Origin of the sequence: Niastella yeongjuensis (assembly GCF_900110245.1) — a bacterium.
GTDB lineage: Bacteria > Bacteroidota > Bacteroidia > Chitinophagales > Chitinophagaceae > Niastella > Niastella yeongjuensis.
In genome coordinates, this window is record NZ_FOCZ01000024.1 from 1 (window position 1) to 57,671 (window position 57,671).

Below are 57,671 nucleotides of genomic sequence, written 5' to 3' on the forward strand. Positions count from 1 at the left end.
CATAGCCGAGATGTTCATCAAGTTCACCTTTGAGCATCTCTTCCACACCCTGCTTGTAGAGTTCACTGAAAAAAGATTGGAAGTCTTCCTTGCTTTTGAATTGCTTAAAAAAGTCCTTGGGAATTTTTGATTGTTCTTTGTCCATAAATCTGTATTAAAGGTAATAAAAAATGGGGCCAAATTTTGCGCCGCTCCCCAGGCAGGTTCCGCTTCGTTCGGCTCCGCTTCGCTCCGCCTCACTTCGCTACACCTGCCTGGGGAATTAAACCCCTAATACAGTTACTTAATAACGTTTACACAAAGAACTTTATACTACCTTTTACTACAAAAACCTGGTTACCTGTATAAGCACTTACTATAAAGTCCTTATTCCCCATTGTCAACATTGTAACCTTATCAAGTTGAGATCCTATAGTTTGTTCAACTGATTGAGAAATTGCGAGATTCTTTATTAATAAAAGAAACAGGATAAAAGACATTCTTCTTTGCATATAAATAGATTTAAAAACCATTACCGCTAAGAGCTTGATTTAATTTAAGCTTAAATAATCCTGCCTGGATATAATCTGGAATAGCATTTGCCCTGTTATAATCCATTTGCGCACCATGAGACGCTCCATTTCTCCATGCATCAACTGGATTTTTTACTCTATTATAAAGGTTTTCCATTTGAATGGCGTCCGAACTACTCCAAGTTCCAGAACCTGGAACCATTCTTCCTATCTGGGTTTGTGTAGTTAAGGCCGCCTCCTGTTGCACGATCAACATCGATGCCTTTGCCTATGGGTTTATAGTTAGTATTTAAGAACAATTCCTTTTCAATAACCTCCTTCATTTTGCTATCATATTTTTCATCCCGACTAATTACTTCCACAGTATGGTAATCCTTTGAATTTATCGCACTATAATATCCATATGCCAATGCCTGGTCATCCACACTCTGTCCTGCAATAGCATTGGCAAAATCTTTTTCATTAATATGTTCAAAATCTTTTTTATTATCACTAAGCTTGAATAAGGCTCTTAAGTCCTTTTTATTTTCACCCTGAAATGAGCTCTGTACCATAGATAACTCCCTGGAAGCACTTGTTTCGTTATTACCACCCAAAGTATCTCCTTTTACATCGTTATACCAAATTCGATTACCAGCAAAGCAATTGCATTAGACTTATCGACTAAGTCTACTCGTTTATGATTACCAAATGTATTTACCATTTCTATGGCAATTAATCCCTTGTAAAAGACTGTATCATATAATTGAACATCATTTGCCTCTTTCAGATGAGAACCTAAAAACATACGAACTATTCCTATAAAATATACATTACTCATCAATTCCTATGTTTATTATTATCAAATCTAAAGGTTGAGGATCTATCTCTATTATCTTGATCATTTATAATATCAAGTGTATTAGTCTTTATTGGACTAACCTGCTTAGGTAAAAACCCCTTATTTGTATATGAATATCCTTTTCTACTATGCACGATTCCCGGCTTATAGTAATATGCCAGTCTGTTCATCTCCAGTTGTTTGCCGCCATCTGTATTTCCGCTACGTTTGTAACTTCCCCTCACCTCGATGATACTGCCAGGTGATGTATTCCCGGTTATCTATATTGAGTGCTATTGCCATCTTAATAGTTTTTTAATGGGGTGAGCCAAGCTGTTTTAAGCCTGGCTTCCGTTTTTCTGTTAATTACTTATCGGATATCCGGACGCTTTGTTTCGTAATATTCGAGGAGGTTGCAGGGCCTAATTATTGAACGATGGCATCCTTGCGCCATTATAGCGGCAACATATTTTCTATGTACTTACATTGGATAACTTTTCTGATCTTTCGATTTCACAAATTTCAATGTATCGACTCCCCATATTCTCGTAATATCCTTCATTACTAAATTCGTATCATTAATTTTAAGGATTATATATTTTTGCCCCAGCGCTGTCATCAAGGTATCTCCCTTTATTTCATATTTTACAGTATCAATAACATAATCTCCATAACTAACAAACTCTCTTTTCCCTAATGAATCATACACAAATTCACGTAGATAATGGGGCTTAAAAAAATTATATTATTCGCAACTTTAGCATCCCAATACTTTAAACTATCTGCTGTAAGTAATCGAATATATTCCGACTCATCATTGCACCTTAATTCATTTTTTCGTAAAAGAGCACAACCGCAAACTAATACTAAGACTAGACATCGCATAGATTTAATTTTTCTTTTTAGAAGGTACTGACTTTTTTTGAGACGCATCTGGTGTAACAATTACAGCATCTAAAAGTGCAGTTGCTTCCACTTGTTGGTCCTTTTCATTATAACTCAATGAAGTATATGCACCAAGACTGGAATTATTTAAATTATCGATCTTTTTCTGCACCTCTTCAAAAAGCACTCCTTTACTTAGAGCTTCGTTTAATATTGCTTAAAATTGCATCCAGCACAGTGGTAATGTTATTTTTCATCTGCTGGTACTCCTGTTGGTCAGTAATCGCATAGGTAAACTCTTTACTTTCACCTGCCCCTGGGAGTTTGGTTAAATAACCTGCCTGAAACAGCATAAAGTTATGGCGTTTTACCGTGCTAATGGGCATGTGCAGTTCTTTACTGATCATCCTGTTGGTAAAACTATCCTTTAGTTGCTGCTGCAGGTGCTGTTTTAACACTTCATAGTAGTTCCTACAGGCACCTGGTTGCTCATCGCTCTTACGCAGTAATACTTCGTTCATTAACTGGTTAGCTGCTTTAATGTCTGCTACCGTAGTTTCAATGTAAACTTCACCCGTAGATTCATCTTTCTTTTGCTCACGTTGATACTGGTGATAGAAAGTAATTACTTCAATGAATGCCAGATAATGGGCATTGGTTCTTCTTGGCTTAAATACACTGGGTGGCAGTTGCAACAGTTCTGCATAGGGATTTCTTACTGTAATAGGCAATAACACCCGTTGCACATTCTGAAGTAACTGCTTAACCTGCTGCTGTCCATAAGAATCTATTTTACCTGCACTCTTTAACCTTTGATAATGCATGATCTTTTCATCCTGTTCCTTTGTTTCATCCAGGTGTACCAGGAAACTCCTATTACTATTATCCTCATACACCGATTCTTTTGTAGTGCAACCCGCAACGCAAATTGGGCCTTCCACCCGTAGGTGTACTGTTTGTGCCTCCCCAGCCTGGTTTTTGTATACCACCGTTTTGGTAATCACCTTTTTACTTTGAAGTTCACGCAAGGGGTATAACACCTCTCATGCTCCATCGAGATCTTCAATCAGGATTAGTTTGTTCCTCAGTTCCTGCTTTCCAAAATAGTACAGGGCGTTTTCTGACAGGCTTGTGATCTGGATTACATCTTCCACCGGCATTAACTCCCCTACCTTTTCCTGTAAATGTGTTTTACCCATACCGCTGCTACCAAGGCTGATCACATGTAATGGTCCTTCCCGTTTCCTGCTTGTAAATACCAGGTACATCAGTAACCTGTTATTTTCTTCCCCTATCACCCCAATTTGCCCGATCAGCTCATTGGTGCGCGGTAATAGATCAGGATGTCGTAAAAACCTTTCAGTTTCCTTTCTTTCTACTTCGGTTAACTGTTTTACTGTCTCCTTTTCTTTTGTCAGTAATTTCAATTGTTAAACTCAAAAATCAATTATTCTTGCTACTGAGACCGCTTTCCAGCTTACTGATTTGAGCGTTATTGCCATCACGCAGCGTTTAAAGAAGTAAAACAACAAAGCCAAGCAATTACGTTTGACCTTGTTATTTTACTTCCATCACTGAATATCCGAACGCTTTATTGTGTAAAGCTCGTGGAGGCTGCACTGTGTAAAGTTCGTGGAGGCTGCACTGCATTTTAATGTGGTGAAATAAAAAAGGAGGCCGTTTTATGACCTCCTTTATTGGATTATTTTAAAAACCAGTTGTGCGTTAGAATATGTGTTTTTGGTTTTACTTTTTTAGCCCACCAACTTGACTGATACATTCTCCATCAAAGTAGTAATACTTTAATTTCTTTAATCTCCTGTTCAAAGTTTTCTAACTTTATATCGTCCATGGACATCACTATTTTATTAGAATTCTTACTTAATAATTCTACACTATTTATTCCATGAATACCCATCATGCCAGTAAAAGCTTCTGTACGAATATCCTCATCCTCTTCTTGGTCATTAAAAATTGTAAATAAAGTACCCAAAAGCCCTTTATCATCTGTGGCAAAATATGCCTGAGCCAATCCTGAAACACAAGTAAGTCTTAAGTCAAAATCACTAGCCTTATCTGTCAGGGTTATCAACGCAGCTTGCCTATACTCTGGTTTTTTTATTTTCAACCCAAATAGCAAGCAGTATAGCGCAACCCGCTTTATCTCACTTCGTTTGTCATTTAAAAACTCAGAATAGATTGTCTCTAATAAACGTACATTGTTAGTTTTTTCCTGATAAGTCAAATCATATAAATATGAATAAAGTTTTGTTTCATTTTCCTTTATACTTTCAATATCTTTCCTGATTCTGTCAACTGCCATTTGATTACTGTTTTTTAACATTAATGTCTTTATTGTACTTATTGGCAGCTCTTTGCAGAGCTCCAGAATAAGAATCATATGTTTTTTGAAGAGATGATCTCAATTCTTTTGCTTCTTCAAGTGCACTTCCTGAGAAAACATCAGTGTTAATCATTTTATTTAATTCTCTTATTCTGCCATTTAGATTTTTTAAATGATTAGTGATGTCGGACAAATGGTCCCAAACTTTGCCATATTTAACAATAGGGTTACCTGCCATATCTCCAATGGCAGCATCTAGATGAGTTTTATCTATGCCTTTGAAAGCATTTTGCATTTTTATTTTAAATGTAGCCAATTGTTCAGCTCCAATAGAAGAAGAACTTTGCACAACAGGCTCCTCGATAATTGGTGCTATCTCTTGTACTGCATTTGGGGTTGTAGCTTGAGAAGGTACACCGTTGTTTGCAGCAGTAGCTTGATTATTAACGGCAGTAACTGGCTCCTCATAAACTCTTGGCGCCGCAGGTCTTCTTGCTGCAACCACTTCTCCAAACACCCCTTGAGCCAACAATCCCAATGCTTCACCTTGTGCTTCAGGGTCTCGATCAATAATAGCCCTTTTTGCAAGATTTACCGAATTTTCAAACATTCCAAATGACGTATACCCATACACTTGCACCGCAACCTCTGCTATTTTACCCTTCGCCACATTATTAATTGCATCCTGAGTCTGAGTTTGGACATCACCGGCTCCCAAAGATCGTATAAACCCTGATAGTCTAGGATTTCCGTTTGCTTTTGCTTTATCAGCGAAGTAATCAGTCAAAGGCTTCCATTCTCCTCCATCCAAATCAATCCCATCAATGGGCCTATTACTGGCAAATTGATAAGGCGTTAATTCTGGGTAACCTTTTGTCAATGGATCAACAGAAAGGAATTTACCAATCCTCGGATCATACACCCGCATCCCATAATCTTGTTGATTGCCCTCGCCCTTCACCTCATTATCATTTTCCTTGCCATTAAACCCATACCTGTACTTGTCTCCATTGGGAGAAAGATAAGAGCGACCCGGCTGCAACATCCCAAACGGATAATAATCCTGCGCACTTACCACTTGCGGTTCAAAATGATCAATCAAAGAACTATTCGAAAGGGAAGATACACCAATTTTCTTATCATTTATAGTGACCAGTACGTTGCCTAAGTGGTTACTCAATTCAAAGAGCTTGTCGCCACGAACAAAAGTAATACTATCGGCTGACCCCAGCAATGGCATGGTGATTTTCGTCGGATAAGGATTATTCTCCAACTGATAAGCCACATCCAGGCTCCGTCTTAGCAACCCAAGCCTGCTGCTGCCGTACAAATGCAGCTCCGACTGGGTCAGATGGCCGACGTTTACTGTAGGTTTACCGGATTCGTACACACTCATCACATTGCCAGTCGCATCACGCACATACCAGGTTGTTGTTGCTTCGGTTTCTCCTCCTTTTACAACAGATTTACTGATGCGGTTTCCATCTGTGCCATAGGTATAGGTGATAACCGTTCCATCATCCTTTTTAATCTGGCTGATCTTTCCATACACCGTCCAGCTAATACTGGATATGCTGTCTGCCGTGTTTTTAATCAGGTTACCTATTGAGTCATATTCATAGTTACCTGCTAACTGTGCATCTATATCTACATCGTAGTTACCCGAGGGCACCGTATCATGCACGTAATCCAACTGATTGGTACCCGGCTTATAGTAGTAAGCCAGTCTATCCATCTCCAGTTGCTTGCCACCATCTGTATTTCCATTACGGATGTAACTTAAAATGTTCCCATTGGCATCATAGCTTACTCGTTCTCCGAAGTCGCTGGTTGGAGTAAGATCACTCCAGGCATTGCCTGTCTTCTTCCAGGCATCCATGGCTACCAGGCGATTGAGCTGGTCGTATTGATAGTTATACAACAAAGGATTATTCAACGCGCCCACATTCACTGCCATGCTGCTGATGTTGCCATTGTACAGCGGGCGGTATTGCCCTCCCAGCGTTCCATCGATCGAGGCGTCCTGTGGTGCAGCGCCACTGATGGCCTTGTAGTCGCCATTAAAGTAGTTCAGCATTACATTATAGGCCGTTTTCCCTACCACACTACCAGTACTTCCATCAGCCTTTAAAGTAAACCCAACAGTATCACAGATAGCCGGATTGATCGACTTCATCCACCCCTGCAGGTTATAGGCATAGTTTACTCCCTGCACCTGCTGCTCGCCTAATACCGTACGGGCCAATGGTCCATGGTCATAATACTGGTAGTAGGCATCATTATCCCAGTTTACACTATCCGAACTGGTGAGCACATTCGTGATCCGGTTCTCGGCATCATACACATACCGGTGATAGAAGGCATCCGGTAGTCCGGGCTGATAACTTACCTGGTTTACCTTTCCACTTACCAGGTCAAAATCATAGGCAATTTTCTTTAACCGGTTGTTGTTATCGTTCATTACCCCCAACCGGTAATCCTGTAACAGGGTATCTACATTTCCTAAGATATCGTAGCTGTAATGGGTAGCTGTTGCATAATGAATATTGCTCAAATCACTGGCCGTATTGTACAGCGCTGTCCAGGCAACCCGGTTACGTAAATTCTTTGCACCGAATGCAGGCAAGGTGGTTCCAAAGTAAGCAGCATCATAGGTTGTCTGGGTGATCTGTTGGGCCGTTCCTGCCGCATTTGTTAACCAGTTTTTCAGCGATTGCTGATCCCTGCTGATAGGGTCGTCCATAGCCGTGCTGCTGGCCAATTGCCCAACCTCGGTAATTCGGCCTATATCGTCATACTTCGTATAACTGTATTGTGTACTGTCTTTCTGTTTTGCGTTCTGTGAAATACTCAATCTTCCCAGCCTGTCGTACCAGAAGCTACTGGTTCCGCCATCGGGCGAATGTTGAGAAACCACCTGGTTCAGCGTATTATAACGATAATCTGTTACCAGGGTATGCGCCGGCACATGTTCAATCTGGGCCGCACGCGCTGCCACTACCTGTTTTAACTCCGTGGTATCGGTTATTTCGTGTACACCGGCCGGTGGCACAGTACGTACCAGGTTACCGGCCTGATCGTAATAGTACAATGTATAATGATACTCCCGTTTCGGATGCGTAACCGTAAATGATTCATACCTATACGCCTCCAGACATTTGTTGATGTATTTCTGTTCGAATGCACCGGTCAGGGAATCGCTATACACCTTTGAAATTTCAGTGCCCTTGCTTACCGCAAAGAAGGTACTGTCGGTACAGGGCCCTGTATACTCTATTGCTACCGGCGGCATCAGCGGATCTGACTTACCGCACAATTGTGGCCCATTATAAATATCATAACAATGGCCATCACCTGCGCAAACCAGCGCTGTATCGGTGAGATCATACCAGGCATATCCATTTAAATCATTATCGGTATACTTCGGTGTCACAAACTCATCTACTCCAATGGCCCACGGTACGCGGGTAACTGTTTCGTCTGTAGCCCCCAATTGTACCGGGTTATCGTAACAACTGAGACCCGGGCGTAACACCAGCATCAACATGTCCTGGTTATTATTACCTGCCAGGGTAAAGAGCCCGCTTGTATTTTGTGCTATACGGCCCACACTTTGGGTGCCCGACAAGTTTGTTTCCGTCGCTCCTGTTACGGAACCTGTTGCATCAACCCGCTGCCAGATAATATGCGCACTGTTGTTCCCCGTTTGCGCTACCATATAGCCGCCGTCTGCCGCCGGGAATACCGATGAGGTGGCCATTCTGTCGCTGCCGGCTGGTATATTAAATCGTTTATACGATACTACATTGCCTGTTTTTGTTAACTGGATCACACCAACCTGGGCATTTACCGTACCCAGTTGTTTGGCACTGTTCACCATCACCATATAGCCGTTCTCTGTTGGATAAATATCCCTGAACCAGCAACTCCTGGTAGTATCGGCGCCATCAGCATAATGCCAGGAGCCCAACAGATTACCGTTATCTTTACTTACCCGGTGCACCACACCAAAATACCGGTCACCCAGGTTGGGATCATAAGCTGCACCGCTTACCAGCAAGGTATCATCCTGTTCCAGCAATCCATAAGAAGGCACACCATCATAACTTAACGAATCGGTTTCATTGGGTATACATACCGTACTGTTATCCTGCAAACGGCTGGTTCCAAAACGGCGTGTCCAGCTTATTGTGCCGTCCGGCTGTATGCGGCTTAATAAAAACTCACCATGACCCGCATGCCGGTTATATAAGCCCAATGCCGCATAACCACCGTCGCTGGTTTGTATAATATCGTATCCATGTTCACCAAACGGAGTACTAAAGCCGACTGATCTTGACCAGAGCACTTCACCGCCATTGTTTGTTTTTATGATCCACATAGCACCCGTTTCATAATGACCCGAATGCGTTGTACCTATTGCTATATACCCATTATCTGCTGTACGGCGCACACGTAACAACGTATCACTGCCCATTCCGCCACACTTGATCGCCCATTGTTTAACACCAAGACTATCTGTCTTTACCAGCGTGCCCTCTTTGGAAGACTTGTCCCAAATACTACCTGCCATAATATAACCGCCGTCAGGTGTAGGTTGAATATCATACAACTTACCAGCATCTGTACTTTCTGTTCTATACAAACTGCCTATATGCTGGTCTGAACATTTTACTTCATGAGTATATAAAGAGGAATCGGCACACTGACTTATAAACTGCAGGTACTGCCAGGTTTCCAGTGAATAACCAAGCTGGTTATTCATATAGTTCTTGAACAGGGTGTTCCGTTTTATCTGAATGGAATCAGCTCCATCTGTAATACGTACCGTATCGTCCGGGAATTCCTGCTGATAACTTTTGTACAGGTTGTTCACCACCGTACAGGAAGTGCAGGATTCGCCTGAATTACACTGAAAAGCCGGTGGCAAAAAGATCGGCTGAGACAGGTACTGGCATGATACACCGGCATCCGTTGACACGATTCCCTTTTTACACAGATCCCGCAGTTGTAATAGGTCCGAATTGCTCATGGTTACGCCCTGCGTTCTTAGCATAAAGGCAGCGAAAGAATCATCAGCGCCATCACTCAGCAAATATTCATCATACTTTCCATTGATCAGCTGGCATTCGCATTCATCTGGTTTTGTATAAACCGGTTTGTTGCTATACACCGGCTGTTTATCATAAGGCGCCGGGGCCGTGATCATGTAAGGATTACAGGTGGAGTTATTAGTTATATTATGTTTAAGGTTGTAATCTTTAAGAATGTCCACAAAACTATTATATCCCATGGAAGCTTTACCGGCAGGCAGGGAACTGGCGCCAAATGGATGACCGGCATCGGATGCCATTATACACAGCGCTTTTAACAATGGTAAGATAGTATCCCGCAATGCAGCATCCAGATAATTACAGGGGGCCAATTGCGCCAGCCATTGATTCGCCAGGGCCTCACTATTATCTATGTAAAATGTATTCAGTGAATCCTGGCCTCTTTTGATCGCATCTTTTACAGAGCCCTCGTCTTTTCCCTGCATTATATATGCCAGCTCATTCTTTTCTGCAGTGGCTTTAGTATCTATACTAAACCGGGGCGTATGTCCATTATTGTACAAAGTATCATATAAAGGCATGGTTTTATAAGCCTGGTTCAGGGGCTTACAATCTTTTGGATCATTTATGATCGCATTTACCAGGTCCTTTTTATAACTGAGATACAACTGGCGGAAACTGCGCCACGCCATATCGAGGTCTCCTTCACAGATCTGTGTGGTATCCAAAATATGACTAATAGTTTCAGGGCTTTCGTTGGAATAATACCTGACACAGGCCGCATTACCCGAATCACATTTCGCCATTATGGTGGCCATTCCCCACATACTCACAGTCGGACCGTCCTTAAAGGTCAGGTAAGCATTGAGCTTTTTGTCAAGATTTGTCTTTTGCGTTGCATCCTGGGTAAATGGATCTATATTGCCGGGAATGTTAGTGTATTTACTATTACTGCCCGTTGGGTTTAGATACCCTCCTTTTTCGGCATCCCTGAAATTGTCGATCGCCTCCATTTGCCTATCCCACACATTGCTGGCATGCAGCGATTCCATCTTTTTTAACTTGCAATATTCCGGGTGATAAGGCAACAAAGCTTCGGCCCAGGTACTCCGGAAAAACTGCGTAAAGTCACTTACACTCAGCGAACCGGGATCCACCATCAGCCCGCTTTGCATATCAAATACCTGATCAGGCTGACCGGCATCATTCGTATAGTGCACGTCATCGAGCCTGTAAACCGGCACATACCCTATACTGTCTTTAGGGTCAATATAAAACACAGAATACTTGTCTCTTTTTCCCAGGGTAGTATCAGCATATTGTCCATAAGGCGGCGTCACATCCTGCAACATCGCACTGCGAATATCCGTATCATCGGACGTGCTATCGCCGCACAACACATCACAGCCATGGACGGCGTTCGTATAAGCGGTTTCTATTTGCGTTCTGAATTCGGCTGTATCAGCAACGGCAATACCTCCTTTGGTAATATATCTATTCCGGAAGCTTTCAAAGGTACCTACACTATCCCGGCAGGTTTTACAATCGGGCACACAAGTAGTATTGGCATTTGTAATCAGGTCGCGCTGCTCTTTAATGAAATCCTGCATCGATCTGCAGGTATTATTCGGCAGGTAAACACTATCGCGATAATACAAATAAGCATCCCGGTTCACGGTAAGCTGTTTGGTTACCTGGTAGCTGCCTTCCTGTAATTGCAATTTGAAATTCAGCTCCAGCGGCTTTGGACTGCAGTCACTTGGAATTCGATCGAATGAAAAATTATGTATTACCGTATCAAAGGCCTTCCCTCCCTGCAATAGCTGGTTATTGCAATTATCGGTAATGGTTATTTCCAGATCGTACAAACAGGTATAACAGATCTGCGAGTCCTTACAATTCATATCGGTCACCAGAGATGGGTCTAACCGGTAACGGAAATCGAAACTATCGGTTTGCGCCACCACCAGTGATTTCTGGTTTACCATACTCCAGTTCTGCAGGAACCGGGAACCCGAGTCGGCCAGGTTCTCTTTGATCACCCGTTGCGCATTCGATGGCAATTTGGCCATATTATCAGGCCCTATGCCTGCCAGTGCGGTTGCAATGGTACGGCCATGCATATCCACATAACTTACGCTGTACTGGCCATTGGCGTCGCGCACCATGTTTTTAAAATAGTGTGAATAATCGCCGACATCGGTTCCAAACAACGCATCCAGCTCACTCTGATCGGGTGTACCATAATAATATTTGGTTTCATGCTGGCTGCCCAACTGGTAATCCGGGCCTACTCCACCCTGGCGGCTGATGCGGCCGGTATTGTCCTGGGTATATTCTGTTTCGGTAAATGGATAATTCTTTGCATCGGGAATGAACTGGTTCATCCCGATTGTCTTATTTGGATTTTGGGGTGAATAATACAAACTGGCGCCGGAATCGGAACTCATTTCCCCGGCGTGAATATTACAATATGTATCTGTATTACCCAGCGTATCATAAAAACGCTGGGTATATTCTGCATTATTGATACTTACATTGAACCCGGCAGTGTATTGAATTACATTTTTTAATGAAGGCGCCGGCATTACCTGAATGGCTGGCCGCCCCTGATAGTCGTAATAAGTTTCGGCAACAATTGTTTTATTATTGGTATTGTCTTTGGTAACGGTTTGCCGGTTGCGCAAACTGCCATCGTAATACTGCACCACCACTTTGCGTTTTCCTTCTTCCGCAAAACTGATGCTCGATTGCCAGTTCAGCGGTCGTTCATGGCCTTTAAAATCGTATTGTCCCATAGTAACAGGCGAAGCATCTGAACTCCAAATGGCATTCAGGACCGATTTAGCTGCACCCAGCTGTACCGGCCGCACTCTGATAAACAGGGTACCGGAATTGTCGTATATCAATGGTATATTATACGAGTTACCGGCTGTACTTACACGCGTGGCATTCTGGTAAAAGATCAGGGCCGGACTTAACGGGCTGCCATATTTTTTATTCGCCAGGGCCGACGAATCTATATAAGTCCATTCCAGATCATATTGGTCAGCGCCCCGGACTGCCGTCCAGCTTACCGGCAGTTCATCTGCACTCACAGGTGTATTCACTGTTATATTGGTAACTGTACTGCTACAGCTGAAATTATATCTGGGTCGGGCTGTCAGTTGATTTTCGACCATCAATACCGATGACACATTCCAGGTTGCATTCCCTGTATCTACCGAAAGTATTTTTACCGTTACCTTTCTTCCTCCATAAAACGCAAAGCTATTGCGGGCATTGTAGGTATGGCCCGTATCGTAATTAATGGTTAACTCCCTTACCATGGAAGCCGTATCATTTCCATTATTATACGATATAAGCAGGCGTACCTTGGCTGTAAAAGCCGTGCGCAGGTACACATTCGACGCTTCATTGATCTTCAGCGTAATGACGTTCTGCACCGAATACCCGGTATCAACGCCAATGGCTGCCGCATTATAAAAGGCTGAATCCTCCACCGTAACCGAGGAATCCTTCACCAACTGGCGTTTGCTGCCATCAAGGATGGCCCGGGCTACAATGCCTCCGCCATCGCCTGCGTGTACAATAGCCGCTGTACAAATAAGTCCTATCAATACTACTATGCGGTATAATCTTGGAATGTGCATTTGAGTAATGGTCTTTTGGGTTATAACTTTTTTACGGTTATATCTTAACCAGGTGTTACCCCGGGAAAAGGTTTATTTATAAGTTCGAAGATGCCAGATAGACCTGGTAATCTTTATACTGTTCTGTTGGCTGATAGTCTCCTTTTCCCCGGCGGGTAAAGTAGATGCCCTCATCGAAAATTGAATCTGTAAACTGGCCCTGCCGGTAATTACTGAACAACACTTCAATTATTCCTTCCGGCTGATAATCACCCGGTTTACCGGTTCGGGCAATCTGATCTTCAGTCAGCAGCCCTTCCGTATTCAACTCATACCTTACTTTCTCAAAATACCCGGTCGATTCATTGATCGTCATGGCAATTGATCTGTATTGCATACCCGAAGGGAAATAGATGTTCAGCCTGGCCAGTCCATTATTCCGGACCAGTTCTGTTCGAACGCCTTCCATATGGCTCAGGATGGTGTCTACCATACTGATCGGGTCTGTACTCTGCGCTGGTTTGGGGGTTGATAAATAGATCAGCTTGTCTGCCTTTATCACCTGAATAGTATACTTCTCTGTTGTAATGGATTCCACTTCATCCATCACCAGCCGTACCCGGTTCCTGTCCATGGCCAATTCACCCGACATGGTTTCAACATTTTTATCCGGCTGGTTTTTATTGGCATACCGGTATAGCAGGTTAACACTTAAATAAGAGGCGTTTTTATAGGCCTGCTGTACCTTTTGCAGGAACCCGGTAACCCTGCTGCCTGTTGTATCAACCGATATCGGTGCCGCTTCTGCTGGTGCACCGGCCATCAGCATTCCTATTGTTAGTAATAGCAAACCAAGCTGCTTCATATAATGAGTTTGATCTTTTAGCAATTGTTTATTGATGTTCCTTTAACAAGGCGCTTCTTGATTCTTTTATCGTTTGCACGCCACGCTCTGTTTCCTTCTTCACCCGTACCAGGGTGCCATCATCGTCGTATTCATAAAAAGTAGCGTAGTTGTTCTCATCCAGCTCTGCCATCAACCGCAGGTTCACCGGATTGTACACGAATGATTTCATTTGTGCATTATAGGGATGTATGCGGATGTCATCAAACCAGGTAGTGGCAGAATCCGATGCTTTCAGGGAAATGGCCATCTGGGTGGCATTTGCCGGAATATCAACCACTGCTTCATAACGCTGCCAGCCTTCTACCAGGTTACCTGAAGGACTCAACGTAACCGTTGACAAATCACCACCTGCCACAAACTGAACCAGGATGTGATTGCGGGTATACGCTTTACACAAACAACTGTTGTCTTCTTTTACCCAGCCGCCCACTATTATTCGTTTACCCGCCAGCGGGGCAAATTCGGGCACTATGGTATTTTTGGAAGCCCGCAATCCTTTCAGGGATGAACCGGCGGCACAGGCGTCTGGAGCCAGCGTTGGTGTAAGCCTGGCGACATCGGCATCAGCTGCCGGTTGCAGACTGGCATCGATACTGATGCTGCTGTTAACGGGCACCTGCAAACTGTAGAGGCCCGTATGTGCCTGCGTTTTGGTGAAAGAATTCTGAAAGCCTGAAAAGTCAAAATGCTTTATTTCACCGCAGGTGGTATCACAGGTATTTATTTTGAAACCATAATCTTCAAAACCTTCATACGCACCTTCCTGGTAATGGCTGTTCTGCAATACCGCCGTTGGCATGGTCAACCCATATCCATATAAACCGGCATTGTAGCGTCCCAGCGGGTCCTTATTTTCCAGCTCAAATCCTTTTCGATTAAACAGCGTAGTGGCACTGTTCCATACCCAACGGGTGGTATCATTGGAAGGCACCCAGTTATTGTCCTGTAAGATCCAGAAGGGCGCAAAATCTTTTATAGTACCATATGTACGCGTGTTTACATTCACCGATGGTAAAGCCTTTGATTCGTTCCGGCTGCCATAATACACATAACCACGCAACGGGCGGAAGTTGCCCAGAATGCCATATAGATAGGGATTTACCATGGTATCTGTGATGGCGCTGTAACAGGAACGGGTAATATTTTCGGAACAGTTCAGGGTTAAATTATATGTCAGCAAAATACCGCCCGTATCGGAAGCAGGGGCCGGCGTTACATACGTCACCTCTATTACCGGCCATTTTGCAGGATCCGCATAGCGCTGCGAGTAATACGTTGAATAATAATTTCCATAACCAGTTTGCAAATAAGCAGGTGGTTCATAACCTGCTCCGTAACCAGTATTGGTTGAATGAAAATCGCCTGATCCCTGCGTTAACATAAAACTGGCTGAAGTATATGAATTATCCCGATACCCATTTACATAATCCAGTACATTAAGGGTATCATTTTGAAAAGGAACTTTCTTTTTTAATTCCCGGTGCCAGGCACTGGTAATTATTCGTTCATGCACAGCTTCCAGGGAAGTAGTTGGGAAATATCCCGGATTAGCCAACGACACACTTAACGTATCGGCAAGGTTAACCGAATTGGCATTGGTATAACCAGATCCATGACCACGCTGGTCGGCCTGCAGGATCATGTTGGCCGATAAAATATTGGCATCGGGCGGGATCTGGTCAAGCCGGTTAAAATTCACCACGGCAATGGCGTTGCGTTCATAACCACCTACATCCAATCCATTTTCCACCAGCAACCGGTCCGATGTTGCATCTCTTGTTGTCAGAGAATCGTTGAAGGCAGGACACTGCTCTGTTGAAAGCAGGTTGGCCGAATAATCAGCCGCAATCCGAACAGTAACAGTATCGGGTCCATGCACTACCCCATTGGGGTTTTTAAAGGCAACACCTTCGGGGGTACAACTGCCAATGGTATAAGCATTAAACGATGCATTACTTCCCGGGCGCCTTATAAAATCTACTCTAACATCTCCTATATAGGCAGTGTATACATCATCATCGGGTCCGCTTTCTGTATAAAACACTTTATCGAGATTGGCCTGTAACAGCGAACAACCACTGAGGTTGGTAAGTCCAGCCTTATTCAGCACATCCCTGACTGTCTGTGGCGACTTGTATCTTCTAGAAAATAATTGTCCATTATTGATCAGATAATTAAAGAACGGTTGAAAACAGGAACAGGCTTCCCGGTTAAATTCGTCGCTTTCATCTGTGGGCACGCAGTTCTGGTCCTTGTCCGATTTTCTTCTGTCCGCCACTTTCCAGTATTGTGCCATTTCAGCGGCCCCGGCATTGATCACTTTGGTATTGTTATCAAATACCAAATGATACTTACCTGCACCATCCGGTACCAGCGGGCTGTTCAAAGAGGTCACCGTTCCCACTTCTCCATTCACATTGCGGTGTCCGGAACGGATCACCTTAAACGTTACATCATTTCCCGAGAAAGGAATTCCATTGGCATCTACCAGGTACAAATGTGGTGTGCCCCCCTGTACAGTACTGGAATCTATCACCCATAACTTGTAGGCCTTGGGGAATGTCGCATACTCATTTCCACAGCCATCTTCACTCATCGATTGTTTGCTATACACCAGCAATTCATCACCTGCTGTTAAATAAGAGGAAATGGGTTGTACCAAACCTGATTCATCGATTTTACCCATCTTAACTGTCAAATGCTCCAGCGTAGCGCCTATATTCTGATAGGCAGGTCCCATTCCTTTATATACCCAATGGGCAGGATACGTGAACTGGTATACCGGATCATTGAATTCGTTTTGCGTTCTGGTCAGTAAGGGATCGCCCGTTTCTGAATCGTATAATATATTCCGGGTAGAGACCTTGCTGCCCTTTTCGATATGTACCACGCTATCGATGATACCGTAACGGTAGATCACCTTCGTCATGGCAGCTGAGCGGAATTCGTTCTCTTCCCGCTGAAATAGGTTTAACAAACTGGGAATGGCAACAGGCCAAACGCCGGCAGCAAACAGGTCAACGTTCACATTCACGTTTCCACCGATTGAAACTGATTTCTGGTCGCGCATATCCGCCATCAGCTCTACATCCTTACCAATAGTAGCATCAGTATCTACCTCACCATTCGGGTTAATGACTGCAACGGTATTATTCAGGTGTTTAGATTCCGTAGATAAATTATCTACATGATAAAAATTCTCCGTATAAGTTATAGGATGCACCGCATCTGTTTCGGAATAGGTTGCTTCCGTGCGCAGTTTCCCGTTCATATCATTCAACTCCACTTTAAAGCCCTGCGAAATGCTCAGGTTGCTGATTGAATTGATGCGCAGGAAGGTTTTCAACACAGGCCTGAACCTTTTCTTGGTATCATCATCCAGCATCGACCTGTCGCAGGTAGTGGGGAAATCATAAGAAGTAAAGAAGGTTGATTCGGAGTAACCATTTGCTGAACGGGTATTGGCAGTATGAATGCTGCGGGTGCGTACTTTACTGTACCCAATCGATGCGCCAGGGTAAAACGATTCACCTAAAGGCTCTTCACTGTATAACATGGAAGCAGGTGCCAATGCTGAAATGCGATCCTGGTACTCTATAGGCAGGTGAAACGGATTTTCTTCACCCCCGATAACCGGTTCCCAGGAAGCTACGCCACTGCTTATTCTGGCAGGTATTCCATTGATATTTTGAATGGTGGTATAATCATAGGTTTGTCCATAAACCGACTCCTTCATTTTATTGCTGGTCATATCGCGCCAATGGTCGTAGATCAAAACGCTTTTTACGCGCAAGCCACCGCCGATCTTTTTAAACGTGGGCGCATTTAAGCGCACAAACGACCGGCCGATATCTATTCCGCTGACCCAATTATTTCTTCGCACCGAGTTGGCAAAACCTTGCAGCATGGTAGTAAAGTTGCTGATCTGTGATACCAGGATCTGCACACCTGCGTTGAAATCAAGATCATCCCTTACTTCAGAACCAGGATAGGCTTTTGAGGGAAGATTAAGGCGCAGAAAATTAATGGCAGCCTGGGCCAGTGCGCTTTCCGAACCACCGCCATCGGCATTTTTGTTTATTCCACCAATTTTAATATAAATAACATTGGAGTCGCCCGTGAAGCCATACCAATTGCCAGCCGCAAAATCGGGTTCAGCATAACAGGGAACATACTCTGAGCCATTACCTAACCCCTCGGTAGCCGGCATTTGCACAGACAACCGAAAATATAATTTACTCAGGCCTTCCAGGTACCGGGCATACATTTCACTTTTTGAGTGAACCCGTTGCGGGACCTTTACAAAAACATACAGATTATCCTTGGGATCGAAAAGGGACCAGTTATACAACAATGGCGCAGGTGTACTGGTAGCCCCCTGACCTAAACCTACAATCTCCATCATCTGCGTAGCCCGGCGGTTCTGCACATATGCATAGTCATCGCTTTCATAATTTACTTTAATGCGCCCGCCCGATGGCAATTGAATAGAATCCAACATCCAGGCGCCGGCATTATAAGCTGCCTGCGCACTATCCTGTAGCGCGTAGGGATAATCTGCATTGTTAACGCCTTTCGGATTTTGTGCAGGGTCTTTATAAGTGCCCCACTTATCAGATGCATTAGTGCGATACGCAGGGTTATTGGGATGATAATTGAAAACGTATGGATTCAGCTGGCCTTTATCATTGTTATTATAAGTAAACCAGATCTTTTTCAATGTCAGCTTACCATCATTGTTTTCAGGCATGTTTATACCAGGGCAAAGTTCATTGCTGTATTCAAAGTGCACCGTTTTGATGGGTATGGCCCCTGGGCCTTTCTCTAAAAAGTCAGCTTTTGAATACAGATCTATCTGTTTCAGACAAAAAGCCCGGCCATTATTCCTCTTGTTCCCCGCTTCATCTATCTCCAGCATATCCTGCCGGTGTTCAAGGGTAAAGGTGGCGATCATCGTCTTTGACTCAATAGTATGCAAATACCATTGTTCTTTTTTGCCATAGATATAATGCGCCTTATCATCTCTGGGATAGGTTTTCAGTCCTTCGTTATAATTGGCTTTTTCTGAATAAGGGGCACGCCATTCAAATGGAGCGGCTATACCGGCTGCTTTTGAATAATTGAATTTCACGGCATCGCCCTGGTCATCATCGCTGATGCCATCCCCGGTTACATCCACGTAATCGGGCGACAGAATACCCGTAAGCAAATAAGAATGGGCATAGCCGGGCATTTCCTGCCTGCTGTAGTAACCATCTTTTCCACTTTTGTTACCCGTGCTGTTTTCCGTTGGTGTAAAATCAGTCAGTCCTGTTTGCACATCGCCTTTTCCTGCCTCAACGGCAAAGCTCACCTCCTTTTGTAAAATATTATATACCGGAATCCCATATACATATTTCCGCCCATCCGGATTCAATACATCGATCTCGGAAATATGAGAGGCTTTACGGAAATTATTTACCCTGTCTTCCCGCACTACTCCAGGATCTACATTCAAAGTATCTTTAGTTGGCATCTGGAATAAATATTTCCGGGGGACCTTTATTTTATGATTTAGGTCCAATGGCCCATTAGGGGTCATTGGTGGCCGCCAGAACCACTCAGTATGCGCAGACCCCCAATCATCGTAATACTCGATCCGCATGTTATACAGCTCATCTTTTACCAGGTTTAATTTTACTGAATCCCAGCTGTTTATTTTTTTCCACCTGTCCATAAGCAGGGTATCATTAACAAACAAACGCATCCCATCATCAAAAGTAGCCGCAAACTTATAGGGCCCTGTAACCGGTGCCTTAAACCGGCCCAGCCAACGCACAGAAAAATGATCTCCCTGGAAAGCAGTACCTATAGCGGGCGTTCCTTCCCCCCAATTGTAAAATGGCATTGAATCCGGACGAATGGCCGAAGGATCACCCTTCAAACTTTCATTCCGATAGTAATAAGCTTTCGTACCAAGACCATTACCATCTGTTTCATCAGGAAGTTTTACCGGGCAGCTCTTTGGATTGAATTCGTTGATCCCATAATGATAGATGTATTTATCCAGGCCAACCGCCGTTGCCTCTGCGGCAGTGAGATAAGATATTACCTGCGACCGTTTGTCGCGGGTGGTATGAACAACGCTGTCTTTTCTAAGCGGAATACTGCCTACTTTCTTCTTTCCGCTATACCGGTCGAGGGTAGGCATGGCAATTATGAAGGGCGTCAGACTATTAAGCTGAAACAAAGACGGCGTTACTACATCATCGCCGCCAATAGCATTATAATAAGCGGTTGTATTGATAGCTTTTTCAGCAGGGTTGCGGAAATAAACACCTTCATACAAACCACTGTTCTTTCGAAAACCTATTGTGGAACCGATAACATTCTCCGCCTGCCAGGGGCCGGTTTTGGTGGTAGAATAGTTGGCGTTTAAGTCAACCCCGCCATGTAAAAACATACCAGGCCCAATATCCAGGCTTACTCCGCCACTGATGGTTTTGCTTTGTGACAGGTGGTCAGCAATAAAACCTATATCGCCCCGGTAAGGCCTGAAGCTGCCACCCGTGCCCTCACCCGAAATGGAAAACACGTCGTACGTATAGGAAGGAACTGCAATATGGGGTACAGCCGGTTTTTCGCGATAAGGGATTTCTTTTTCCCGGTTAAAATCGGTAAGCGCATTCCAATTGCCACTCATGTTCTGGTAGTTCAGGTAACCGAAGACCGGCAGGGACAATTCCTGATCTGAACTTCTTATTGACTCCTGTCCATAATAACCGCTTACAGACCAATCGGGAGAAAAACCGGTGAACTCCGAGCCAAATTTAAGAGTTACACTCACATTGTAATTCGTCATGGGCATGGTCATATAAGGCATGGCAGCAGGCCAGGAATATGACAACGCGTCGTAGGAGCCACCCTTTATATTGTCTCCATCCTTATTCTTTGGATTCAGGTTCATGCCCAACTGAACGGTTCTTAAACCAGTGCGCGAATTATAGGGCGAAGAGATGGAGAACCCACCTCCTACGTCACTATTTTTATGAGCCAGGGAATTGTATCCAAGGCTGGGCGTGACGGTCACCCCTTGTTGTGAATTGTTTGTAATTGACAACCCGGCCGTTAACCCCCCGAAAGATTTAGCGCCGGCGTTGATGGAAGCATTCAACGAGGTTTCCATTCCCCAACCGGTATAGGTTGTATGAAAGATCCCAAGACTCCCCCCTAACCTTAAAGAATCCGTTTTACTTATAATGCTCCCAATCTTAGGCAAGCCTACTATCTCCCCGCTGGCTCCTATATTAACACCCCAGCTTACATTAGGCTTAACAGACGCAACCTTCTTCATAGTATCAGCTCCGCCATTAAAATCATCCGGCACACCCCGCAAATTTCGTGTGATGCTACCCGGGTTGATATTCCAACCCAATCCTACCCAACTGGCATCTTCATCCATGGTAATGCCACTGTGGTAACCGATGTTGACCGGGTAACCGCCAACATCCAATAATGGAATGTTATAGCTGAAGTCGCCGGAGAACAGGTCAACCATGTTGTTGCTATTCACCGAAGTGAACGACTGGCTCTCCGGTTGTGTAGGTCCGCCAATGAAACGGCCTCCCCCTGCTCCGCCAGCTGGCGGAAGGGGGGAATTTGCACCACCCTGATAAAACTCATCAGCTTTCTCTCTTTTTAATGGCACGTATCCATTTGTGATACCTGTGCCACTAAATATCTGTGATGGATATTTTGCAACTTCTCTGTACGAAACATATCGCAATCCTATTCGCTCGGCTATTGTTAACTGAACAAACGAAATGCTCAACAGGAATAAGGCTATGTGTTTCTGATACCGTATCGCTAAACTCAGGATCATAGTTCTGGGGATGTTAAGTGGTACTTCTTTTATTGATGCAAATTCTCTATTTCAACAGCTTTAGCACAGTTCTTACATGCTTACTTCGTCACTGTGAATTTTACCGTCCAGCTTTCATTGCGACTGTTTACAAAACGGAACAGGTATACTTTATTTGCCTGTATGCGCCTGTTATTCCTCAATGAAACCTGCAATTGGTTCTGGCCGTATTGAACAGGCATGTTTCCCTCCTGCACTACCGGATTGCCCGGCTCTTCTATGCTGGTTATGGTATATTTGATTGTTGTGTCCGCAGCAGCATTATCATACGTAATGCGCAATACATTACCCGCCGTTGCGATCACGGCATCCTGTCCACGCTTTACTTCCACAAATGGGGTTGGCTTCTCCGTTTCAAACTGTGGCCTGGATTGGGTAACCCGGAACGTCCAGATATCACTCAACGCTACGGCTTTGCCGCTGTTCATGGCTACCACTCGCCAGGCATATACCTTGCCTGTGTCCAACGACCGGGTAGAAGCCGGATAATTGTAGAACAGGTTTTTCGTATAGGGCGATGCATTCAATGGCACATTCTGTTGTATGGCATCTGCCTTGCCTTGTCCGGGTAATACTTCCACCAGTACCATGGCATAACCCAGGTCGTTGAAGATCCCAAGGGGTGTTGGGGGCAGCCAGGTGAACTGAGGATAAGGTGTATTCAGTTTATCTTCATTGGCAGGTGTATTCAGCAGGGGCGGACTTAACGGATCCACATTTACCGCAATACAGTTCTCTACCAGGGTAAGGCCTGTTTTTTGTGCATTCACCACGGTGTAACAAGCCTGGTACCTCCCTGCAGGCAACATACCATTGGGGTCCATATCAACATGTGCGGCCGGAATGCTGTACGAATATTGAATAGGTGAAAGATCGCGCGCCTGTAATTGCCGGCCTCCTTTGCCCAATGAAACGGGCGCCGAAGTGGCGGTGATCACGGGCTGGTTGGTTTGTACATCCAGCAACACCAGGTTCACCTGCACCAGCAGATTGCCTGTGCCTGAGTTTACCAGTACCATATTCCATAACTGATTTTTTACCAGCACACCTGCAGGAGGCACCTGTAACGTCATGCTAACCTGTGCATGCGATACAAAACCTAAACCCGACAGCAGTAAACAAAACAGTGTCCATTTTTTAAACATAAAATCCTGTTCAAAATGTTTTAAAATAGGTAGCCCTGCCCGTATTATTGGGCACAAGCTGTTTATTCATTCCGGGGATAAATCCCTTCTCCCCTGAAAATTGTATTTGTCCCAACTTAGGGATCTGTAAAGTGGTCTCTGCAGAATAGCCCAGTTGTTCTATATGATAAGTCGTTTGATAATTGTATTTAAGGCCGGCTCCAACCATTACATACTTATTGATATTGTACGCCGCTCTTCCCTCCAGGGTATATAACCGATAATCCTGATTGAAAGCACCTGAGGCATTCGATTGCAGCGTTAGCTGGTTGATAAAGGCTGATTGGCTCAGCAACAGGTTCTTTGTATTGAAGTATACAAAACCCGAATCGGTTGACCGGTTATAAAACTGGGTGTACACCAGGGCTGAGTTCATCATCACGCGGTTCACCTGGTAAGAATGGGTAACATTACCGGTCAGTGTATAAAATAGATTTTCGCGATACAGGCCATCACCCAGTTTGGTGATCTGGCTGCTGGGAAAATATCCCACTGACACTACGGGCCATTTGTTCCGGCGCCAGGTGGCCTGCACGCTTTTAAATACGGTAGTGCTTTTATACTGGCTGCCAATAAAAGGATTGCTGAAATCATTGGTATTGGCACCCAGCACCAGGGTCAACTGGCGTTTAAAGAACAACTGCTGCACATTGGCGCTCCAGGCCGTTTGGGCAGAACCATCGGTAAACGTGCTGAACGATTGAAAATTCGCGCCCATACGTTTAAATGTACCATGTACCGTTGTTTGCGTTTTGGGGAAGGTTCCTTCAGCCTTCAACGAATAAGCTTCATTATTACGATTGCCAAGCTCCAGCATCTGCGCGGGCAGGCTGTTTGCACCCGATGAATCTTTTGCATACACGGGATAAGAGGACTTGGCTACTTCAGCTGTAAAGATGATGTTCTTTGTAAGCCGGTAATTTCCTTCGAGCGTAAAACCCATCAACCCTGAGGAAGGCGTTTGAACGGAAGTGTTTTGGACCGTATCTACTGTACCTGCATTGTATAACTGCCGCTTGCCGCCAAACCAGGTAAAGATAATATTGTTGCCATCTTTCAATCCCCGGCCATAGCGCAATACCGTCAGGTATTGGCCTGATTGCTTAGGCCCTTTTACAATAAAATCACGAAAACGATAATCAACGCTGCCGGTCGCCAATGCATAATAAGCATCAGGATTGTATTCAGCCTGAAACCCATTCACGGAGATATTCTTTGCCGACAGTTCGGAATAATTTACCACCGTTCTGCCCACCCCAAAAGAGCGGATGGCCATTAAGGTTTTATAGCCTTTGGGGAGAATGGTATCCGTGATCTGGTTTTCTTCCATGATCTCTTTCAACCTCGCCGGGCTTTTTGCCTGATCAATTTCCCGGCAAACTTTATTGATCGATTCCTGCGATTGGCCTTTGGCCGATTTTATCAGTTGTTGTAAAACAGTTACCCGGGCGCGTAACGAATCAAGTTGTTGTTTTCGTAGGGCGTAGGTGGTTTCAAGTGTATCTATTCCAATTTTAACAAATGCCGAATCTAACAACCCTGTACCTGGCAACCGGTAACTGGTATCCGGTTTTGCGATGCGGGCCAGTGAATCGCGCAGGTATTTCTCTCTTGCTTCTACCAGCTTTTGCAACAGACCTGGATTTTTTATCCAGCTGTCAAGGCTACGCAGCTTTATTATAGTTTCATCCAGCTCCAGCTTCAAACTATCAGGTACCCTGGGCGATGGCAATGATGCCAGGAACTTTTCCCGTACCTGCGCCTTTATTTTTTGGGAGAACTGGGTATTGTTATAGTTCAAATTGAGATCGGAAAAATTCCGGAACAGCTTTGAATTGGTGAACCGGTTTGTCAGGTATACCCGCATGGGGTATTTCCCTTTCACAGTAACATCCAGGTAGGTTTGTACCGTATGCTGGTAAACATTCTGCTCGTTATAAGGCGTATCTATATTGGAATAATAATTCACATTATACATGAAATTCCCATGTACCTGCAAAAAAGGAATGCGTGCTGGTTTTGCAGGCTCGGTAAACTTTACCGGCTCGCGTTCAACCGGCACATAGATATATGCGTAAACAGGGATCTTTATAATCGATTTACAATCCCGGCGCTCCAGGAAGTAAGTGGTAGGTTCATCGGCTTCCGGCTGCGAATTTGAATCTAAAGTTGTTGCTGCCTTAGGAACTGACGTATCAACCGCATGCGACGCCTTAGCTGGCTGCGGCGCAACCGGCAACTGGTGTAACAAATTATTGGTTGATGCTTTAACTGAATCCTTTACAGCATTTGCTTTATTTTTTACTGATGACAAAAGGGATTTGGCTGGCCTGTTGAGGTCAGACTGGTTTATCTGGGTGTAAGCTGACACCCAGCAGATCATTACCAATATGGTTACAATTCCCTTTTGCAACTTGATCACTTTTAATTTTGAGAAACGATCATCCAGGCATTTCCACTTGCAACTACAGTAACATATTTATATTGCCCCGTTATCGTATATGGGTTTAGTCCATCAACACTTTCAGCCGAAGCGGTGGCAACATATACTGAGTTGCTGCCTGCTATTTTTTTAATAGTAAAGGTTTGACCTTTGCGGCCATCCGCAGGAGGCAGTGTTACAGTTACTGGATTATTAGTAGCGTCTGCAAAAAGATATTCATCAGTATCACCAATGGCAATATCACTCGAAATAGTACGAACAGCTGATCTATGGCCTGAAGTGGTTACAACGTTATTAAAGCGGCCTGTACCGTTTACATCCAATTTGGTTGCTGGAGCGTTTGTACCGATGCCAAAGTTGCCACTAGTATCTATACGCGCTCTTTCTGATAACAATTGAAAAGTTGGACCAGCAGATGCCTTTTCTGCAGTAGAAAAAATTATGCTACCGGGTGTACCTGCACCGGTGCCTTTTCCACCGGCGATGGTTATATCTCCGCCAGGTTGATTGTCGCCATAAGCTCCCGAGCCATGGATAGTATAGGCAAAGCCAGGACCCGCAACATTATTTCTTTGCACCCCTGAACCGAAATAAATGTCCGTGATATAATGTCCATTACTGGGATCCTGGCCACCACACACAAACTGACGCGGGTCTGTAGTTGTTGTTCTAGGACCAATAGCAATAGATTCCGGACCTGCATACGAATCCATCCCAAGTACGATTCCCCGATCTGTGGATCCTAAAATTCCTATACCATCGGTCACAGTGTTATTAGCGCCTGCACCAAACGCATAAACTCCATTTGAAATCACCGTACAATTCCGACCAAGCCCTATAGCACACGCTCCGCCAACAATCATATCCCTTCCTATACTGATAGCATTGTCCCCAACGTTACCAGGAACAATAGCAATATTTACCCTGCTTTCCATGTTAATAGTACCCGAGGTCCACATATTGCCATTAAACTGGGCCAGATATCCTTTGTCCTGTGTTGTATTGAATAACCAGTTACCACCGGTTGCTATCCTTCCTTTTTCAGTTCCATTTTGCAGGAAAGTCAACGGGTAATTATCGTTGGTACCTAACAACCCGGTAGCCCCCCCCGGCCCTTATTAAATAAAAAGCCAGGAACCGTTTGTGTATGGTTTTCAATGATCAGCTCGGCAGTATCACAACTGTTCGTGATCTTTACACTGTCAGCCTTGATGGTATACACATATTGAGCAAAGGAGCCCCCGCCTATACCCATGAGTATAAGCAATAATAATAAGCGATTCATAAATGTTGGAACCCAGACATATGCTGAATGGTAATGATTCTTTTTTTGCAACATTTGGTTTATCAATTTTGAGATACGACAATCCAGGTACCTGAATTAGCCACAATGGTTATATATTTTTTACCCGCCAGCGGATATGGATTTATTCCATCAACAGACTGAGAAGATGCACTGGTGATTGTTACTGCATTGCTGATGTTGTCATCTATTCTTTTAATGGTATAGGTTTGGCCATCCCGTCCGGTAGTGGGGGGAAGGGTTACATTTACAGTTGCGGTACTGGCAGCGTTTACAAAAACATACTCATCTGTATCGCTAATTGTGGTGTTGGCTGTAATATTACGTACGGCAGATCTATGACCTGAAGAGGTAACAACGTTATCAAAGTGGCCCGTACCATGCACATCCAAGGTAGTGGATGGCGTACTTGTACCTATGCCAAAATTCCCATTGGAATCTATTCGCGCTCTTTCTGATAAAGTTTGCAAGGTTGTTCCTGAAGAAGAGACCTGTGGCGTGGAAAAAATAATACTACCGGGTGTGCCTGTGCCGGTACCTTTTCCACCGGTGATGGTAATATCTCCGCCGCGATAATTAGCGCCATATGCCCCGGAACCGTTTATTGAGTAAGAAACGCCAGGACCAGAGGTATTACTTCTTTGCACACCCGAACCGAAATAAACCTCTGAAATATGTTTGTACATGCCATCCGAATTAGCATCCCAATCACGATCTGGACCGCCGCAAACAAACTGGTCCCAGGCGGTGCTTGTAGATGCAGATCCCAAAACAACAGCACCTTTATGAGCATACGAATTATGCCCAATAGCTATTCCCTCAGTTGTAGAACCAAAGATCCCTATTCCCCGAACCACCGTGTTACCCAGACCTATTCCTAATGCCGTAAGGCCAGTACCATCTACCTGAACACCGTCCCCTATGCCTATTGACCGTGAACCGACCACATTATTGCCGCCAATAATAATTCTTGCATCTTCCTCTCCAGGTTCAAACGGAGCAATGAAAACATTCTTCTCTTGATATAAAATACCAGAATGCCAGATGTTACCCTTGAACTGAAAAGGATAACTATTATTTTCAACCGTGTTAAACAACCAGTTACCACCTGTATCTATCCTTCCTTTTTCCACTCCATTTTGGATAAAGGTCAGCGGGTAATTATCGTTAGTACCTAACAATCCGGTAGCCCCAAACCGGTTACCACCCTGCATCCAAACGTTTGACAACTTCATTGTATCGCTGCCGATCAAAAAGGTATTATCTGTCAGGTTTTGAAATACTTTTCTAAACTCAGTTCTTCCCCGGCCTTTATTAAACAAAAATCCAGGTACGGTTTGCGTATGGTTCTCGATGATCAATTCAGCTGCATCACAGCTGTTGGTGATCTTTACGCTGTCTGCCTTGATGGTATAGACATATTGAGCATTGAGAACTTGTATCGCGAATACGAACACAAGCAAAAACAGGAAATGCTTCATCTGAGATTACATTTATAATTTAATTCAATATCGATTACTTGATCACCCGTATTTTATAGGTATCCGCAGCAAGCGGGACAGCATTTGGGCTGGCATTATAGGCTTGCAGGGTTACCAGGTTAGGCGACGTCACAAAGGCCGTAATTATTATGCAGGGCAGGTTTATTCCTCCATTGTTAGCACTTACACTTACTACATCACCCGGTTGCGCACCGGCAACAGTTGTAGTTGTTATAGCCGGGGTAAAACTGCTTAACGAGCTGGCATTAAAATTGGTAGTTATTTGCCCGGACAAGGTCTTTGAAAGCTTATTACGGACGCCGCTTTCAGTTATGTAAAGATCGGCACCATCATATTCAATGGCGCCATCTTCAGGCGTTGCAAGAAGAGGGCCTGCAGTAAGTTTAATAGGTGCAGTACCGGCAACTGATGTTCCTGCGCCTACATGAATATGTGCCTCGGGAGCTGTATTTAGAACACCTATATTACCGTTAAAAATTGAGTTCCCATCTCCTAACAGGTTTAAAGGATTTGCCTGTCCGAAATCTTGAGCTGGCAGGAACTGAGACTTTGAAACAAAAAATTTCATTGCATTAAGAGAAGCTTTAGCCCCATTAATACTCATCTTGATAGTATGGTAGTGTGTATTGTCAGTATGCCCCATTATTATCATATTTGCATCTGTGGCAATATCACTCACTATGTCCAATGGGCCTCTTGGCTTGCTATCTTTGAGAATATTAATACCAATATCACCTACTGATTTCGTATGGCCATATAAATAAATACAGGTATCTCCTGTCAAAACAAGTGGGGCAAATGCTTTGTCATTGGTTTTAATACTAAAAGTCATACCATCGTACCGCGGATCATTCTGAAAGCTATTAGAAATAGCATTACTAAAGACCGGCCCTGCTCCTACTTTAGAAAAGCGTAAATTGGCAACATTACTGCCTTCCACCGGAGAACCTAACTCAAGAAGCTCACTCGGATTATTAGTACCTATCCCAATTTTACCAGTCCCGGTAAATACCACATTATTTCCATTCAAGGGTAATTCACGGGTATTCGTTAATTGAGCAGCAGTACTACCCGCATCATTCCCCAATACAATATTACCGTTTGCTAAACTTGTTCCATTATTAGCATGTACCTGAGGTAAATACAAAGTATCTCCACCGATAAGATAGGCGCTTTCATTTAGCTTAATAGCACCTCTACGGAACTCTGTTCGCCCCTTTCCTTTATTAAATAAGAAACCAGGAACAGTCTGTGTATGGTTCTCAATAATTAACTCAGCCGTATCACAGCTGTTGGTGATCTTCACACTATCTGCCTTGATGGTATAAACGTATTGGGCAAAGGAGTCCCAGCCTATACCCATGAGTATAAGCAATAACAATAAACGATTCATAAACGCTATGATTATAGTTTTTATAAATTAAATAAACTCAGGGACTTTACATCCCCCAAACCAATATGTATTGAATGACTATGGCGGCGATAATTCAGCTGATGTGCCTGATCGTTGATTTAAAACAGAAGCGTAAAATGCGAATCCAGTTCCCGGAGAAACATACGGACAGGAGTTACTGCTACAATTCATAAACTGATTGTGGTTGGGTTACTGAAAAATAATTTTGGGGATCCTGGAGCGTGCTATCAAAACAAATGTACCAATTCAGTTGCTACTTGTTCATTGATCAAAATTAGCTTTGCGTTACCAAAAACAAGCTAACGTTAATAAACGTCGCCAAAGATAATTGTCCTGTTTCAATTTGCATTACAAAAATAATAAGTGTGTATATTTTGTCAATAAACGTATTTAAACAACCGATAACTGTGCAAACAAAAATCGGCGAATACCTGGCACAAATATATCCCGATAAAAATTCTGCAGGTAGTAATCAGAAGCATTTAGTTAGACACGAATACACGAACACCATAAAAAAAGGACCCCGACGATACCGCCGGGGACCTGCCCGTTTAGCCTGATGCTTCATGGCTATTATACTATAAAGGATAAAGGTTGAAATGACCCTACCCCCTCCGGTTATAAACTAATTTAATTCAACCCGAACCTGCCTGCACCATTCAAAGTCTCATCATTAATCGGCTGCATCTGCATGTTATCAATGGCCCATCATTTCAATAACTATATCATCATTTTTGATGTGCGTAAATGTTACTGGGGCTTTATTGCCGCGATGAGGCTCTCTGCCTTCTGCCCTCTCCCCTCTGCCTTTTTTCCTTAAATTGCAGTGGTATGCGACAACTTGCAGCTATATTATTTGCCGATATGACAGGGTATACCGCCCTGATGCAGGAAAATGAACAACTGGCCCGCAGCAAACGCCAGCGCTTAAAAGAAGTGCTGGAAGTCACCATTCCCCGGTTCTATGGGAAAATTTTACAATATTATGGCGACGGCTCATTGAGCATTTTCAACAGTGCCATCGATAGCGTACATGCCGCTATCGAGATCCAGCAATTACTGCAGCAAACGCCTAAAGTTGACCTGCGCATCGGCATCCACACCGGCGATGTGACCATTGAGGAAGAGGCCATTTACGGCGATGGCGTTAACCTGGCCTCCCGTATTGAGTCGCTGGCCGTGCCTGGTGGCGTTTTTGTCTCCGAAAAGGTATTTGACGAGATCCGCAACCAGCAACATATTCAAACCCGCGAACTGGGGTATTTCGAACTGAAAAATATAAAACAACCCATCCGGGTTTTTGCCATCGCCAACAATGGCATTGTAGTGCCCGGCCGCCACGAAGTGCGCGGTAAAACGGCTGCCCCCAACAATCGCCTGGCAGTATTGCCCTTTGTCAATATGAGCGCCGATCCTGAGAATGAATATTTCAGCGATGGCATTACCGAAGAACTGCTGAACGCCCTTACCCGTGTGGATGGCCTGCAGGTTACTTCGCGCACCTCAGCCTTCGCATTTAAAGGGAAGAACGACGACATTCGCGACATTGCCATTCAGTTGAACGTTGACAAAATTCTAGAAGGTAGCGTTCGCAAAGCAGGCAATCGTGTTCGTATCACTGCCCAGCTGATCAATGCAGCCGATGGTTTTCATATCTGGAGTGAAACCTACGACCGTAAACTCGACGACATCTTTGAAGTCCAGGATGAGATCAGTGCCATCATCACCAACAAACTAAAAGAAAACCTGACCGTTTCGCCCAAACCAGTCCCTGCCATTAAATCGAGTATTAAAAATATTACCGCTTATACCCACTACTTAAAAGGACTTCATTTCAAAAATAAATTAACGCCCGGCGATACCCGCAAAGCCATTGAATGTTTTAAACAGGCCATTGCTATTGAATCTGCTTATGCAGAGGCATATGCCATGGTAGCGCAATCGTACTGCGCGCTGGGTACACAGGGACAAATGATACCGCATACGGCTTTTGAAATTGGCCATCAGTATGCCGATAAAGCCCTGGAACTGGATGATACCATTGCAGAAGGACACATTGCCAAGGCGATGCCCTATCTATATTACGAATGGAAGTGGCAGGATGCATACGATGCATTGCAAAAAGCCATTGAACTGAATCCCGGCGCTGTAGCAGCGTATGACCTGTTGGGCTTTTATTATATCGCGAAAGGACAAAAAGCAAAGGCCGTAAAAGTGCTGGAAGAAGCAGAACAAATCGATCCCCTCTCCCCCACCATCATTCGCTCGCTGGGCATGATGTACATTTTTGCCGAACGCTTCGATGATGGTATTGTTCAGGCAGAAAAACTGCTGGAGATGAACCCCGAAATGCGCAGCGCCATCGAATTAAAGGCATGGTGTATTGGCATGAAGGGCGACTGGCAAACGGCCCTTGACTATTTTCAGGAAGTACACCGGCTTACCGGCCACCCGTTGAAAGGTTTGATGGGTCTGGGCCATGCCTATGCCCGGGTTGGCATGACAGACAAAGCCCTGGAATGCATTCAAAAGCTGGAACAACGCGAACTGGATGAGCCCGATTCTGTGATCGACGGTGATTTTGCTGCCATCTACCTGGCGCTCGGCAACCTCGATAAAACATTTTATTACCTGAATCTCTGCATCGATAAACGTCTTGGCCCAGTGGCCTGTTTTATTGAATATCCACCTTACAAAACAGTAAAAGCTGACCCAAGATTTGAACAACTAAAACTCCGGATGGGTATACCTTCTGGAGCATAGACTTTCAAATAGCGCCTTTTTGAATTACTTTTGACCCTTTAAAGAATTGTAATATTCAATAATCCAGGGTCCTGCGCCTTAATTATTGAACAACACGGGTAATATGGCGTTATTAAAAGTTTCCAGGATCAGTAAACAGCTCGGCACAAACATTGTCTTACAGGAGATTACGTTCAATCAGAAGAAATTTCAAAAATTGGCGATCGTGGGTGAATCCGGTTCGGGAAAAAGCACCCTGTTAAAGATCATTGGCGGATTGATCCAACCCGACGCCGGAGACGTTTTGTTCGAGAACAAACACGTGGAAGGGCCCAATGAAAAACTGATCCCCGGCCATCCCAAAATGGCGTATTTGTCGCAACATTTTGAACTGCGCAATAATTACCGGGTAGAAGAAATACTGGAATATGCCAATACTCTGCCGGAACAGGAAGCGGAAACCCTGTTCGAAGTATGCCACATCCGCCATTTACTAAAACGAAAGACCGACCAGGTTTCCGGTGGTGAAAAACAACGGATCGCTATGGCGCGGTTGCTGATCGGTGCACCGAAACTGTTCTTATTGGATGAACCGTTTTCAAACCTCGATAACCTGCATCGCAATACGTTACGAGCCGTTATTCGTGCCATGGGTGAGAAACTGGGCATTACCTCTTTAATGGTGTCGCACGATCCCGTGGACGCACTCAGCTGGGCCGACGAGATCATTGTAATGAAAAGCGGTCAGATCATTCAGCAGGACACCCCTGAAAAAGTATACCGGCAACCCGTTAATGAATATGCAGCCGGACTATTCGGCAAATTCAATGCTTTTACCAAAACAGAAGCGGCAGCCTTTGGCGAAATACCCAAAGCCTACGGTAATGGCAAACGGTTATACATAAGACCCGAAGCGTTTACCCTGGTGGCTAAAAAAAGTAAGACTGCTGTTGCCGGAAAAGTTACCGAAGTATCCTTCCTGGGCAGTGGCTATGAAATTGAAATTGCATTGGCCAATAGTATGATCACTGTTAGAACAGAAAATAACTCAGTAGAAAAAGGCGATGCCGTTTTTGTGACATTTAAAAAATAACCAATCATGGAAACAACAACTACCCCGGTCAATTCCTTTCGTCAGAAAGAGATAGTAAGACAATATACTACTGCGCTGGACAAACACATCCAGGAGTTAAAAGCCGGTGAGGTAGAAGTTATGTTCGAGATCAGGGATTTCGCTAATATGCTGCATATTCACCCCGTTCATTTAACTAATACCATCAGGGAAGTAACAGGCAAAAGTGCCTGTGATCTTTTTGAAGAACGGCTGGTAGATCTGTCCAAAGAAATGATCGCCACTTCCCCCCTTTCAATAGGCGAAATTGCCCGCCAGCTAACTTATGATCCTTCCAACTTTGTAAAATTCTTCAAAAAATACACCGGTATGACCCCAAAAAAGTACCGCGATAGTTTATAGTTGAAGGCCCCCTCCCGACCTCCCCCGGTGGGGGAGGAGAAATACAACCTCGCGCAATTATTCAACCTGGCAATTTTCCAAGGCTCCGATCATGCACCTGCTTAGAGCTGTATTTTTCTCTGCCTTCTGCCCTCTGCCCTCTGCCCATTCTTAAACAGTCACCATTTTTTCTGAAGCAGTCACCATTTTTCCTAAAGCAGTCACCACGCCTACCCCGTTAATTGTTGCCAATTTTGTGTCATAACAAATAGCACAATATGTCAACATCAAAGATCGCATTGGTAACCGGCGGCAGCCGCGGATTAGGAAAAGATATGGCAATCAACCTCGCCAAAAAGGGGATCGACGTTATACTCACTTACAACAATAATGAAGCAGCCGCTGCAGAGGTGGTAAAAACCGTTGAAGCATTGGGCCAACAGGCAGTTGCCCTGCAACTCAACATGGCCGATTTGAAGTTGTACAACGCGTTTGTACAACAGGTTGTCACTACTTTACAATCCAAATGGAACACCAATGTGTTTGATTTCCTGATCAACAATGCAGGGATCGGCGGAGGTGTACCCTTTGAAAATGTAACAGAAACATTTTTTGATGAATTTTTGAACGTGCACTTCAAAGGCGTTTATTTCTTAACACAGAAACTTGCCCCTTATATTAATAATGGCGGGCGCATCATCAACATTTCCACCGGCACCACCCGGTTCGTAAACCCCGGCTATTCCGTATACGCATCTATGAAAGGCGCCATGGAAGTATTGACCAAATACCTGGCAAAAGAATTTGGCGCTAAAGGAATTACTGCCAATATAGTCGCACCTGGCCCTATTGTTACGGACTTCAACAATGCCACCATCCGTAACAACCCCAAATTGCAGGAGTTCCTCAGTTCGTTATCACCATTAAATCGCGTGGGTGAAGCAGAAGATATCGGTCCGGTGGTTGCGTTCCTTTGTACGAACGATGCAGCCTGGATCAATGGACAGCGAATAGAAGTAGCAGGCGGGATTAATTTGTAGAGATCTGATAAAGTTCAAAGTTTAATGTTCAAAGTTTTAAGTTCTATGGCTGCTTCATATTGTGGAGCAGCCTTCCCTTTTCAACCTTACGGTATGTACCCGTCTATATGACCCTTATAGGTGACTTTTTATTTCTCATACCCCTCAAATCAAAAACTCAAAAACGCCCGCACATTCTCCACTACAAAACCCGGATATACACCCAGCCAGCCTAACAAACACATCAGCACCACCAGCGATGCATAGGTAGCCACGTAGAAGAAAGGATGCAGGGTTCTTTCCTTCACCGGTGTTAACGGTGGCGACGCAAACAACGTACTGATGACACGTAAATAATAAAACAACCCGATCACACTGGTCAGCACCAATACCATGACCAGCAACCAACGATGCTGTTGCACCCCGGTAGTAAGTATAAAGAATTTAGCCGGAAATCCTGCAGTTAATGGAATGCCTGCCAACGACAACAGGGCTACGGTAAAGATGGCGGCCATTAACGGGCTTCGCCAGAACAATCCGCGGTAACCACTCAGGTCATCGGCATCTCTGCGGGCTGTTGATAGTAAAGTTATGATACCAAAGGCCGACAATAAGGTAATGGAATAAGCCACCAGGTAAAACACGGCCGCGCCAACACCGGCATTGCCCGACAAAAACGCCACCAGCAGATAGCCAAAATGTGCAATAGATGAATAGGCCAGCAGGCGTTTGACGTTCTGTTGCATCAGGGCGAGGATATTACCTACCAACATACACGCAATGGCCATTATGGTAATGATGGTAACGGCCAGTACATTTTGTTGCAAATGGATGGCATCTGCAAAACGTATCAATACGGCAAAAACGCCAATCTTCGATACCGTGGCAATAAACGCCGTCACCGGCGCCGGCGCCCCCTGGTATACATCTGCTGCCCACAAATGAAATGGTACCAACGCCAGTTTAAATCCGATGGCCACCAGTATTAACCCAATGCCCATCACAAATAAAATCGACATACCCGATGCATCGATAGCTCGGGCGATGGCCGAGAATTCCATACTGCCTGTTTCCATATAGATCAATGCCATGCCGAACAACAGAAAGGCAGACGACAAAGCCGCCAGCACCAAATACTTCACGCCTGCTTCCACCGCATTATTACGATTGCGTAAATAAGCGATCAATGCATACAGACTTACGCTCAACAATTCCAACCCAATAAACAATGAAATGAAATGCCGGCTAATGGTCAACACTGCTGAACCTAAGGTAGCCAGAAATAGCAGGATGTAGTATTCTTTAGGATTCTCTTCGCGTTCTTCAAAATAAATATAAGAAAGTAAACCAACCACCAACACCGAAAATATAATAAGGCCCGTAAACAGAGCGGCCAATCCATCTACAACCAGCAAAGGCGGCACTTGCCGGGGCAAGGTATCCCGCACATACCACATAGCAAACACCACCCCACACATCATGATAAACCCCGTAACCTGGATCACCGTATGGCTTTGTTTAAATGCGATTAGCAGGATCACCACAATCGCGGCCGCGGCAAGTATGATAAATGGAAGTATTGCTAAAAACTGGAGATAGGTCATAGCTAAATTTTGAAGTCATTAAAAGAACACAAAACTTAAAACTTTCAACTTTAAACTTTGAACTTAAAACTTTCAACTTTGAACTATAAACGAACTACCTGTTCAACCACTCCGCTTACCAGATTAAACACCGGCTGGGGAAACAATCCTAAAAAAACGATAGCTATTGTAAGACTAGCCATAATGATCCATTCACGGGCGCTTACGTCGGCCGGCGGATCGGTAATGGTTTGTATTTGCCCGAAAAATACTTTCTGCATAATGCGCAATGAATACAATGCTGATAGCACCAACCCTAAGCTGGCAATGACCGATAACACCGGGTTTACTTCAAACGCACCTAACAAAATGAGAAACTCGGCAATGAAGTTTCCTAACATGGGCAAGCCTAACGATGCCATCACAAACACCATCGCCAATGCGCCCATATGCGGCATGGCCGTCCATAAGCCACCCATTTGATTGATATCCCGGGTATGCAACCGTTCCTTTAACATGCCAGCCAATGCAAACAGGGCTCCTGTACTAACACCATGGGTAAGTAATTGCATCACCACGCCTTGCAGCGCCATTTGATTGAAGGAAAAAACACCCAGCAACACAAATCCCATGTGGCTGACCGAGGTATATGCAACCAACCGCTTGAGATCGGTTTGTGCATACGCCAGTAAGGCGCCATAAATAATACCCACCACACCCAGCAACATTGCCCACCCTGCTATACCTGCCGACGCGTCGGGGAACAGGGGCAATACAAACCGAATGATCCCATACGCCCCGGTCTTTAGCAGCAAACCTGCCAGGATCAAACTACCGGCAGTGGGCGCTTCACTGTGCGCATCCGGTAACCAGCTGTGTAAGGGCACCATGGGCAGTTTGATCACAAAAGCGATCAAAAACCCCAGCATGATCCAGCGGGCAGTAGCGTTATTACCCAGGGTTGTATTTAATAAAGCGAAATAATCAAACGTGTAATTGCCGTTGTTCTGTTGTCCATGAATGAAATACAAGGCAAGGATCGACAGCAGCATCAGCAGTCCGCCCGTTTGGGTAAAAATGAAAAATTTATACGCCGCATTGCGCCGGTTGAAATCACCCCAAATGGCAATCAGGAAATACATAGGCACCAGCATCACCTCCCAGAAGAAATAAAACAGAAAAAGGTCCATGGCGACAAAAACGCCACCTATACCAGCCAGGGTCCATAACAGGTTGAAAAAGTAAAAGCCGGTCTTCTCCCTGATCTCGCGCCAGGAACAGAGCACCGCCAGGATACCCAGCAAGCCAGTAAGCAGGATCATTACAAAACTGAGCCCATCCATAGCCAGGTGAAACCCGATGCCAAATGCAGGGATCCAGTTTACCTGGTAATCGATCAACCAGGCATTGCCGTCAACAACCGGTGTATGCCGGAGGTACCAGACAACGGGCAGCAGAAATGCCGCGACCACCGCCACCAGTGCCGTCCATTTACAGGCTAATGGATCTCGTTGGGCCACCAGCCAGCAGGCAACGCCGCCAATGAGTAATATACTTATCATCCAAACCAGTATCATAAAAACAATTGAAGCGTGATTATAAACAGTATACCAGCCAGTACCCCTACGATATACATACGCAACGAGCCGTTCTGCGAAACCGACAACCAGGTATTCATTCGCATACTTCCCTGTGCAATGGCGCTGTACAACCGGTCGATCACATCGCCTTTATTGATACGGGTTAAAAAAAGATATGGTTTCACGAATACAAAACTATACAGCTGATCAAACTTCCAGCCGCTGAATAAGAAATTGCGGGTGGCCGATAATCCCGGCGATTGCTGCCAGCGAACACCCGACTTTCCATAATACAATACATACCCCAGATAGATGCCCGCCAATGTCACCAATGCAGCTATGCCCTGAAGCAGCGCTTCGGATGGTTCGTTTTGCTTCATCAGGGTTTCGGGCAGCACCCGTTGTACATGATCTGCGAAAAGGGTTACCTGAAACATGTTATGCGGCCATTCAATAAAACCAGCTGTTACGGAGAAGAATGCCAGGATCAGCAGTGGAATGATCATACCCCGGTTGGGCTGCTCATGAATGGGTGTTTTCATTTCTCCCCAGAAAACAACCAGCATCAGGCGGGTACTGTACAAGGCTGTAATAAATGCACCAGCCAATGCCATGAACCACAACACCGGACTACCGCCTGCAGCGCTCCAACTGTACCACAGAATAGCGTCCTTGCTATAAAAACCCGCACTCACCAATGGCAAAGCACTCAAGGCTGCGGCGCCGGCCAAAAAAGTAATATATACTGCTGGCATTCTTTTACGCAGTCCGCCCATCATAAAAATATTATGTTCATGATGCAGGGCTTCTATCACCACTCCTGCCGCCAGGAATAACAGGGCTTTGAAAAACGCATGGGTAAAGAAATGAAAGACAGCAGCGCTCCAGGCACCTACCCCCAAAGCCAGGAACATATATCCGATCTGACTGATGGTAGAATAAGCGAGTATTCTTTTTATATCAGTTTGCGCAAGGGCACTGCAACCTGCAACAAACAACGTAATAGCGCCAACGATCGCTACAATAGCCATCGTCACCGGCGACATCAGGAACAACCCATTCATTCGGGCAATTAAATAAACACCGGCCGTAACCATGGTGGCTGCATGGATCAGGGCGCTTACCGGGGATGGACCAGCCATAGCATCGGGCAGCCAGGTTTGTAAAGGCAACTGTGCCGATTTACCCATACCGCCTGCCAACAATAATATAGTGATGAGCGTAATGGTTGAGCTGCCGGCTGCAAAATGACCAGGTGCCTGCTGCAATATAGTAGTCATGTTCAGTGAACCCAGTTCTTTAAACAACAGGAACAAACCGATCAGCAAAGCGGTATCGCCAATACGTGTGATTAAAAATGCTTTATTGGCGGCCCGGCAATTAGAGGGCACATCGTACCAGAACCCGATAAGCAGGTAACTGCACAAACCAACTCCCTCCCATCCCAGGTACAACAGCAACAGATTATCGGCCATTACCAGTAACAGCATGGAACATACGAACAGATTCATACAGGCAAAGAATCGTGCATAATCGGCATCCCGCCACATAAAGAAAGTGGAATAAATATGGATCAGGGCCCCTACAAACGTTATTATGAATATAAAAACAAGCGTTAACGCATCTACCCGCAGACTGATATCAACCGTCAACGTCCCCACTTTGAACCATGACCACAGCAATTGCTGCCAGGCGCCACCCGACGGAGGTGTTTGCAGAAACGCAATACCCAGCACAATGGAGATGATCGCGGCTATACATACTGTACCGGCGCCTATGGCTGCAATTACAGGCTTAGATAGTTTTCTTCCGAACAGGGAGAGTACTATGAACCCGATAAGCGGTAAAGTGGGTATGTATGTGAGGAGTTGTTGCATAGTTGACAAGTTAACGAGTTGACGAGTTATGGTTGCCGGTTACCAGTTTCCAGTTACACGGATTCGCGGCAACAAAACACCAGAAAACCGGCGACCGGTAACTGGCAACCGGTAACAGCATCAACACCCACTATATAAGCATTTTACTACCAAAGCATAATTTAATCCCTTAATTCCTTTAGTCTATCCACATCCATTGTTTTATGCTGGTGATAGATCTGGAGCACGAGTGCCAGTCCAACCGATACTTCTGCAGCAGCCATGGCCAGAATGAACAGGAACATGACCTGTCCATCGGGTTGCTGCCATTTTGATCCTGCGGCTACAAAGGCCATCCCGGCAGCATTCAGCATGATCTCTACCGAAATGAGCATAAAGATCACATTCTTGCGGGTGAGCACCCCAACCAGCCCCAGGGTAAACAATACGGTGGCCACCAGTAATACCATTTGTGCGCTATTCATGTAATGCGGTTTGTTCGTTTGTAATAGCTTTTGTTTTGCGGGTACGTTTTGTTTTTTGTTGGTCGCCCTGGCCATTTTGCAGGAACCGGTGCAATTCTTCTTTTTTATGTTTACCAATGTGTGCAGCGCCCACAATGCCGGCCATAAGTAAAAATCCGGTCAATTCAACAGCAATGATATATTCACCATATAAGGAAAGTGCCAGCTTACGCGGTTCCACTACCGCTATCTGCATGGGCTCCGTGTCATTTGAAAACAGCAGGATGATCATTTCTATCAACAACAGCAGTACAAGTACGGCAGGCATCACCCACACTTTGGGTTTCAACCACTCCCGCTCCTGCCGGGCAGTTTCGTTACCCAGGTTCAGCATCATCACTACAAAAATAAACAGCACAATGATAGCCCCGGCATAAACGATTATTTCCAGCGCAGCAACAAATGGAGCGCCTAACGACAAAAACACCATAGAGGAAGCGAAGAAGGAAACCGCCAGGTAAAGCAAGGCATGTACCGGGTGATACCGGGTGATAACCATGAGGGTTGACAGCACGGCTACTATTGACGATATGTAGAATAATGTTGACAAGTTGATGGAGTTGAAAAGTTGACATGTTAACCAGTTGACGAGTTGACAAGGTCTGCTCGCGGTTTTGGCTTACAGCTTATGGCTTATAGCTTAAAGCTGTGCTCACGGTAATAAACTATGCACATCCACCGGTGCTTCTTCATTTACGCCTTCTCCTTTTTTCTTTACGCCAGCTTCCAAACCGGCCACGCGGTAGAAATTATAACCCGGATATTTTCCCTGGCTGTCGATCAACAGGTCTTCTTTTTCAAACACCAGGTTTTGCCGGTTGTATTCGGCCATTTCAAAATCGGGGATCAGTTGTATGGCATAGGTTGGACAGGCATCTTCGCAAAAGCCGCAAAAAATACAACGTGAGAAATTGATCCGGAAAAAATCGGGATAGCGACGGCCATATTCATCTTCCGTAGCCTGTAAGGCAATGCAATCGACCGGACAAGCAACTGCACACAAATAACAACCCACACAGCGTTCCCCGCCATCAGGGTCTTTCGTCAATACAATACGGCCTCTGTACCGCGGATGCAAGTCTACTTTCTCTTCAGGATATTCAATCGTTTCCTTTTTACGGAACAGGTGTAAAAACACCAACCACATGGTTCTTATATGACTTAGCATAATCTCCTTTTTTTAATTTGTTGAAGCCTATTTGTGAATTATCACTGATGAGTATGTTGCCGAATTTTCGGACAGCTAAAAATTTCACGAGGCCCACTCACTACTCACTACTCACTACTCACAACCTCACCCCCCTCAACCATAAAGCGACCGCGCCGGTTATTAAAACATTCGCCAGCACCAGTGGCAACAGTATCTTCCAGCCATACGAGACCAATTGATCGTATCGTGGGCGGGGTAATGAGGCCCGTAACAAAATGAACAGGCCTATAAAGAAAAACAACTTGATCGCAAACCAGGCAAGCGGCGGCAGAAAGGAAGGTCCCAGCCAGCCACCAAAAAATAATGTCACGATCATGGCTGAGATGAGTGTAATGCCCAGGTATTCGCCTATAAAGAACATCCCGAATTTCATTCCGGAATATTCAGCGTGATACCCGGCAATCAATTCACTTTCCGCTTCCGGAATATCAAATGGCAAACGATGCGTTTCTGCCACACCGGCTATTAAAAAAATAATAAAGCCTACTGGTTGCGTTACTACATACCAGAGATGCTGCTGCGCCATCACAATATCCCCCAGGTTAAACGAACCGGTGAGCATAACTACCCCCATCAATGACAATCCCATAAACACTTCATAGGCGATCATTTGTGATGCACCCCGTAAGGCACCCAGCAAGGCATATTTATTATTGGAAGCCCAACCACCTAACACAATGCTATACACGCCAAGCGACGACATAGCCAGAAAGAAGATAATACCGATATTGAGATCAGCTACCACAATACCTGGTGCAAAAGGAATGATCACAAAACTCAACAACACGCTGCCGACCACAATGGCTGGTGCTGTTACAAAGATCCATTTATCGGCAAAGGGTGGTATCCAGTCTTCTTTGAAAAACAATTTGAGGGTATCTGCCAGCACAATCAAAATACCCAGCGGTCCGGCGCGGTTGGGGCCCAGGCGGTCCTGCCATAGGGCCAGCAAACGGCGTTCCACCCAGATCAATCCGGCCGCAATATTCAGCAGCACGAATAAGACGCCTATTACTATCCATATTTGTTGTGTTGTTGTCATAAAAAGCCTTCTCGTTTTAAACTATCCGTTGCCGGTTGCCAGGTACTGGGTTCCAGGTTTCAGGTTTGACTCGCAGCCTGAAACTTGCTGTATTACTTTAAACTTTCAACTTTAAACTTTAAACTTTCAACTTTAAACCTATATTTACTTTAACCTTTCATCTTTAACCTTCAGCCTGTATTCTACGGCTTACCGCTGCCTTTAATCAAACTAACATACCCGTTCCAGTTCATCACCGGCATGTTTTGTAATCCTGCTGGTATCAACACCAGTCCGTTTGGTAAGGAGCTGTCTATTTGAACCTGCAAGTCATAAGCCTGTTCAAATACTTTTACCGTTACTGTTTGGCCATGACCCAATCCAAGCTGTGCCGCATCATTTGCCGACAGCGCCACATAGGGTTCTGGCGATAATTCCCGAACGCCTTCTGCATACGCACTTAGTTCTTCTGACCCAAACAAATGGTATTGCGGAAACAACAACCATTTATTGTTGCGTACTACAAATGCTTCGGGGATGTCTTTAAAATAACCTGGTTTGGCATCGGGTATATAAGCAAACAGCAGCTTACCGGCCTGTTCGTTCTTTAAAGCCCCGCCTGGCTCCTGCTGGTATTTATTCACCGCCTGAATGGAATTCCAACCGGGCGACCAAAAAAACGGAATCAGCGGTGATGGCGGCATCCCGGGATATCCCTCCATCGTAAAACTGAATGGCGAGTCGTCATCCTGTTTCGGTTTGGGTTCGCTTACGGCCAGGTTCGACAACATCGCCGTGCGACCGCTGTAGCGGTGCGGTTCACGTGGCAGCGCCTGTCCGTTTATCCGAAAATCATGATGCGGCGCGGAGTCGCTGATACCTGCAAACTGTGGCAACAACTGCTCGGCCTGCGCCAATACATCTTCCGGGTGGTACACGCCATTGTTTGTATCACCGGCTCGAACAGCTTTCATTTTCAACAGCCATTTCCAACTTTCCCGGAGGGTAGTATGGCCAGGCATAAACACCTGGAAGAACCGTTGCGCCCGGCCTTCATAGTTCACCAGCGTACCATCTCCTTCGGCAAACGTGGCCGCCGGGATCAGGATGTCGGCTTGCTGTGTTGTGGGGTTATTTAATGAATCGAGTACAATACAATGTTCTACACTATTGAAAAACAGGTCAGCCACAAGAGCGGGCACGTTCCGGTACAGATCATTTTCCAATACAATAGCAGTTATATTCTTTTCCCGGGTAGTACGCAAAACAGCACTCTCAAAACTGGGCGCCTGCATCATGGCCAGTCCCATGCTGTTGCACTCCGGCATTACATAAGCCAGTCGCACTTCGTTACCAGTGGCTTTACAGGCAACTGCAATATCAAAGGCAGCACGGATCAACGCTTCGTTATAACAACTGGTACCGCTGATGATCACCGGCCGTTTGGCCTGCTGCAAAAACACGGCAATATCTATAATATAAGCCAGGGTATCTTCATCTACCAGCACCCGCGGCAGCCAGCCATTCAACTGGTGTGCAATGGCAAATCCAAGGCGGGCAAGATCATCCGGCGCATGGCGCAATACACAGGTACTTATTTCATCGAGCGGCGATGCACTGATGGTACAATTGGCAAGGAATCCTTTTTCATGTTGCACCAGTTCATGAATGGCTGCATCGTGCCACATGGGTATACCTTCATTGTGCTCCAATGCCTGGTGCGCGGCGGTTTTCAGCACGCTTTGCCGTACCGACAAGGCCATTACCGGCGCCGTGTTCCAGATATCTTCTCCCAATACCAGGATCGCATCGGACTGTTGGATATCCTGCAGGGAAGCAGGCTGAACCGCACCCGTTTGCATCACTTCTACAATCCGCCGTTCAATAAACCCCACATTATCACTGATGCCCTGATAAAAGTTTTCCCGTCCCACCAGTTGCATCAATGCGGTATTACTTTCTACTGACGCACGCGGCGACCCAATGCCTATCAACGTTTGACCGGATAATAATTTTCTCATGTGACCCATCAAGGTAGCTTCGTCCACCGCTTCCACTGCCTGGTGGCGCACAAGCGGTTGTGTTATACGGTTCGCACTGTTTACAAATTCATATCCAAACCGGCCGCGATCGCAGAGGAAATAACCGTTTATCTGGCTATTGAAGCGATTGGTGATGCAACGCACTTTTTCATATCGTTCGCCCGCAATGGTATTACAGCCAACGCTGCAATGCTGACACACCGAAGGTGCTGTAGTAAGGTCCCATTTGCGGGTATAATGTTCCCGTAAAGTTTTATCGGTAAATACACCGGTTGGACAAACCTCCGCCAGGTTACCACTGAATGGACTTTGCAATACGCCATCCCATTCACGGCCAAAATAAACATGGTTGTGCGCAGCAAAAACATTCAGGTCTTTACCACCTGCATAGTCGTGGTAATAGCGCACGCAACGATAACACTGTATACAGCGGTTCATTTCATGGTGAATGAATGGCCCCAGGTATTGATTGGTATAGGTTCTTTTTTTAAAATGGTAGCGGCGGTAATCGTGCCCCGTCATTACCGTCATATCCTGCAGGTGGCAGCTGCCGCCTTCATCACAAACGGGACAATCGTGCGGGTGATTGGTCATCAGCCATTCTATGACCTGACTGCGAAATGCCTGCGCGGTTTTATCGGCCACCGATACCCGCAAACCCTCTTTTATGTTTTCCATGCAACTCATCATCAGTTTGCCATGGGTATCGTTCTCATCTTTAAACACCTTTACCGCACATTGCCGGCAGGCGCCCACACTGCCCAATGCCGGATGCCAACAGAAATAGGGTACATCTATACCTAATCCCAGGCAGGCTTCCAGCAGGTTTTTCCCTTGCTTTACTTCGTAGGTTTTATTATCTATATAGATGGTAGACATAGTCAGTAATCTTTAATTCCTTTTATTCATAAGGGCACTTATGTAATGAAATGTGTTTCTCAAAGTCATCTTTAAAATATTTCAACGCGCTTTGCAAAGGCTCCATAGCGCCGGGCGCCAGTGCACAGAATGTATTGCCCGGTCCCAGCATATGCGTATGCATTTCCAACAACTCCATGTCTTCGGCTGTGCCCGTCCCCTGTTCCAGGCTCAGCAACATTTTTTCTACCCATGGTAACCCTTCGCGGCACGGGGTACACCAGCCACAACTTTCCTGCGCAAAAAAATGTTGCAGGTTGTGCACAAAACCCACCGGACAGGTGGCATCGTCCATCACTACCATAGTACCGGTACCCAGGCGGCTTCCGGCTTTTTGTACATCGGTAAAATCCATTTTTATATCGAGGTGTTCGGCTGTTAAAAAATCAGTAGAAGCGCCGCCAGGCAATACTCCCTTTAGTTGATAACCATTCTTCATACCACCGGCATATTCTTCTATCAATTCACGAATGGTTACGCCCATCGGCAGTTCCCAGCAACCCGGATTATTCACTTTTCCGCTCACGCCATATAGTTTGGTGCCGCTGTCTTCGCTATAACTTAAACCCTTGAACCACTCTACCCCATTGTTTACAATATGCGGAATATTACAAAGCGTTTCTACATTGTTTACAATGGTTGGTTTGCCATACAAACCACTTATTTGCGGATAAGGCGGCTTGGCCCTGGGCGTGGCCCGTTTGCCTTCCAGGGCATTTAACAAAGCAGTTTCTTCGCCACACATATAGCGGCCTACACCGGTATGCAAATACATTTCAAGGCTGAACCCGCTGCCCAGGATATTTTTTCCCAGAAAACCCGCCACATAAGCTTCATGAATACTCCTGCGCAGCAACTGGGCAGCCTTTTTATAGGCCCAACGTAAAAATATAAACGACACCCCGGCCTGAATGGCATAGGCAGCCAGGATCATCCCTTCAATCAGTTGATGCGGGTTCCCTTCCAGCAATAACCGGTCTTTAAAAGTACCAGGCTCCATTTCATCGGCGTTTGCAATAAGGTACTTGGGGTGCGGCGCATGCTCATCCATTGGTACAACGCCCCATTTTATACCTGTGCTAAAACCGGCGCCGCCCCGGCCTTTTAATCCGCTGTCCTTCACCAGCGTTTGCACTTCCTTTGGCGTCATGCTGCCCAGCGCTTTTCGCACAGCTGCATAACCACCCGTCATTTCATATTCCCTGATATCAAATGGCGGACAGCCGGGATGTATATATTGTGTCAGCGGATGTTCCATATTACTTCACGTATATTGTTTTAAAATGCGGTCAAGCATGGCAACGGTTATATCTTTATACAGGTCATTGTCTATCATAAGTGCCGGTGCATGGTCGCAACAACCCAAACAGGCATTGGGCAACAGGGTAAAGCATTGATCGCTGGTAGTTTCACCAAAATGAATGTGCAGCTTTTCCTGCAGCGCTTTATAGATGTCGCCATATTTCATAACATAACACGAAATGCTGTCACATACCAGGATCACGTGCCGGCCTACCGGCTTCCGGAAGATAAGGTTGTAGAAAGTAGCCACACTGTCTACTTCGGCAGGGCTCATTTGTAAATAGGCGGCAATTGCATTCACACTGTCATCGCTGATCCAGCCACGCTGGTGCTGTACAATTTTCAAGGCTTCAATAACCGCAGCGCTTTTATGCGGCACCAGGCTTACTTCATGGTCAATGAACTGGCGTTCGATATCCGTCAGGTAGTGCGCCTGTTGTTTAACCTCATTTCCTTTATTTACTTTTTCCGTTATCATAACTGGTCAACGATCAATATCCGCCAAAACAAAATCAATGCTTCCCAAAATGCTTAACAAGTCACTCACGGTATACCCTTTACTGATATACTGCAGCATTTGCATATGCGGGAATGACGGGGTACGAATGCGCACCCGGTATGCAGCCGTATTGCCATCACTGATGCAGTAATAGCTGTTGGCACCCTTGGTGGCTTCAATACAACTCATGGCTTCACCAGCCGGGATCACCGGCCCCCAGCTCACATTTAGAAAATGCGTGATAAGGGTTTCAATATCCTGCATGGTAAATTTCTTTAAGGGTGGCGTAGTAAGCGGATGGCTCGATTTATAATCACCTTCCGGCATATTCCGCAAACACTGTTCTACAATGCGCAGGCTTTGCCGCATCTCTTCTACCCGCACCAGTGCGCGATCGAAGCAATCGCCATGTTGCGCGGTGGGAATATCAAAATCAAACCAATGGTAGCCGCCGTACGGTTGCATTTTACGAAAATCCCATTCAAATCCACAAGCCCTTAATCCGGGACCGGTAACGCCCCACTCTATCGCTTCTTCCAATGTATATATACCTATGCCCTTGGTGCGTGCCTTGAACAAACTATTGCGGATCACCATTTTTTCATATTCTTTGATCTTTGCAGGGAAGTATTCTACAAAATGTTGTACAAGGCGTTGCCAGCCGGTTGGCAGGTCCTGCGCCACGCCGCCAATGCGGAACCAGTTGGGATGCATGCGCCCGCCACAAATGGCTTCAATGATGTCGAATATTTTCTCGCGATCGGTGAACATGTAAAACACCGGTGACAATTGTCCCAGGTCCTGGGCAAAGGTGCCAAACCAAACGAGGTGACTGGCAATACGGAACAGTTCGCACAACAGAATACGGATCACCATGGCCCTGTCGGGCAGCTCGATACCCGCCAGCTTTTCAACAGATAATAAATAAGCGAGGTTATTCATAACGCCGCCCAGGTAATCTACCCGATCGGTGTAGGGAATGTAGGTATGCCAGCTTTGGCGTTCAGCCATTTTCTCAGCCCCGCGGTGATGAAAACCTATTTCAGGTATCGCATCCACAATATCTTCGCCATTCAATTGCAGTATGATGCGCAGTACGCCATGCGTTCCCGGGTGTTGCGGACCAATGTTCAGGAACATATAATCGGCGTCATCGCCATGTTGCTTCAGGCCCCAGTCTTCGGGTTTGAACCGGAGGGCTTCCTGTTCGCGGTCCTGTTGTTCATCATACAGTTGAAAAGGACCCATTTCGGTTGCGCGTGCGGGGTGATCTTTTCGCAAAGGATGTCCCTCCCAGGTAAGGGGCATTAAAATACGGGTTAAATGCGGATGGCCATCGAAGTGGATGCCAAACATATCATACACTTCCCGTTCGTACCAGTTGGCATTTTTAAATAACGCAGTGATGGAGTATAAAGAAGGGTACTCGCCGCGTAATGCAACTTTCAATCTGATGAATTCATTACGTTCAAACGAGAAAAGCACATAGACTACAGTAAAATCGGCCATAGGCAGGCCATTGAAGCGGTTCCTGTTCCGCTCATCGATCCCAAACAGATCGTACAACATGCGGAATGGTCGGGCGACGGTTGTTTTCAGGAATTCAACAGCGGGTACAATCTCCTCCTTCGACACCCACAAGGTGAGCACCTCGTCAACCGTTTTTTGCTGATAGCGTATGTCAGCACCTAACCGTTGTTGCAGCTGTTGCAATATGACATCGGCATCATCCATAACTCATCATACCTCATCAACTCCTTTAAAGTGTATCATATTCATTCTTTCTTCCCGTTTCCTGTCTTTCATGGAAGTAAGCGCCGGTTTAATAACGCCCTGTTCACCAATGACCCAACTCAATGGCCGTTTTTCTTTTCCCACCGATTCTGCCAGCAACACCAACCCCTGCATAAATGCATCGGGTCGGGGCGGACAACCGGGCACGTACACATCAACCGGCAAAAATTTATCAACGCCCTGCACTACACTATAGATATCGTACATACCACCACTGTTGGCACAACTGCCCATCGAAATCACCCAGCGTGGTTCCATCATCTGATCGTGTAACCGCTTTATGATGGGTACCATTTTTATAAAGACTGTTCCGGCAATCACCATTACATCGGCTTCACGTGGCGTACCCCTGATCACTTCCGCGCCAAAGCGGGCTACATCATATTTACTCGTAATAGCAGTGGCCATTTCAACAAAACAACAACTTAACCCAAAATGAAATGGCCACATGGAATTTTTCCTTCCCCAGGCCACCAGGCTTTGCACAGACGTTAGCATAATACTCTGGCTAACGGCTTCCTCCATACTGCCGTTACCGGAAAAACTACCGGTTGTATCATTTGTTTTACTCAGCCACCATTTCATTGTACACAAATTTTTCAGTTATGATGAGTTGTTAGTTCCTTATATCTCCTTAAGATCTTCTTCGCATCCACCCCAATATCCAGCGCGCCAATGCCCCACTCATAGATCAATACCACTACCAGCTGACCAATAAAAATGGCCACGCCGGCATAGCCAAACCAGCCCAGTTCGTAAAAACCCAGCGCCCATAATATAATGAACACGGCTTCTACATCAAAGATCACAAACAACATGGCAACGAGGTAAAATTGAGCAGAAAACCGAAGCCGGGCAGAACCACTTTGTTCTATACCTCCTTCGTATGGCTTATCGGTAGCGCGGTCGTGGTGATGTTGACCTAAAATATAAGACAGGAAAAGAATGGCAATGAGCAGGATGAATACGATCCCTGCGTATAATAGCAACGGCCATAATTGATGATTACTATGGATTTCATTTCCCGGCATAACATAATACTTCCATGGTGGGCTTCTATGACATGCATAAACGTCCCCAATATGAATAAAACCAAAGGCACCAGGCCACACTGCCACAATAGTACGATCAAAAAAAGTTAGTTGCTTTAACTGGTAATGTAATTTTCAAGATGTTGAATGATGGTGTCTTTCTGATCGATGATGTGTTTTACCAGGTCACCGATTGAAATAAGTCCAACCAATTCATTGTCATCGATCACAGGTAAATGACGGATGTGTTTGTCAGTCATTAATTGCATGCAGTAGTCAATCTTTGTATCAGGAGTTACAAACACCGGGCTTTCGGTCATAATGTCCATTACCCTGGTCTCTTTTGAGGATCTTCCTTTTAATATTACTTTTCGGGCGTAGTCACGTTCTGTAAAAATACCATCCAGCTTACCACATTCTTCCAAAACAACCAGAGAACCGAGATTCTTCGCTTCCAGTGTTTCTAAAGCTTCGTATACGGAGCTTTCCGGATTCACCGTGTATACCACATGTCCTTTGATTTGCAGTATATCTCTTACCGTATCCATGGTAATAGTTTTAAGAGCTATTTATACTGTTAAGTTATTCAATTTTTATTAAATAAAAAATTATTCCAAATCGGGTCAGCATTTCCACAGTCAATGATGATCAGGATCATACTCTGCAAATGCCATCGGCCGTATAAAGCCATTAACTTAGTAGAAATAACCAACATGAAAAAGTATTGCATCCTGCTGCTTATGACAGGTAGTATCTGTCTCATCGTTTCCTGTGGGCAGGCAGGTACCGAAACAACCGGCAACAATAAGATGAACGACACTGCTGCCATCGCTTCTTCTGCGGCTGCCTTTGATCTTTCCAAAGCAAAGGAATGGATTGAGAATGATAACAAAAAATTCCAGGAAGAAGCAAAGAAAGGCGATTCAAATGCCATGGCCGCACACTATGCTTCGGACGGGTGGTTAATGTTTGATAACAGCGAGCCTAAACAAGGAAATGAAATTGCCGCCGGCTGGGGCGGCGCTATCAGAAGCGGTATGAAGGAATTGAAGATAAACACCGTCGATATTGTTGGCAATGCCGACCTCCTGGCTGAGACAGGCACGTTTGAAGTGCTTGGCGAAGGCAGTAAAGTGCTTGACAAAGGAAAGTATGTGGTAGTATGGAAACCCGAAAATAATAACTGGAAAATTTACCGCGATATCGGCAACAGCAATATGCCGCCACATAAATAACAATCAGGTATCGGCAGGTTTTCAGCCTGCCGATTTGCTATTACCCACGATACAAGCCAGCAATACCAAAATCAATGCAATGGCATTGGCCACTGTTCTTATGCCATGTAACTGGTTCCACGAATTTTCGAACAGGGTCCGTTGCCGGCTCAATGCTTCGGGTGAAGCTGATGGAATGTGAAAGGCGTCCAGTGCATTGTTCAATGGCACATTGCCAAAGAAGGTAACACCAAACGTTCCTACTCCATACACCAGCGTGGCACCCAGCAATAAATAAAAACGAAGCGGGGCCGAAGGATTATACTGTAACCAGGTGCTAAGTGGCAGCAACACCAGCGTACCCATAAAGCTCATAAAGAAAACCGGGTTCAGGATCTCTCTGTTGATCGATTGCATAGCCGACAGATAATTGGCATCGGTCAACTTGCCGAGCCCGGGATTTACAGAACACGAATAAGCATAAAAGAGACCGGCGATCAATGCGGTGGTAAAAGCGGCAGCCAGTAAGGCCATGTTGGCGAAAGTCATGAAAGGTGGTTTTATATTATGGTAATTGAAAATATTGTTTTATTAACCCCAATGCTGCGGTGTCAACAACAGTAGTTCCGGTCCGCGGCATGCTTCCCTTACTCATTAAATTTACAATACGTTTGCCCTTTTCAGTAATGCGCGTATCTGCCAACGGTATTTCCCAGGCAAACCGAACAGCAGATCGGGCACAGGAACCCAGATCACTATGGCAATGAGCACAATTCACATCCAGGTAAGCCCGTACCCTGTCTTGTATACCATACTTTTCATTTTGCCAGGCGGGTAATTCAGCAAATTGCTCCGGGGCCACATTATCCATAACACCTGCTTCCCACAAATACTTTAACTGGTTTATGGATTTATTATCCCGGGTAACGGTAATATTCAGGTTACGTACTTTCAACCCCACGGGCATTAGGTTGTTATCAGCAGTGTGACAGGAAGCGCAATCCCGCGGGCCCGGTATGCGATAGGAAATTTTCCGGCCCCTGCCGTTTTCATCGATCCAGCTAACAGGCGTATTTGATCCGCCGGTGGCGAGCGTGGCATCTGTCTGCTCCGGGTTCCATACATAGGTGCCGGCCATCCACTGGTTGTTATTTTTTATCAGCAGCCGGGTTTCAATGAGTCGTCTGCCTTTTGAAGGCGTTCTTTTATCCCTGAAATAATAGAAGGTTTTAACCAGGATGGTACCATCGGGGAGCTGCGGTAATCCATCGTTTACGGCAGTGATGGGTTTGACTGCCGGCACTTTTATAAGCCGTTGTTTTTCGGCATAATCAGTGAACAGGCCAGTGGCCAGTTCGTACTGTACGAAGCCATTACCCGGCGTAAGCGTTACCGGGTTGCCTGAAAAAATATTGTATCCTGAAAGTTTTGGCGGTAACAGCCCCGAATTGTCGGCGCTGCCTGCGCCATACGCCATTCCCGCTATGATAGTAATTAATAAGGCGAAAACTATTATAATCCGGTTCATAATAAGTGTGATTATTATTGAACTCAAAATTATACCGGGCCAACAGCGGAAAATAGAATAAAACCGACACGGGGTAAACAAAAACCACGCTTAAGCGTGGTTAATATCTTTTCTCTGTAACATCAGTAATTTTAAATTCGCCATGGTCTACAATTGTAGCCATTTTTATCTGTAAATAATGACTCATGGTTTAAAGCTACTATTAATTCTCCCACGCATTCCATGTAATCAGATCAACTTTCCCATTTGTAATCGAATATATTTGACCAGAGGTAGTATCGCGATACCTGATATTAAACGTCGCATTTTTTCTAAGCGCTGTATCTATATTCAGAATATTGACCGTGCCTGACTCAACCACGCCAAACTGGTCAATTCTTCTTCCACTATAACCAGACGTTATTTTGGCCTGTTCACAAGGAACAATATATTGATAGATGTCCGGATAAACAGGATATGTTCCTTTGCCGATACTTAACGGAATCGAAATTTTAACAGGCTTATCAAACATAATCGACCTGATATAAATTAACACGGTCTGAATCCGGTTACTACCGCATGTTGCCATACCGGTAGTTACATTGTTTGTATTGACATAAGCCATTGTTTTATCCTGGAAATTAAAAGAGGCTGTATTGCCATTATATTTTAACGTGTCCTTTATCAAGGGAAGGTTGTCTATCTTAACGGTGGTAAATGAGCCTGGTATACCGGACGTTAACTGATAACCGGTAAACTCCAGGTAACCACTGATGGTCTTTTTTACGGTATCGAATTTTGTAAGGTCAAAATACCCGCCAGCATCCGAAGTATCTATATCAGAGTAATAATAATATGTGTTGGGAAACCTAACGCTGGCAATATTTTCGCCATTTTTAATAAGCGGATATCTTTTTATCGGATTGGAAGGATCAAACACAAACCCTGCATCGAATTTGGGCAATTGCGGATTATATGGTAAATCGCCATTAGGCGCGTGTATCCTGTCCTTGTGCTTTATTCATCCGCCTGTAAAACAACTATTTTCTCTCAAATCCCCCAACTTTTAAACCTGATCCGTTTTTTATAGTAAGGCGGATCAAGGAACTGACGTAAATAAAAAAAGGACCACATTACTGTGATCCTCTTTTTTGTGGAGTCTGCCGGCGAAATGTCGAACCATATAAAGGCTTTCTTTCGGCGGCTATATCAATTCAAACATTGTCTGACAACAAATTATTAAAAACCAGACAGGCAACTCCATTAACAATATGACAATGTGAGATGGCCTGCATGGGACTAGCATTCATTTGTATACAGCTTGGGATAAAAAATATTAGAGTTAGAATCCAATTGTCCCGACCCAGTTGGACAAGTCCGCAGAAATGCTACCTTGTTTGTTTTTATCACTTTCTGAAATGCAGTTCAGGCGCGGGATTGGCTGAAAGATCGTATTTACCTTGGAGGTTAGAAATAGCTCTTTTTCGCGATTATAGGTCACTCCTTCGGGAAAGACGAGCTTTTGTAGTTCCTCCTTTGCTAGCATCGGCCTTGAAGCCCAGTTGGTAGGGAGTTGCGTGGAAAGTGTTATACCTTGACGGAAGTAGGTTTTTAGGTTAGAGCTTTCTACGCCAGGTTCCGATATAGTTTTATGTATTTCTGTTCTTTCCTTCGCCAGTTTAGTTCGCAATCGGATATATACACCTTCAGGTACCTTCTTGAACAAAGAAAAGTCATCTTCCAACTCTTCATAAGTTTTTTCTATATCTGCCGATTGGGCTTTGTACATTTTTTGATGCTCCAAAGCCACATCGAAGGCCCTTTTTGCGTTTAAAGGCACAAATAGCTGAAAATATGATCCTCATGCCATAAACTCCAGGTATTAACACCCATTTTATATTTGTATTTTTTGATGTATATTGCTGTTTAGACCTCTTTTGTACCCTAAAATTAACCCTGGTGCGACATCTTATCGCCTTAATGGCATTCCTATTTGTATTACCCAAATCATATTCTCAGGTAAGGTATTTAACCGCAGATGAAACTGAATCCTGGCCTAAACAACCGATTTCGATTCCCGATGACTACAACAGGATATCCTCTTATGTATATCTGATTAATAAGGATGAGTTGCCGAAAATATTCTCTGGCGTGGCTTACACAAAAGAAGAAAGACAGGAACTGGGGATTAAGGCGAATGACAAGCCTGATTTTCTGCAAGTGTCCATTAAAATAAAGCATCCGGAGATTAATAAAGAAACCCCAATCGCTATTCCGCTTTTTATATATGATATGCGGGACAAAAACAAAGCCAAGAGCTTTTCCGGGTTAAATGGAATGTTCTTAAATGACATTAAAAGTGAATCGCTTAGCTCAAATATTGTAGGGCAAATTGATATAAATGCTTTGATCTCTAATTCTTCTGCCAGGTTTTGGCAGGGGGTGGCAAAAATTTCGGCCGACCTGGGAAAATCTGCTGTATCGCTCGCGATGGGAAACCCCAAAATACTTGTAGACTTAAAAGCTAAATTATCGGGATATCTTGACTCGGGAATATCAGCTTTGAATAATTTAAATGGAGGTCAGCGGGAAGAAAATCATACCTTTTTTATTTCACTTGTTGACAGGCAAAAAGGGCAGGAATTTGATGAAATTGTTACTGCTGCAAGGCTTTATCAAATCCATTGGTCAACTAATGAAGTGCAGAAGTCAAACTTTCTGGCGAGGATAAAAGCCGATAATGCGCTTCCCGCTAGTTTCGGAACATCTGTAAGCAACAAAACTGTACCCTACATTCTGGTTGTTGAATCAAGGACCCGTCAGAAATTAGAGGTAGGTACACCCGTTTTTGACAAAGAGTACAATAACAAAATAGCTACAGAGTACGAATCCTTTCATATCAACGATCATGATATGCTCCTTGCTTACAGAAAGAACTATAGCACAGCTTATAATGCTTACACCTATATAAACGCTTATAAAAGCAGATTGGCCGCCGGCCAGCCCGACATAAATGCTATTACAACAGCTATAGATTTTAGTTATCAATTTAAAACATCAGTACAAGCCGAGAATGAAAAATATGAATCTGATGAGGTAAGTGAAGATATACAAAAGCGTTACTACGCCATTAAAGATAGATATTCTGCGATTGATGTGTTGGTTAATAATCTTTATGGCAGTGCAGATCAGAACAATGAGCTGCAGCGGGCCAGTAGGATTTTGACAGCTATTACAAACCCGATAGAGACCGAGGGTTTGAGTAAAGATAAATTGTATGCAGAAATCACTAAACTTAATGAATATGATTTACTGTTAAAAAATACAGGGATTCAACCTGCAACTCCAAGTTACCAGGAATGTAAGCGTTTGAGGCAAGACTATGAAAACAGGTTAAATGACATGCTTACTGCAGAAATGCCCAAAGATGAATCCAAAAAGAACGCATTCTTTGAGAGGACCAAAGTGAATTATCCTTCATGTGTTGGTTGCGTAAATTTTGCAACATCACAATTAAATGGCAGCAAAGGGTTAAGAAAAGCACAATTGACTAAGCAGTATAAAGAGCTTTCTGATAAGGAGTATGACCAGTTTTCTTCCTGCAGAAAAAATATAGAAAAGATGTTCCCTGTTATTAGTCAGAGAATAGATTCCCTGGAAGATTTTGACAAGCGGGTTGTTATTGAAAGTTACAAATCTTTAAAGGAGAATATCGGAAAATGGAAAGAGTTCGTTTCTCAAAAGCCAGATAATGCCCAGCCGGAGGAAATTGATCAATGGATATCCGGAATAACAGAATCAAGAAATCGCATCAGATATGCGATTAAAGATCTTGTTCGAAAGAATATACTGGTTCAGGCCGACAATTGTATAGCGGAGTGATAATTCTTCCCGCTTCGGGCGCTTCAGATAACAGGTTATTGCAAAAAAGTAAAAGGCTGCCTCTCATGCGATCATTCATTTATTATACCATATTGTTTTTTGCCTGGTTCGACTTCGTCCAGCCTGCCCGATAAAAAAATGAAGCCCTTCAGATCGTTGAATTTGAAGGGCTTTTTAATTTAAATAATATTGAATCCATTCTTACGTATATGCAGCCGTTTCTATCATCATAAAGGAGCGCGATGAAAACACCGGCAGGTATTTTGTTTTCAAAGCTTAAGATACACCAACCAAAAATAGCGTGGTAGCATGTTGTTTATGTAGTAGGCAAGCATAAGGGATAATAAAAATGAAGGCAAGTATTCAAAAACATTACGATTTCCATGAATTTTTTATTATAGGAATCTGAAAAATGCTCAGGACAATGATAATGAAGTGCTTTATAAAAAGTTTTTGTTGATATTTCAATTGTACAGGTCTGCCCATCTGCAACATTATCGACAAAGCCAGGAATTTTATGTTGTGAGGGGAGCATTAAAACAGCAGAATCTGATAAATATGAAACTAAATTACCTATACTATCAGGTAAATTTA

41 protein-coding genes and 1 pseudogene (1 of these 42 running past the window's edge) are annotated in these 57,671 nt (G+C 44.7%); 6 read left to right on the forward strand and 36 right to left on the reverse strand.

Annotated features, from left to right (window positions below; genetic code table 11):
- From BMX95_RS35920 to BMX95_RS35200, 17 genes and pseudogenes are all read right to left on the reverse strand, one after another.
- Positions 1–145 (reverse strand): annotated as a pseudogene (locus BMX95_RS35920) (IS256 family transposase); the annotation flags it as partial.
- A gap of 356 nt (positions 146–501) precedes the next feature.
- Positions 502–669 (reverse strand): glycosyltransferase family protein, encoded by a 168-nt coding sequence (locus tag BMX95_RS33065; protein ID WP_165759049.1) that lies wholly within the window; start codon positions 667–669, stop codon positions 502–504.
- Between the two features lie 16 nt (positions 670–685).
- Positions 686–1,108: a hypothetical protein gene (locus tag BMX95_RS33070; protein ID WP_133054015.1), complete on the reverse strand. Its 423-nt coding sequence runs from the start codon at positions 1,106–1,108 to the stop codon at positions 686–688.
- Between the two features lie 11 nt (positions 1,109–1,119).
- A complete protein-coding gene (locus BMX95_RS33075) occupies positions 1,120–1,332 on the reverse strand; it encodes a hypothetical protein (protein WP_081203107.1) in 213 nt (70 codons plus the stop codon).
- An 889-nt stretch (positions 1,333–2,221) separates the two neighbouring features.
- A complete protein-coding gene (locus BMX95_RS33085; protein WP_081203105.1) occupies positions 2,222–2,404 on the reverse strand; it encodes a hypothetical protein in 183 nt (60 codons plus the stop codon).
- A gap of 4 nt (positions 2,405–2,408) precedes the next feature.
- Positions 2,409–3,221: a hypothetical protein gene (locus BMX95_RS33090; RefSeq protein ID WP_133054014.1), complete on the reverse strand. Its 813-nt coding sequence runs from the start codon at positions 3,219–3,221 to the stop codon at positions 2,409–2,411.
- Positions 3,222–3,260: 39 nt separating this feature from the next.
- The gene (locus BMX95_RS33095; protein WP_081203103.1) at positions 3,261–3,644 is read right to left on the reverse strand and encodes a hypothetical protein; all 384 of its coding nucleotides are present in this window, start codon (positions 3,642–3,644) and stop codon (positions 3,261–3,263) included.
- Between the two features lie 359 nt (positions 3,645–4,003).
- Positions 4,004–4,540 carry a hypothetical protein gene (locus BMX95_RS33100; RefSeq protein WP_133054013.1) on the reverse strand — a complete coding sequence of 179 codons (537 nt, stop codon included), beginning with the start codon at positions 4,538–4,540 and terminating at the stop codon, positions 4,004–4,006.
- A 4-nt stretch (positions 4,541–4,544) separates the two neighbouring features.
- Positions 4,545–13,268, reverse strand: coding sequence for an RHS repeat-associated core domain-containing protein (locus tag BMX95_RS33105; RefSeq protein WP_090519728.1), 8,724 nt, complete (start codon positions 13,266–13,268; stop codon positions 4,545–4,547).
- Between the two features lie 76 nt (positions 13,269–13,344).
- Positions 13,345–14,112, reverse strand: a complete 768-nt coding sequence (locus BMX95_RS33110; RefSeq protein ID WP_133053921.1) for a LolA3 family protein — start codon at positions 14,110–14,112, stop codon at positions 13,345–13,347.
- A gap of 28 nt (positions 14,113–14,140) precedes the next feature.
- Positions 14,141–22,015, reverse strand: coding sequence for a PA14 domain-containing protein (locus tag BMX95_RS33115; protein ID WP_081200740.1), 7,875 nt, complete (start codon positions 22,013–22,015; stop codon positions 14,141–14,143).
- 80 nt (positions 22,016–22,095) lie between these two features.
- Positions 22,096–23,199 (reverse strand): hypothetical protein, encoded by a 1,104-nt coding sequence (locus tag BMX95_RS33120; protein WP_081200739.1) that lies wholly within the window; start codon positions 23,197–23,199, stop codon positions 22,096–22,098.
- Between the two features lie 10 nt (positions 23,200–23,209).
- Positions 23,210–25,651: a hypothetical protein gene (locus BMX95_RS33125; RefSeq protein ID WP_177193741.1), complete on the reverse strand. Its 2,442-nt coding sequence runs from the start codon at positions 25,649–25,651 to the stop codon at positions 23,210–23,212.
- A gap of 11 nt (positions 25,652–25,662) precedes the next feature.
- Positions 25,663–26,748 (reverse strand): hypothetical protein, encoded by a 1,086-nt coding sequence (locus BMX95_RS35195; RefSeq protein ID WP_177193742.1) that lies wholly within the window; start codon positions 26,746–26,748, stop codon positions 25,663–25,665.
- 20 nt (positions 26,749–26,768) lie between these two features.
- Positions 26,769–26,966: a hypothetical protein gene (locus BMX95_RS33130; protein WP_177193743.1), complete on the reverse strand. Its 198-nt coding sequence runs from the start codon at positions 26,964–26,966 to the stop codon at positions 26,769–26,771.
- 62 nt (positions 26,967–27,028) lie between these two features.
- Entirely contained in the window at positions 27,029–28,465 is a 1,437-nt protein-coding gene (locus tag BMX95_RS33135) for a hypothetical protein (RefSeq protein WP_081200735.1), read from the reverse strand.
- A 34-nt stretch (positions 28,466–28,499) separates the two neighbouring features.
- Positions 28,500–29,879 (reverse strand): hypothetical protein, encoded by a 1,380-nt coding sequence (locus BMX95_RS35200; RefSeq protein ID WP_177193744.1) that lies wholly within the window; start codon positions 29,877–29,879, stop codon positions 28,500–28,502.
- A gap of 852 nt (positions 29,880–30,731) precedes the next feature.
- Here BMX95_RS35200 and BMX95_RS33145 point away from each other — a divergent pair.
- The 4 genes from BMX95_RS33145 to BMX95_RS33160 all read left to right on the forward strand — a co-directional run bounded on the left by BMX95_RS33145 (position 30,732) and on the right by BMX95_RS33160 (position 35,135).
- The gene (locus BMX95_RS33145; RefSeq protein ID WP_081200734.1) at positions 30,732–32,663 is read left to right on the forward strand and encodes an adenylate/guanylate cyclase domain-containing protein; all 1,932 of its coding nucleotides are present in this window, start codon (positions 30,732–30,734) and stop codon (positions 32,661–32,663) included.
- Between the two features lie 103 nt (positions 32,664–32,766).
- Positions 32,767–33,735, forward strand: coding sequence for an ABC transporter ATP-binding protein (locus tag BMX95_RS33150; RefSeq protein WP_081200733.1), 969 nt, complete (start codon positions 32,767–32,769; stop codon positions 33,733–33,735).
- 6 nt (positions 33,736–33,741) lie between these two features.
- Positions 33,742–34,116, forward strand: coding sequence for a helix-turn-helix domain-containing protein (locus BMX95_RS33155; protein WP_081200732.1), 375 nt, complete (start codon positions 33,742–33,744; stop codon positions 34,114–34,116).
- Positions 34,117–34,373: 257 nt separating this feature from the next.
- Complete coding sequence (locus BMX95_RS33160; RefSeq protein ID WP_081200731.1) at positions 34,374–35,135, forward strand: SDR family NAD(P)-dependent oxidoreductase; 762 nt, start codon at positions 34,374–34,376, stop codon at positions 35,133–35,135.
- A 149-nt stretch (positions 35,136–35,284) separates the two neighbouring features.
- Here BMX95_RS33160 and BMX95_RS33165 read toward each other — a convergent pair whose 3' ends face one another.
- The 14 genes from BMX95_RS33165 to BMX95_RS33230 all read right to left on the reverse strand — a co-directional run bounded on the left by BMX95_RS33165 (position 35,285) and on the right by BMX95_RS33230 (position 51,022).
- A complete protein-coding gene (locus BMX95_RS33165) occupies positions 35,285–36,718 on the reverse strand; it encodes an NADH-quinone oxidoreductase subunit N (protein ID WP_081200730.1) in 1,434 nt (477 codons plus the stop codon).
- Between the two features lie 83 nt (positions 36,719–36,801).
- Complete coding sequence (locus tag BMX95_RS33170; RefSeq protein ID WP_242673134.1) at positions 36,802–38,259, reverse strand: complex I subunit 4 family protein; 1,458 nt, start codon at positions 38,257–38,259, stop codon at positions 36,802–36,804.
- 11 nt (positions 38,260–38,270) lie between these two features.
- Positions 38,271–40,154, reverse strand: a complete 1,884-nt coding sequence (gene nuoL, locus BMX95_RS33175) for an NADH-quinone oxidoreductase subunit L (protein WP_081200728.1) — start codon at positions 40,152–40,154, stop codon at positions 38,271–38,273.
- Positions 40,155–40,315: 161 nt separating this feature from the next.
- On the reverse strand, positions 40,316–40,618 hold the full coding sequence (gene nuoK / locus BMX95_RS33180) for an NADH-quinone oxidoreductase subunit NuoK (protein WP_081200727.1): 303 nt from the start codon (positions 40,616–40,618) through the stop codon (positions 40,316–40,318).
- Positions 40,611–41,207: an NADH-quinone oxidoreductase subunit J gene (nuoJ, locus tag BMX95_RS33185; protein ID WP_081200726.1), complete on the reverse strand. Its 597-nt coding sequence runs from the start codon at positions 41,205–41,207 to the stop codon at positions 40,611–40,613. Before nuoJ ends, nuoK begins: the two co-directional genes overlap by 8 nt.
- Positions 41,208–41,309: 102 nt before the next feature.
- Positions 41,310–41,825, reverse strand: a complete 516-nt coding sequence (gene nuoI / locus BMX95_RS33190) for an NADH-quinone oxidoreductase subunit NuoI (RefSeq protein ID WP_081200725.1) — start codon at positions 41,823–41,825, stop codon at positions 41,310–41,312.
- A gap of 118 nt (positions 41,826–41,943) precedes the next feature.
- On the reverse strand, positions 41,944–42,909 hold the full coding sequence (nuoH, locus tag BMX95_RS33195; protein WP_081200724.1) for an NADH-quinone oxidoreductase subunit NuoH: 966 nt from the start codon (positions 42,907–42,909) through the stop codon (positions 41,944–41,946).
- Between the two features lie 182 nt (positions 42,910–43,091).
- The gene (nuoG, locus tag BMX95_RS33200) at positions 43,092–45,809 is read right to left on the reverse strand and encodes an NADH-quinone oxidoreductase subunit NuoG (protein ID WP_081200723.1); all 2,718 of its coding nucleotides are present in this window, start codon (positions 45,807–45,809) and stop codon (positions 43,092–43,094) included.
- Between the two features lie 22 nt (positions 45,810–45,831).
- Positions 45,832–47,106: an NADH-quinone oxidoreductase subunit NuoF gene (gene nuoF, locus BMX95_RS33205; RefSeq protein WP_081200722.1), complete on the reverse strand. Its 1,275-nt coding sequence runs from the start codon at positions 47,104–47,106 to the stop codon at positions 45,832–45,834.
- A 6-nt stretch (positions 47,107–47,112) separates the two neighbouring features.
- Positions 47,113–47,628: an NADH-quinone oxidoreductase subunit NuoE gene (gene nuoE, locus BMX95_RS33210; RefSeq protein WP_081200721.1), complete on the reverse strand. Its 516-nt coding sequence runs from the start codon at positions 47,626–47,628 to the stop codon at positions 47,113–47,115.
- Positions 47,629–47,634: 6 nt separating this feature from the next.
- Positions 47,635–49,383, reverse strand: coding sequence for an NADH-quinone oxidoreductase subunit C/D (nuoC, locus tag BMX95_RS33215; protein ID WP_081200720.1), 1,749 nt, complete (start codon positions 49,381–49,383; stop codon positions 47,635–47,637).
- A 6-nt stretch (positions 49,384–49,389) separates the two neighbouring features.
- Complete coding sequence (locus BMX95_RS33220) at positions 49,390–50,028, reverse strand: NADH-quinone oxidoreductase subunit B (RefSeq protein WP_081200719.1); 639 nt, start codon at positions 50,026–50,028, stop codon at positions 49,390–49,392.
- Positions 50,029–50,042: 14 nt separating this feature from the next.
- Positions 50,043–50,474 (reverse strand): NADH-quinone oxidoreductase subunit A, encoded by a 432-nt coding sequence (locus tag BMX95_RS33225; RefSeq protein ID WP_081200718.1) that lies wholly within the window; start codon positions 50,472–50,474, stop codon positions 50,043–50,045.
- 116 nt (positions 50,475–50,590) lie between these two features.
- The gene (locus tag BMX95_RS33230) at positions 50,591–51,022 is read right to left on the reverse strand and encodes a CBS domain-containing protein (RefSeq protein WP_081200717.1); all 432 of its coding nucleotides are present in this window, start codon (positions 51,020–51,022) and stop codon (positions 50,591–50,593) included.
- A 165-nt stretch (positions 51,023–51,187) separates the two neighbouring features.
- Between BMX95_RS33230 and BMX95_RS33235 the strand changes: the two genes are divergently transcribed.
- Entirely contained in the window at positions 51,188–51,709 is a 522-nt protein-coding gene (locus BMX95_RS33235) for a YybH family protein (protein WP_081200716.1), read from the forward strand.
- A gap of 21 nt (positions 51,710–51,730) precedes the next feature.
- Here the strand turns inward: BMX95_RS33235 and BMX95_RS33240 are convergent, their stop codons facing one another.
- From BMX95_RS33240 to BMX95_RS33255, 4 genes are all read right to left on the reverse strand, one after another.
- On the reverse strand, positions 51,731–52,237 hold the full coding sequence (locus tag BMX95_RS33240; protein ID WP_081200715.1) for an anthrone oxygenase family protein: 507 nt from the start codon (positions 52,235–52,237) through the stop codon (positions 51,731–51,733).
- 16 nt (positions 52,238–52,253) lie between these two features.
- Positions 52,254–53,216, reverse strand: coding sequence for a hypothetical protein (locus tag BMX95_RS33245; protein WP_081200714.1), 963 nt, complete (start codon positions 53,214–53,216; stop codon positions 52,254–52,256).
- Positions 53,217–53,418: 202 nt separating this feature from the next.
- Complete coding sequence (locus tag BMX95_RS33250) at positions 53,419–54,159, reverse strand: hypothetical protein (RefSeq protein ID WP_081200713.1); 741 nt, start codon at positions 54,157–54,159, stop codon at positions 53,419–53,421.
- Between the two features lie 378 nt (positions 54,160–54,537).
- Positions 54,538–55,005 (reverse strand): hypothetical protein, encoded by a 468-nt coding sequence (locus BMX95_RS33255; protein WP_090519730.1) that lies wholly within the window; start codon positions 55,003–55,005, stop codon positions 54,538–54,540.
- Positions 55,006–55,154: 149 nt separating this feature from the next.
- Between BMX95_RS33255 and BMX95_RS33260 the strand changes: the two genes are divergently transcribed.
- Complete coding sequence (locus BMX95_RS33260) at positions 55,155–57,077, forward strand: hypothetical protein (protein WP_133053920.1); 1,923 nt, start codon at positions 55,155–55,157, stop codon at positions 57,075–57,077.
- 316 nt (positions 57,078–57,393) lie between these two features.
- Here BMX95_RS33260 and BMX95_RS33265 read toward each other — a convergent pair whose 3' ends face one another.
- Positions 57,394–57,671: the final stretch of a hypothetical protein gene (locus BMX95_RS33265; RefSeq protein WP_081200710.1), read on the reverse strand. 337 nt of this gene lie beyond the right edge of the window; the window shows 278 of its 615 coding nt (coding positions 338–615); the start codon falls outside the window, past its right edge; it ends in the stop codon at positions 57,394–57,396.

Bases quoted from the DNA above. Each gene is read 5' to 3' on its own strand.
- BMX95_RS33065 (WP_165759049.1), bottom strand. From the start codon at position 669: ATGGAAAACCTTTATAATAGAGTAAAAAATCCAGTTGATGCATGGAGA.
- BMX95_RS33075 (WP_081203107.1), bottom strand. From the start codon at position 1,332: ATGAGTAATGTATATTTTATAGGAATAGTTCGTATGTTTTTAGGTTCT.
- BMX95_RS33100 (WP_133054013.1), bottom strand. From the start codon at position 4,540: ATGGCAGTTGACAGAATCAGGAAAGATATTGAAAGTATAAAGGAAAAT.
- BMX95_RS33105 (WP_090519728.1), bottom strand. From the start codon at position 13,268: ATGCACATTCCAAGATTATACCGCATAGTAGTATTGATAGGACTTATT.
- BMX95_RS33110 (WP_133053921.1), bottom strand. From the start codon at position 14,112: ATGAAGCAGCTTGGTTTGCTATTACTAACAATAGGAATGCTGATGGCC.
- BMX95_RS33115 (WP_081200740.1), bottom strand. From the start codon at position 22,015: ATGATCCTGAGTTTAGCGATACGGTATCAGAAACACATAGCCTTATTC.
- BMX95_RS33120 (WP_081200739.1), bottom strand. From the start codon at position 23,199: ATGTTTAAAAAATGGACACTGTTTTGTTTACTGCTGTCGGGTTTAGGT.
- BMX95_RS33130 (WP_177193743.1), bottom strand. From the start codon at position 26,966: ATGAATCGCTTATTATTATTGCTTATACTCATGGGTATAGGCGGGGGC.
- BMX95_RS33135 (WP_081200735.1), bottom strand. From the start codon at position 28,465: ATGAAGCATTTCCTGTTTTTGCTTGTGTTCGTATTCGCGATACAAGTT.
- BMX95_RS35200 (WP_177193744.1), bottom strand. From the start codon at position 29,879: ATGAATCGTTTATTGTTATTGCTTATACTCATGGGTATAGGCTGGGAC.
- BMX95_RS33145 (WP_081200734.1), top strand. From the start codon at position 30,732: ATGCGACAACTTGCAGCTATATTATTTGCCGATATGACAGGGTATACC.
- BMX95_RS33150 (WP_081200733.1), top strand. From the start codon at position 32,767: ATGGCGTTATTAAAAGTTTCCAGGATCAGTAAACAGCTCGGCACAAAC.
- BMX95_RS33155 (WP_081200732.1), top strand. From the start codon at position 33,742: ATGGAAACAACAACTACCCCGGTCAATTCCTTTCGTCAGAAAGAGATA.
- BMX95_RS33160 (WP_081200731.1), top strand. From the start codon at position 34,374: ATGTCAACATCAAAGATCGCATTGGTAACCGGCGGCAGCCGCGGATTA.
- BMX95_RS33165 (WP_081200730.1), bottom strand. From the start codon at position 36,718: ATGACCTATCTCCAGTTTTTAGCAATACTTCCATTTATCATACTTGCC.
- BMX95_RS33170 (WP_242673134.1), bottom strand. From the start codon at position 38,259: ATGATAAGTATATTACTCATTGGCGGCGTTGCCTGCTGGCTGGTGGCC.
- nuoL (WP_081200728.1), bottom strand. From the start codon at position 40,154: ATGCAACAACTCCTCACATACATACCCACTTTACCGCTTATCGGGTTC.
- nuoK (WP_081200727.1), bottom strand. From the start codon at position 40,618: ATGAATAGCGCACAAATGGTATTACTGGTGGCCACCGTATTGTTTACC.
- nuoI (WP_081200725.1), bottom strand. From the start codon at position 41,825: ATGCTAAGTCATATAAGAACCATGTGGTTGGTGTTTTTACACCTGTTC.
- nuoH (WP_081200724.1), bottom strand. From the start codon at position 42,909: ATGACAACAACACAACAAATATGGATAGTAATAGGCGTCTTATTCGTG.
- nuoG (WP_081200723.1), bottom strand. From the start codon at position 45,809: ATGTCTACCATCTATATAGATAATAAAACCTACGAAGTAAAGCAAGGG.
- nuoF (WP_081200722.1), bottom strand. From the start codon at position 47,106: ATGGAACATCCGCTGACACAATATATACATCCCGGCTGTCCGCCATTT.
- nuoE (WP_081200721.1), bottom strand. From the start codon at position 47,628: ATGATAACGGAAAAAGTAAATAAAGGAAATGAGGTTAAACAACAGGCG.
- nuoC (WP_081200720.1), bottom strand. From the start codon at position 49,383: ATGGATGATGCCGATGTCATATTGCAACAGCTGCAACAACGGTTAGGT.
- BMX95_RS33220 (WP_081200719.1), bottom strand. From the start codon at position 50,028: ATGAAATGGTGGCTGAGTAAAACAAATGATACAACCGGTAGTTTTTCC.
- BMX95_RS33225 (WP_081200718.1), bottom strand. From the start codon at position 50,474: ATGCCGGGAAATGAAATCCATAGTAATCATCAATTATGGCCGTTGCTA.
- BMX95_RS33230 (WP_081200717.1), bottom strand. From the start codon at position 51,022: ATGGATACGGTAAGAGATATACTGCAAATCAAAGGACATGTGGTATAC.
- BMX95_RS33235 (WP_081200716.1), top strand. From the start codon at position 51,188: ATGAAAAAGTATTGCATCCTGCTGCTTATGACAGGTAGTATCTGTCTC.
- BMX95_RS33240 (WP_081200715.1), bottom strand. From the start codon at position 52,237: ATGACTTTCGCCAACATGGCCTTACTGGCTGCCGCTTTTACCACCGCA.
- BMX95_RS33245 (WP_081200714.1), bottom strand. From the start codon at position 53,216: ATGAACCGGATTATAATAGTTTTCGCCTTATTAATTACTATCATAGCG.